Consider the following 57671-nt stretch of genomic DNA (forward strand, 5'->3'; position numbering starts at 1 on the left):
CTTCGGCGAGTTCACCTGGGTGCTTCCGGTGCTGCACGTCGGCATCATCGGCATGCTGATCCTCACGCGCTGGTGGGAGTTCTGGACCAGCTGACAGCGCCGAGGGCGTTGTCAGTGGGCTGACGTAGGGTTCCGAACGTGGAGCCCGACCTGTTTACCGCAGCTGCCGAGGACCGCCAGGAGAAGGACCCGTCGACGAGTCCCCTGGCCGTCCGGATGCGCCCGCGCACCCTCGAAGAAGTCGTCGGCCAGCAGCATCTGCTGAAGCAGGGCTCGCCCTTGCGCAGGCTGGTCGGCGAGGGCGGGGGAGGACCGGCGGGACCGTCGTCGGTGTTCCTCTGGGGGCCGCCGGGCATCGGCAAGACAACCCTTGCGTACGTGGTCTCGAAGGCTACGAACAAGCGCTTCGTGGAGCTCTCCGCGATCACCGCCGGTGTGAAGGAAGTCCGCGCCGTCATCGAGGGCGCCCGGCGCGCGATGGGCGGCCACGGCAAGGAGACCGTCCTCTTCCTGGACGAGATCCACCGCTTCAGCAAGGCCCAGCAGGACTCCCTGCTTCCGGCCGTCGAGAACCGCTGGGTGACGCTGATCGCGGCGACGACCGAGAACCCGTACTTCTCGATCATCTCCCCGCTCCTGTCCCGCTCCCTCCTCCTCACGCTCGAACCGCTCACGGACGACGACCTGCGCGGCCTGCTGCGCCGGGCGCTCACCGAGGAGCGGGGTCTTGGGGGCGCGGTGGAGCTGCCCGAGGACACCGAGGCGCATCTCCTGCGCATCTCGGGAGGCGACGCCCGGCGCGCGCTCACCGCCCTGGAGGCCGGCGCGGGCTCGGCCCTCGCCAAGGGGGAGAAGGAGATCACCCTCCAGAGCCTGGAGGAGTCGGTCGACCGCGCGGCCGTGAAGTACGACCGGGACGGCGACCAGCACTACGACGTCGCGAGCGCCCTGATCAAGTCCATCCGCGGCTCGGACGTGGACGCGGCCCTGCACTATCTGGCCCGCATGATCGAGGCGGGCGAGGACCCGCGCTTCATCGCGCGGCGCCTGATGATCTCCGCGAGCGAGGACATCGGCCTCGCCGACCCCACCGCGCTGCCCACGGCGGTCGCCGCTGCCCAGGCCGTCGCCATGATCGGCTTCCCGGAGGCCGCGCTCACCCTCAGCCACGCGACGATCGCCCTCGCCCTGGCCCCGAAGTCGAACGCCGCGACCATCGCCATCCAGTCCGCCCAGGCCGACGTCCGCGCGGGCCTCGCCGGCCCCGTCCCGCCCCACCTGCGCGACGGGCACTACAAGGGAGCGGCCAAGCTCGGCCACGCCCAGGGCTACGTGTATCCGCACGACGTGCCGGGCGCGATCGCGGCCCAGCAGTACGCACCGGACGCGGTGGCCGCCAAGCGGTACTACCAACCCACGCGCTATGGAGCCGAGGCGCGGTACGCGGACGTGGTCGAGCGCGTGCGCGAGCGCCTCAAGGGCGAGTAACCGCACGGCCCGGCGGGCGGGCCCCGGCGCTCGCGCCTACGCTCGGCGCCATGGGCACAGCAGCCGGGCCGCGCGCGGGGGCGACCCTGCTTGTCGTCGCCGCCCTCGCCACGGCCTGCGCGCCGCCGCAGCTGGAGCGTGCCGCGTCCCGCCACGCCACCGGCTCCGCGACACCCACCGCCAGGCCCTCTCCGGCGGTACCCCTCGCCAGCCCCGGCTTCCCGCCGACCGCGGGGCAGGCCCGCGACCAGCTCGCCGCCCTCACGGTCGCCCGGGGCAAGAACTGGCAGACGTACCAGCGCTCCGCGTTCGGCGTCGGCTGGTCCGACGACACCGACGCCCCCGGCGGCCGCAACGGCTGCGACACCCGCGACGACGTCCTGCGGCGCGACCTGAACAACCTGCGCGAGGGCGACCGCAACCCCTGCGTCGTGCTCTCCGGCGTCCTGCACGACCCGTACACCGGCAAGGAACTGCCCTACTCCTACCGCCGCGCCTCGCGGATCCAGACCGACCACGTCGTCGCGCTCGGCGCGGCCTGGCGGGCCGGAGCCTGGGCCTGGACCGCCGAGCGGCGCCTGACGTACGCCAACGACCTGGACGTCCTGCTCGCCACCGACAAGGACACCAACTACACGAAGAGCAGCCAGACCCCCGACAAGTGGAAACCCCCGCGCGAGGAATACTGGTGCGAGTACGGCCGCCGCTGGACCGGGATCAAGGCCAAGTACGGGCTCACGGTCACCGCGCCCGAGAAACTGGCCCTCCAGGAGCTGCTCGCCGCCTGCGGCTGAGGCACCCCCTGTCACCCGGTACACTTGCCCGAAGTGCTGCGTCCCGTGTCCGGTTTCTTACCGGACACCACCAGAACGGGACATCCAGCCGGAGCCCCGGACCTCACCGTCCAGGGACCTCCAGGAGCGTCGCGCACCGTCGAAGGTGTCGCGGGCAGCCCACCACCATCTCGTACTCCGGGAAGCGGTCGGTGGGCCACTCGCGTGCTGCACGTATGTGCCCAGACCAGGGAGCGGCTGCCCGCCGGATCCAGCACCACCGGATCCGATGGGTTTCCCAGGCTGCGGATTGCGACCTCCCCTAACCCTGGTGAAGCCGATTTCACATGGAACAGAGAGGTTGGTTCATGCCGAACCAGTCCCGCCCCAAGGTCAAGAAGTCGCGTGCCCTCGGCATCGCGCTGACCCCGAAGGCCGTCAAGTACTTCGAGGCCCGCCCCTACCCGCCGGGCGAGCACGGCCGTGGCCGTAAGCAGAACTCGGACTACAAGGTCCGTCTGCTCGAGAAGCAGCGTCTGCGCGCGCAGTACGACATCAGCGAGAAGCAGATGGCCCGTGCCTACGACCGCGCCAAGAAGGCCGAAGGCAAGACCGGCGAGGCCCTGGTCATCGAGCTCGAGCGCCGTCTCGACGCCCTGATCCTTCGTTCGGGCATCGCCCGCACGATCTACCAGGCCCGTCAGATGGTCAGCCACGGCCACATCGAGGTCAACGGCGGCAAGGTCGACAAGCCGTCGTTCCGCGTCCGTCCCGACGACGTCGTGATGGTCCGCGAGCGCAGCCGTGAGAAGCCGCTGTTCGTGGTCTCGCGTGAGGGCGGCTTCGCCCCCGACGGCGAGATCCCGCGTTACCTCCAGGTGAACCTGAAGGCCCTGGCCTTCCGTCTGGACCGTGACCCGAACCGCAAGGAGATCCCCGTGATCTGCGACGAGCAGCTCGTCGTCGAGTACTACGCCCGCTGACCCGGACGTAGCTCTCCCTGCTTCAGCCCGTCGCCCGCCCTGCCCTCGTGGTGGGGCGGGCGGCGGGTTTTCGCGTTGTTCTCGGGGTTCTCGGGGCCCGTGCCCAGGGCCCGGGAGACCGCGGCGTCCGGGGCGAGACGGGTCCCGGCGGCCACGCACTCCTCGTAGCGCGCGTCGCCCAGCTGCTCGCGGGCCCGCGCCTCGCACAGTTCGTGCGGCCCGCCGAAGTTCCCGGAGCCGAACAGCGGAAGGCCCACCGACGGCCAGATGCGGGACGCGGCGCCCTGGAGGACCGCGGCCTCGGCCGGATCGCCCTCCACCGCGGTGAACAGGGCGAGCAGCTCGATCGCGAGCACCGTGCCGAGCAGATCGTTGAAGGCGTGGTCCAGGGCCAGGCACCGCATGACCAGCTCACGCGCCGTCGCCGTCTCCCCGCGCGTCCAGGCGGCGAAGCCCAGGACATAGAGGGCGTACGCGAGGGTCCAGCGCTCGCCGTGGTCCTCGCAGACCTGGCGTACGTCCTCGCAGAGCTCCACCGCGTCGGCGAGCTCGCCGCGGAAGGCGAGAGCCATCGCCAGCTCGACCTGGCCCATCAGGACGTTGCTGTTGAGCTCGCCGATCTCGCGGTACTGCTCGAGGGCCGAGCGCAGCAAGGTTTCGGCACGCTCCATGTCGTCGGCGAGGAGCGCGAGGCAGCCGATGCGGTGCACCGCGTACGCGGTCGCGATGGCGCTGCCGGTGCGTTCCGCCTCGTCCTTGCACTCCTGCAGCGCCGCGAGCGCGGCGACCGTGTCGCCCTGGAGGACCGCGACATAGCCGAGCACCCACAGCGCCTTGAGGCGTGAGTCGTCGTGGCCGCCGTCCAGTTCGAGCGCGCGGTCGAGCCAGTGCCGACCCTCCGCGAGCCGCCCGCAGCCCACCCAGTAGAACCACAGGCTGCCCGCCAGATACTGGCCCAGATGCGTCTCGTCCGGCTCCGTCAGGCAGTACTCGAGGGCGCCGCGCAGATTGGGCAGTTCGCAGTCGACGAGCTCGGCGACCCGCTCCTGGCGCGGCGAGAACCAGTCCAGCTCGCACCAGGTGGCAAGGCCCATGTACCAGTCGCGGTGCCTGCGCCGCATCCGCGCGGCGTCGCCGGACGCCTCCAGCCAGTCGGCGCCGTACGCACGGACCGTGTCGAGCATGCGGTAGCGCACGCCCGTCGGTCCTTCCTCGCGGGTCACGACGGACTGCGCGAGCAGTTCGCCGAGCACGTCCAGGACGTCGTCGGCGTGCAGGCCGTCCCCGCTGCAGATGTACTCGGCCGCCTCCAGGTCGAATGGCCCGCAGAACACCGAGAGCCGCGACCACAGCAGGCGCTCGCCCGCCGTGCACAGCTCATGGCTCCAGCCGATGGCCGTACGCAGGGTCTGATGCCGCGGCGGCGCGTCGCGCCGGACCCCGGTGAGCAGCGCGAACCGGTCGTCGAGCCGGCACAGCAACTGGGCGGGCGAGAGCGCCCGCAGCCGCCCCGCCGCCAGCTCCACGGCCAGCGGAATCCCGTCCAGGCGGCGGCACAGCTCCGCCACGTCGGCTTCGTTCTCCACGTCCAGGACGAACCCAGGCAGACCCGCCGCCGCGCGGTCGGCGAAGAGCGCGGACGCGTCCGGTGTGGGCAGCGGCGCGAGCGGGAAGATCCGCTCGCCCCCGGTCTCCAGCGGCCTGCGCCCCACCGCGAGCACCCGCAGGCCGGGGGAGCGGTGCAGCAGCTCCCCCACCAGCGAGGCACAGGCCTCCACCAGGTGCTCGAACCCGTCGACGACAAGGAGGACTTCCCGCTCCGCGAGGTGGTCGAGCAGCACCTTGCGCGGCGTGCGGTGCGTGTGGTCCGTCAGGCACAGCGCGTCCGCGACCGCGTGCTCCACCAGATCCGGGTCGCGCACCGCCGAGAGCTCCACCAGCCAGGCGCCGTCCCGCGGCCCGGCGCCGGCGGCGGCCCGCACGGCCAGGCGCGACTTCCCGACGCCGCCGACGCCGGTCACCGTGACCAGGCGTCCGGCCTCCAACGCGGCGGCGAGGCAGGCGAGTTCGTCCGTGCGTCCCACGAAGGCGTTGAGTTCCAGGGGGAGGTTGCCGGGCCTCGGCGGCTGTACGGAGGGGCCGTGCCGGTGGTCGCCCGTGCGCTGATCGCGTCGCATGAGATACGGAGCGTACTCATCCGTAAGCAGTCCGTACAATCAGTTCGCCGAACTCCCTTGCCGGTACACGGTAATGCGGTGCGGAGCCTCGGCCCCGGCGCGATAGGGTCGGGGGACGACTTTTCGATGTTCAGGACCGATGTTCAGGGTCGATATTCAAGGAGCGGTGCGCAGTGTCGGGTGGCGAGGTGGCCGGGATCCTGGTGGCCGTCTTCTGGGCGATCCTGGTCTCCTTCCTGGCCGTGGTCCTTGTGAGACTGGCGCAGACGCTCAGGGCGACCACCAAGCTCGTCGCGGAAGTGACCGAGCAGGCCGTCCCGCTCCTGGCGGACGCCTCCACCGCGGTGCGCTCCGCGCAGACCCAGATCGAGCGGGTCGACGCCATCGCCTCGGACGTCCAGGAGGTCACGTCGAACGCGTCGGCGCTGTCCACGACCGTGGCCTCCACCTTCGGCGGGCCCCTCGTCAAGGTCGCGGCGTTCGGCTACGGCGTACGCAGGGCCCTGGGCCGCAAGGCAGGACCCGAATCAACCAATGTGCCCCCGGCACCCGCCCGACGTACCGTGATCGTGGGGCGCACCGTCCCCTCCGCGCGGCGGCGGGGCAAGCGGAAGAAGGACTGACGCAGCGATGTTCCGCCGTACGTTCTGGTTCACCGCGGGCGCGGCTGCCGGTGTGTGGGCCACCACCAAGGTCAACCGCAAGATCAAACAACTGACCCCCGAGAGCCTCGCGGCGCAGGCCGCGAACAAGGCGGTCGAGGCGGGTCACAAGCTCAAGGACTTCGCTCTCGACGTCCGCGACGGCATGGCCCAGCGCGAGGCCGAACTGGGCGAGGCCCTGGGCCTCGAAGCCCCGGTCGACCCCGAACTTCCCGGGCAGCGCCGAGTGGTCGTGGCCATCGAGAACGGCAAGACCAGCAAGACCGACAAGAACAAGCAGGGCAAGTACCTCTCGAAGTCGAAGTACTCGTACAACCGGAATGAGGACCACTGATGGAGTCGGCCGAGATTCGCCGCCGCTGGCTGAGCTTCTTCGAGGAGCGCGGGCACACCGTCGTCCCTTCGGCGTCGCTCATCGCGGACGACCCGACTCTGCTCCTCGTCCCCGCGGGCATGGTGCCCTTCAAGCCCTACTTCCTGGGTGAGGTCAAGCCGCAGTTCTCGCGCGCCACGAGCGTGCAGAAGTGCGTGCGTACGCCCGACATCGAAGAGGTCGGCAAGACCACGCGCCACGGCACGTTCTTCCAGATGTGCGGCAACTTCTCCTTCGGTGACTACTTCAAGGAAGGCGCCATCACCTACGCCTGGGAGCTGCTCACCAGCTCCGTGGCGGACGGTGGCTACGGCCTCGACCCCGAGCGCCTGTGGGTGACGGTCTACCTCGACGACGACGAGGCCGAGACCATCTGGCGCGAGAAGGTGGGCGTCCCCGCCGAGCGCATCCAGCGCCTGGGCAAGAAGGACAACTACTGGTCCATGGGCGTCCCCGGACCCTGCGGCCCCTGCTCCGAGATCAACTACGACCGCGGCCCCGAGTTCGGCGTCGAGGGCGGCCCCGCCGTCAACGACGAGCGGTACGTGGAGATCTGGAACCTGGTCTTCATGCAGTACGAGCGCGGCGAGGGCACCTCGAAGGAGGACTTCGAGATCCTCGGCGAGCTGCCCAGCAAGAACATCGACACCGGCCTCGGTCTCGAGCGCCTCGCCATGATCCTGCAGGGCGTACAGAACATGTACGAGACCGACACCCTGCGCGTCGTCATGGACAAGGCCACCGAGCTGACCGGCGTGCGCTACGGCGCCGAGCAGGGCTCGGACGTCTCCCTGCGCGTGGTCGCCGACCACATGCGCACCTCCGTGATGCTCATCGGCGACGGCGTCACGCCCGGCAACGAAGGCCGTGGCTACGTACTGCGCCGCATCATGCGCCGCGCCATCCGCAACATGCGTCTGATGGGCGCCACGGGCCCGGTCGTGCACGAGCTCGTCGACACGGTCATCAAGTCGATGGGCGAGCAGTACCCCGAGCTGCAGACCGACCGCAAGCGCATCGAGACCGTCGCCCTCGCCGAAGAGGCCGCCTTCCTCAAGGCCCTCAAGGGCGGCACGAACATCCTCGACACCGCCGTCACCGAGACCAAGGCCGCCGGCGGCCAGGTCCTCTCCGGCGACAAGGCGTTCCTGCTGCACGACACGTGGGGCTTCCCGATCGACCTCACCCTGGAGATGGCCGCCGAACAGGGCCTGACCGTGGACGAGGACGGCTTCCGGCGCCTGATGAAGGAGCAGCGGGAGCGCGCCAAGGCCGACGCGCAGGCCAAGAAGACCGGCCACGCCGATCTGCACGCCTACCGCGAGATCGCCGACGCCTCCGGCGCCACGGACTTCACCGGCTACACCCTCACCGAGAACGAGGCCGTGATCGTCGGCCTCCTGGTCAACGGCGTCTCGTCCCCCGCCGCCCGCGAGGGCGACGAGGTCGAGGTCGTCCTCGACCGCACCCCTTTCTACGCCGAGGGCGGCGGCCAGATCGCCGACTCCGGCCGGATCCGCCTCGACAGCGGCGCCGTCGTCGAGATCCGTGACGTGCAGAAGCCGGTCCCCGGCGTGCACGTCCACAAGGGTGTCGTCCTGGTCGGCGAGATCACCGTCGGCGACCAGGTCTGGGCCTCGATCGACGTGCACCGCCGCCGTGCCATCGCCCGCGCCCACTCCGCCACGCACCTCACGCACCAGGCGCTGCGCGACGCGCTGGGCCCGACGGCCGCCCAGGCCGGTTCCGAGAACCAGCCGGGCCGCTTCCGCTTCGACTTCGGCTCCCCGTCGGCCGTGCCCACGGCCGTCATGACGGACGTCGAGCAGAAGATCAACGAAGTGCTCGCACACGAACTCGACGTGCAGGCCGAGGTCATGTCGATCGACGAGGCCAAGAAGCAGGGCGCCATCGCCGAGTTCGGCGAGAAGTACGGCGAGCGCGTGCGCGTGGTCACCATCGGCGACTTCTCCAAGGAGCTGTGCGGCGGCACGCACGTGCACAACACCGCCCAGCTTGGCCTGGTGAAGCTGCTCGGCGAGTCGTCCATCGGCTCCGGCGTACGCCGCATCGAGGCCCTCGTCGGCGTCGACGCGTACAACTTCCTCGCCAAGGAGCACACGGTCGTCGCCCAGCTCCAGGAGCTGGTCAAGGGCCGTTCCGAGGAGCTGCCCGAGAAGGTCTCCGCCATGCTCGGCAAGCTCAAGGACGCCGAGAAGGAGATCGAGAAGTTCCGCGCGGAGAAGGTCCTGCAGGCCGCCGCCGGTCTCGTCGACCAGGCCAAGGACGTACGGGGCGTCGCTCTGGTCACCGGACAGGTGCCGGACGGCACGGGCGCCGACGACCTGCGCAAGCTGGTCCTCGACGTGCGCCACCGCATCCCGGGCGACCGCCCGGCCGTGGTCGCCCTGTTCACGACGGCCAACGGCCGCCCGCTGACGGTCATCGCCACGAACGAGTCGGCGCGCGAGCGCGGCCTCAAGGCCGGCGACCTCGTCCGTACGGCCGCCAAGACCCTCGGCGGCGGTGGCGGCGGCAAGCCGGACGTCGCCCAGGGCGGCGGGCAGAACGCCGCGGCCATCGGTGACGCCATGGCCGCCGTCGAGCGCCTCGTGGCAGAGACGGCCTGATGGACGACTCCGCGGGGGGCATGCGCAGGGGCCGACGCCTTGCCATCGACGTCGGTGACGCCCGGATCGGGGTCGCCTCGTGCGACCCCGACGGGATCATCGCCACGCCGGTGGAGACGGTGCCGGGGCGCGATGTCCCGGCCGCCCAGCGCCGGTTGAAGCAGCTCGTCGACGAGTACGAACCGATCGAGATCGTCGTCGGTCTCCCTCGCTCCCTCAACGGGGGCGAGGGGCCCGCGGCGGCCAAGGTCCGCGCGTTCACCCAGGACCTCGCCCGCTTGGTCGCCCCCATTCCGGTGAGGCTCGTGGACGAGAGGATGACCACAGTGACGGCCAGTCAGGGGCTGCGCGCCTCGGGCGTGAAGTCCAAAAAGGGCAGGTCTGTCATCGATCAGGCGGCGGCCGTCGTCATCCTCCAGCAGGCACTGGAGTCCGAACGGGCGTCAGGTAAAGCTCCGGGCGAGGGCGTCGAAGTGGTCATCTGATCGCGATACGGTAACGTTCCGCGCGATGCGGCGGTGTTCGAACAGCTGCCGCACAGCATCAAGAGGCGGAACGGTTGCCCTCCCACTCAGACGGCGGCCCCGCCTCGCGGCATGTAGGGGATCGATGACTGAGTATGGCCGGGGCCCAGGCTCCGAACCGTGGCATCCCGAGGACCCGTTGTACGGGGACGGCGGATGGGGAGGACAGCAGGCCGCCGGCGGCCCGTCCCCCTACGGCGGCCAGGGGCAGTACCACCCTCAGCAGCCGCAGCAGGCGCAGTACGAGGACTGGAGCACGGGTCAGCAGCAGGCCTACGGCCAGCAGCAGTACGGCGGGCCCGCCGGTCAGCAGCAGTACGACGGCGGCCAGGGCCAGCAGCACAACGGCGGGCCCGCAGGCCAGCAGCAGTACAACAGCGGCCCGGAGCAGCAGTACAACGGCGGCTGGGACACCGGTCAGCACGGCCACGTGCCGTACGCCGCCGACCCGGCGGACCCCTACGGGAACCAGCCCGGCGGCTACGGCGCGGAGAGCCCGGACTACTACGGCACCCCCGACGCGTACCCACCGCCGGAGCCGCCGTCCCGCCGCCGCACCCCCGAGCCGGAGCCCGAGCGGGACTGGGACCCGGGCCCCGACCAGGGTGAGCACGCCTTCTTCTCGGGCGCCGACGACGACGAGGACGACGACGAGCCGCCGGGGCGCCGCGGGGACCGCCGAGGCGGTCGTGGCGGCAAGAAACCGAAGAAGCGCAGGAGTGGCTGCGCCTGTCTGGTCGTGACGCTGGTCTTCGCCGGCGGTCTCGGCGGAGTGGGCTATTTCGGCTATCAGTTCTACCAGGACCGATTCGGTACGTCGCCGGACTACGCGGGCGAGGGAACGGGCCTGGCGACCGTCGACATCCCGAAGGGCGCCGGCGGCTATGTGATCGGCCAGAAGCTGAAGGACGCCGGGGTCGTCAAGAGCGTGGACGCTTTTGTCTCGGCGCAGGCGCAGCATCCCAAGGGAAGCACTATTCAGGACGGCGTCTATGTCCTGAAGAAGCAGATGTCGGCCAAGAGCGCGGTCGAACTGATGCTCAGCCCGAAGAGCCGGAACAACCTCATTATTCCTGAGGGCCGACGGAATTCGTGGGTCTACAGCCAGATCGACACCCGCCTGGAGCTCGACAAGGGCACCACCGAAGGTGTCGCCAAGAAGGAATGGAAGAGCCTCGGCCTTCCGGACTGGGCGAACACCAATAAGGACATCAAGGACCCGCTCGAGGGCTTCCTCTATCCCTCCAGCTACGCGGTCGCCAAGGGCCAGAAGCCGGAGGTCGTCCTCAAGAAGATGGTTGCCCACGCGACCGAGAAGTACGACGAGTTGGGCTTGAAGTCCAAGGCCGCCGAGCTGCAGTTGAAGGACCCGCTGCAGGTTCTCACCGTGGCCAGCCTGGTCCAGGCCGAAGGCATGACGCACGACGACTTCAAGAAGATGGCGGCCGTCATCTACAACCGCCTCAAGACGTCCAACACGGTGACCAACCAGAAGCTCGAGTTCGACTCGACGTACAACTACCTCAAGGGTCAGAGCGAAATCGATATCCCGATCTCAAAGATCCGGAACGACCCCGACCCGTACAACACGTACTTCCACAAGGGCCTTCCGCCGGGACCGATCGGAAACCCGGGTGACGAGGCGCTGAAGGCCACACTGGCTCCGGATGGTGGTGGCTGGATGTTCTTCATCTCCGTCGACCAGAAGAAGACCCAGTTCACGAAGACGCTGGCCGAGCACGAAAAGCTGGTCGCTGAATTCAATGATCGGCAGAAGAATGGCGACTGACCAGGGACGCCGAGCCGCAGTCCTCGGCTCACCCATCGCCCATTCCCTCTCCCCGGTGCTGCACCGCGCCGCATACGGGGAGCTGGGGCTGGCCGACTGGACGTATGACCTGTTCGACGTCGACGAGGCGGCTCTGCCCGGCTTCATCGAGGGGCTCGGTCCCGAGTGGGCCGGGCTGTCCCTGACGATGCCGCTCAAGCGCGCGGTGATCCCGCTGCTCGACGAGGTCAGCGAGACCGCCGCATCCGTCGAGGCGGTCAACACCGTCGTCCTGAAGGACGACGGCCGCCGCGTCGGCGACAACACCGACATCCCCGGCATGGTCGCCGCCCTGCGGGAGCGGGGCATCGAGCAGGTCGAGTCCGCCGCGATCCTCGGCGCGGGCGCCACCGCGTCGTCCGCCCTCGCCGCGCTCGCGCGGATCTGCACGGGCGAGGTCGTCGCGTACGTACGCAGCGAGGCGCGCGCCGCCGAGATGCGGCAGTGGGGCGAGCGGCTCGACGTGGAGGTGCGGACGGCGGACTGGGCGGACGCCGAGCGCGCGCTGAGCGCGCCGCTGGTGATCGCCACGACTCCGGCGGGTACGACCGACGCGCTCTCGGCCGCCGTGCCCGAGCGGCCCGCGACCCTTTTCGATGTCCTGTACGACCCGTGGCCCACCGCGCTGGCGGCCCGCTGGTCGATGTACGGCGGGGCCGTCGTCAGCGGGCTCGACCTGCTCGTGCACCAGGCGGTGCTCCAGGTCGAGCAGATGACCGGGCGTACGCCGGCGCCGCTCGTCGCCATGCGCAAGGCGGGGGAGCACGCGCTGGCCGCGCGCTGAGGGCGTCCGCTCAGAAGTCCGCTTTCTGGACCGGAGGCCAGGTCCCGCCCCCCGGCGTGGGAGGATCAGGGGTGGCGGGCCAGGGCCGCGCACCCGGTCGCGCCATGTAGTTCCAGGCGCGAGCATGAGGAGCACCGTTGAGCAGGTTGCGTTGGCTGACCGCGGGCGAGTCCCACGGACCCGCACTTGTCGCGACGCTGGAGGGTCTTCCCGCCGGCGTGCCGATCACCACGGAGATGGTGGCGGACCACCTGGCCCGGCGGCGCCTCGGCTATGGGCGCGGTGCGCGCATGAAGTTCGAGCGCGACGAGGTCACCTTCCTGGGCGGCGTCCGGCACGGCCTGACCATGGGCTCGCCGATCGCGATCATGGTGGGCAACACCGAGTGGCCCAAGTGGGAACAGGTCATGGCGGCCGATCCGGTCGACCCGGAGATCCTCGCCGACCTGGCCCGCAACGCCCCGCTGACCCGGCCCCGGCCCGGCCACGCGGACCTCGCGGGCATGCAGAAGTACGGCTTCGACGAGGCCCGGCCGATCCTGGAGCGCGCCTCCGCCCGCGAGACCGCGGCCCGCGTCGCGCTCGGCGCGGTCGCCCGCTCGTACCTCAAGGAAACGGCCGGCATCGAGATCGTCAGCCACGTCACGGAGCTGGCGGCGGCCAAGGCGCCCTACGGCGTCTACCCGACCCCCGCCGACGTCGAGAAGCTCGACGCCGACCCGGTGCGCTGCCTCGACGCGGACGCGAGCAAGGCGATGGTCGCCGAGATCGACCAGGCCCACAAGGACGGCGACACCCTCGGGGGCGTCGTCGAGGTGCTCGCGTACGGCGTGCCCGTCGGGCTCGGCTCGCACGTGCACTGGGACCGCCGCCTCGACGCGCGGCTCGCCGCCGCGCTCATGGGCATCCAGGCCATCAAGGGCGTCGAGGTCGGCGACGGCTTCGACCTCGCGCGGGTGCCGGGCTCCAAGGCGCACGACGAGATCGTCTCCACCGACGACGGCATCCGGCGCACCTCCGGCCGCTCCGGCGGCACCGAGGGCGGCCTGACCACCGGTGAACTGCTGCGCGTGCGGGCCGCGATGAAGCCCATCGCGACCGTGCCGCGCGCGCTGGCCACCGTGGACGTCGCCACCGGCGAGGCCACCAAGGCGCACCACCAGCGCTCGGACGTGTGCGCGGTCCCGGCCGCCGGTATCGTCGCCGAGGCGATGGTCGCGCTGACCCTGGCCGACGCCGTCGCCGAGAAGTTCGGCGGCGACAGCGTGCCCGAGACCCGGCGCAACGTGCAGTCGTACCTCGACAACCTGCAGATCCGGTGACCGGCCCGCAGATCGTTCTGGTCGGGCCGATGGGCGTGGGCAAGTCGACGGTGGGCGCGCTGCTCGCCGAGCGCCTGGGCACCGTCTACCGCGACACCGACGCCGACATCGTGGCCGCGCAGGGCCGGGAGATCGCGGACATCTTCGTGGACGAGGGTGAGTCGCACTTCCGCGACCTGGAGCGGGAGGCCGTGCGCACGGCGCTCGCCGAGCACGAGGGAATCCTCGCCCTCGGCGGCGGCGCGATCCTCGACGAGTCGACCCGCGCGCTCCTGGCCCCGCACCCCGTCGTCTATCTGTCGATGGATGTCGAGGAGGCGGTCAAGCGCACCGGCCTGAACGTCGCGCGCCCGCTGCTCGCGGTCAACCCGCGCAAGCAGTGGCGCGAACTGATGGACGCCCGCCGCCAGTTCTACGCCGAAGTCGCCCGCGCCGTCGTCGCCACCGACGACCGCACCCCCGAAGAGGTCGCCCAGGCGGTCCTCGACGCACTGGAGTTGAAGGAAGCATGACGGAGATGGCTGAGACGGCGGGGCAGACGCCCACCCGTATCCAGGTCGGCGGCACCGCGGGCACCGAGCCGTACGAGGTCCTCGTCGGCCGGCAGCTCCTCGGCGAGCTGCCCGGCCTGATCGGCGAACGCACCAAGCGCGTCGCGATCATCCACCCCGAGGCGCTCGCCGAGACGGGCGAGGCGCTGCGCGAGGACCTGGCGGGACAGGGCTTCGAGGTCGTCGCCATCCAGGTGCCGAACGCGGAGGAGGCCAAGACCGCCGAGGTCGCCGCGTACTGCTGGAAGGCCCTTGGCCAGTCCGGCTTCACCCGCAGCGACATCATCATCGGTGTCGGCGGCGGAGCCACCACCGACCTCGCCGGGTTCGTGGCCGCGACCTGGCTGCGCGGGGTCCGCTGGATCGCCGTTCCGACCACCGTGCTCGGCATGGTGGACGCCGCGGTCGGCGGCAAGACCGGCATCAACACCGCAGAGGGCAAGAACCTCGTGGGCTCCTTCCACCCGCCCACGGGTGTGCTGTGCGACCTGGCCGCGCTCGACTCGCTGCCGGTCAACGACTTCGTGTCCGGCCTCGCGGAGATCATCAAGGCCGGCTTCATCGCCGACCCGGTGATCCTCGAACTGATCGAGGAGGACCCCGAGGCCGCGCGCAGCCCGCAGGGTCCGCACACCGCCGAGCTGATCGAGCGCTCCATCAAGGTCAAGGCCGAGGTCGTCTCCGGCGACCTCAAGGAGGCGGGCCTGCGCGAGATCCTCAACTACGGCCACACCCTCGCCCACGCCATCGAGAAGAACGAGCGCTACAAGTGGCGGCACGGCGCCGCGGTCTCCGTGGGCATGGCCTTCGCGGCCGAACTCGGCCGCCTCGCAGGCCGCCTGGACGACGCGACCGCCGACCGGCACCGCACCGTCCTGGAGTCGGTCGGCCTGCCCCTGAGCTACCGCTACGACCAGTGGCCCAAGCTCCTGGAGACCATGAAGGTCGACAAGAAGTCCCGCGGTGACCTGCTGCGGTTCATCGTCCTCGACGGCCTGGGCAAGCCCACCGTCCTGGAGGGCCCCGACCCCGCGGTGCTGCTCGCCGCGTACGGCGAAGTGGCGAAGTAGCCCTCCGGCAGCGGAGAAACGGCCCGTCAGAACAAGCCACGGGCACCCTGCGGCCTCCCCGGCCGTTCACACAACGTCGGCCGGGGACGGTACCGTTCGGTAACGGGTGGCCCCGGCCGCCGCCCGACCAGCGTCAGTCGCACGAGACGGAGTGGCACCGGATGCAGCACGCAGTGGGGTCTCCGCTGCCGCCGCCCCATCAGCCGGGGCACGGACCGGCCACCGGCTGGTCCCCGGCCGCACATCACCCGAGCGGTCCGCCGCCGGGTGGAGCGCCGGGCGGCCCACCGCCTCCCGCGCCGGGTTTCGCCGGCGCCCCGCACCCCCCGGGCACGGCCCCCCATCCGCAGGGACCGGCCCCGCAGCCGCACGCCCCGACGCCGCAGCACGTGGCGCCGGGCGCCCCGCAGCACGGCGCGGCCCCCCAGCACAACCACGCCCCCGGCGCCCCCGTGCCCCCGACCCCGGACACCACGGGCCACATCCAGCTCCCGCCCGGCGGCCCCGTCGCCATGCCGAGCCCCCCGCCCGGCACGGCCCAGGCGGACACCGGCGGCACCACGCTTGCCGTCCTCCTGATCGGCCCCGCGGGCGCGGGCAAGACGAGCGTGGCCAAGTACTGGGCGGAGCACCGCCGGGTGCCCACCGCCCACATCAGCCTCGACGACGTCCGGGAATGGGTGCGCTCGGGCTTCGCCGACCCCCAGTCCGGCTGGAACGACCACTCCGAGGCGCAGTACCGCCTGGCCCGCCGCACCTGCGGCTTCGCCGCACGGAACTTCCTGGCCAACGGCATCTCCTGCATCCTGGACGACGCGGTCTTCCCCGACCGCCCCGTCGTCGGCCTCGGCGGCTGGAAGCGGCACGTGGGTCCCGGCCTGCTGCCGGTGGTCCTGCTGCCCGGCCTGGAGATCGTCCTGGAGCGCAACGCCGAGCGCAGCGGGAACCGCCGCCTCACGGACGAGGAAGTGGCCCGCATCCACGGCCGCATGGCGGGCTGGTACGGCTCGGGTCTGCCCATCATCGACAACTCCCAGCTGGACGTTCCCGCCACCGCCCGCGTCCTGGACGACGTCCTCGCCCGCTCCATCGCGAGCCCGCCGCAGTGGTAGGACCGCTCAGTCGGACGCGCTGAACCGGCCGCCCGGCGCCGCCGCTCATAGGCTCGTCCCATGTCAGAGGTGTACGCGGCTCGCCGTGAGCGGTTGAGGGAGCGTTGTGCCGCGGGCGGCAGCGCGTCGGCGCTGGTGTCCCGTCCGGCCAACGTGCGGTATCTCGCGGGAGCGGCGCCGCGTGGTGCCGTGCTCCTGCTGGGCAGGACCGAGGATCTGCTGCTGTGCGGCGGGCCGCTCGGTGACGAGCAGGGCGAGGGGCGGCCCGACGAGGGACTGCGGGTGCAGCTGCTCGACGCCTCCGGCGGTGATCCCGCCGTCGCGGGGGCCGATCTCGCCTCCGCGCAGGGCGCCGATTCGCTCGCCGTGGAGGAGCACGACCTCACGGTCGCCCGGCACCGGGCCCTGACGTCCGTCGCGCCGCGGCTGCGCCTCGCGGATCTCGGGGGAGCGGTCGAACAACTGCGCCTCGTCAAGGACGAGGAGGAGATCTCCTGTCTGCGGATCGGCTCCGAGATCGCCGACCAGGCCCTGGGCGAGCTGCTCGAATCGATTCTGGTGGGGCGTACGGAACGTCATCTGGCCCTGGAGCTGGAGCGCCGGCTCGTCGATCACGGCGCGGACGGGCCCGCCTTCCCGACCTCCGTGGCCACCGGGCCGAACTCCGGCCGGGGCGCGCACCGGCCGTCGGACCGGCGCGTGGAGGAGGGGGATTTCCTCTCCGTGTGCCTGGGCGCCAGCTATCGCGGTTATCGTTGTGAGATCGGGCGTACGTTCGTCATCGGTACGTCTCCCGCGGACTGGCAGATCGAGCTCTACGACCTCGTCTTCGCCGCTCAGCGGGCGGGCAGGGAGGCTCTCGCACCGGGCGCCGCCTACCGCGACATCGACCGCGCGGCACGCCATGTACTGGACTCCGCGGGGTACGCGGACGGACTTGCTCCGCTGATGGGACACGGGCTGGGGCTCGAAATCGACGAGGACCCGCAGTTGGCGCCCGCGGCCATGGGTAAACTGGACGCCTGCGTGCCGGTCACCGTCGAACCGGGGGTTCACATCCCGGGACGGGGTGGTGTCCGGATCGATGACACGCTCGTCGTGCGCCCCGAGGCGGACGGCGGACCCGAGCTACTCACCATTACGACCAAGGAGCTGCTCGCGCTCTAGCCTCGAGCTATGCGCGTGCGCCGGGGTCGTCCACGTCAGTCCAGGAGATTCCGCAACCGTGGCTTCCACGAACGACCTCAAGAACGGCCTGGTGCTCAAGCTCGACGGGGGCCAGCTCTGGTCCGTCGTCGAGTTCCAGCACGTCAAGCCCGGCAAGGGCCCTGCCTTTGTGCGCACCAAGCTCAAGAACGTGATGTCCGGCAAGGTGGTCGACAAGACCTTCAACGCCGGCGTCAAGGTCGACACGGCGACGATCGACAAGCGCGACATGCAGTTCTCCTACATGGACGGCGACTACTTCGTCTTCATGGACATGGAGACGTACGACCAGCTGCACGTCGATCGCAAGTCCGTCGGTGACGCCGCCAACTTCCTGATCGAGGGCTTCACGGCCTCCGTCGCGCAGCACGAGGGCGAAGTCCTCTTCGTCGAGCTGCCGGCCGCCGTCGAGCTGGTCATCCAGGAGACCGAGCCCGGTGTCCAGGGCGACCGCTCCACCGGTGGCACCAAGCCCGCGACGCTGGAGACCGGCCACCAGATCCAGGTGCCGCTCTTCATCACCACCGGCGAGAAGATCAAGGTCGACACCCGTGACAGCGGCTACCTCGGCCGGGTGAACAGCTAACCGTGGCTGCTCGTAATACGGCCCGCAAGCGCGCCTTCCAGATCCTTTTCGAGGCCGACCAGCGTGGCGCAGATGTAGTGACGGTCCTCGCGGACTGGGTGCGCCACTCGCGGACCGATACCCGGCAGCCGCCGGTGAGCGAGTTCACGATGGAACTGGTCGAGGGGTACGCGGAGCACGCGCGCCACATCGACGAGCTGATCTCGCAGTACGCCGTCGGGTGGACCCTGGACAGGATGCCGGTCGTCGACCGCAACATCCTGCGGCTCGGTGCCTACGAGCTGATCTGGGTCGACGCGACGCCGGACGCCGTGGTGATCGACGAGTCGGTGCAGCTCGCCAAGGAGTTCTCCACGGACGACTCGCCCTCCTTCGTGAACGGCATGCTCGGCCGCTTCAAGGACCTGAAGCCGAGCCTGCGCCGCGACGAGGCGTAAGCAAGCCTCCCAACGCCGCTCAGAGGGCCCGCAGCGACTCGCTGCGGGCCCTCTGGCATGCTCCGGGGCGCACGGGGCCTCTGTGGCCTCCGGGGCGCTCACGCGCGTACGCAGAACGCCGGGGTGGCCGGAACCGATTGGTTCCGGCCACCCCGGCGTTACGTTTCTGCTCAGTTGTCCCTTGGGGGATCAGACGTCGTCGTGGGCGACGGCGCGGCGCGCGTCCGCGTCCAGGACGCCCCAGCTGATCAGCTGCTCGGTGAGGACCGAGGGCGACTGGTCATAGATCACGGCGAGGGTGCGCAGGTCGTCCTGGCGGATCGAGAGCACCTTGCCGTTGTAGTCACCGCGCTGCGACTGGATCGTGGCGGCGTAGCGCTGCAGGGGGCCTGCCTTCTCGGCCGGGACGTGCGCGAGGCGCTCAAGATCGAGCACGAGCTTGGGCGGCGGCTCGGCCGCACCGCCGGGAGCGGTGCCGGGCAGCAGCTCCTGGACCGGGACGCCGTAGAAGTCCGCCAGCTCGGCGAGGCGCTGCACGGTCACGGCGCGGTCGCCGCGCTCGTACGAACCGACCACGACCGCCTTCCAGCGTCCCTGGGACTTCTCCTCGACGCCGTGGAGGGAAAGGCCCTGCTGGGTACGGATGGCGCGGAGCTTGGCCCCGAGCTGTTTGGCGTATTCGCTGGACATATAGCTCCCCGGACGAAGAACGGTAACTCACTGTGAGGTTACGCAGCGTTACTTGGGTGCGTCAAGCCGAATGGTCCGTACCGCCTCTTCCGAGGGGGGTCGTGACCGGCGGCGTTGTCGTTGCTGGTAGCGTGGATGGCGCAATTTCGACGTCCTTTAAGGTCCGTCCCGTGAGGCGGAGAAGGAGGTCCGTTTCATATGGACTCGCACGACACGAACGAACCCGATGTCGCCCGGCCCGTGCTCGAAGGCCCGGACATCGCACGGGTGTTGACCCGTATCGCCCACGAGATCGTCGAGCGCGCCAAAGGCGCCGACGACGTGGTGCTGCTCGGCATTCCCACCCGCGGCGTCTTCCTCGCCCGGCGCCTCGCCGAGAAGCTCGAAGAGATCACCGGACGCACGATCCCGGTTGGCTCACTCGACATCACGATGTACCGCGACGATCTGCGCATGCATCCGCCGCGCGCACTCGCCCGCACCGAGATCCCCGGTGACGGCATCGACGGCCGCCTCGTCGTCCTCGTCGACGACGTGCTCTTCTCCGGCCGCACCATCCGCGCCGCCCTCGACGGCCTGAACGACATCGGCCGCCCGCGCGCGGTGCAGCTCGCCGTCCTGGTCGACCGCGGCCACCGCGAACTCCCGATCCGCGCCGACTACGTCGGCAAGAACCTCCCCACGTCGTTGCGGGAGACGGTCAAGGTCCAGCTCGCCGAGGAGGACGGCCGCGACGCCGTGCTGCTCGGTGCCAAGCCCGCTTCCGCGTAGGACCGGCTTCCCTGCGGACCCGTGGCACATCCCTGCGCGCCCGCATGCCCGCAAACCTCCCCATGACGGAGTAATCCCAGATGATGCGACACCTCATCTCGGCCGCCGACCTCACCCGTGACGACGCCGTTCTCATCCTCGACACCGCCGAGGAGATGGCCCGGGTCGCCGACCGGCCGATCAAGAAGCTGCCCGCGCTGCGCGGCCGCACGATCTGCAATCTGTTCTTCGAGGACTCCACCCGCACCCGGATCTCCTTCGAGGCCGCCGAGAAGCGCCTCTCCGCCGACGTCATCAACTTCGCCGCCAAGGGCTCCAGCGTCTCCAAGGGCGAGTCCCTCAAGGACACCGCCCAGACCCTGGAGGCGATGGGCGTCGACGCCGTCGTCATCCGGCACGGCGCGTCCGGCGCCCCCTACCGCCTCGCCACCTCCGGCTGGATCGACGCCCCGGTGATCAACGCGGGCGACGGCACCCACCAGCACCCCACCCAGGCGCTGCTCGACGCCTTCACCATGCGCCGCCGTCTCGTCGGCAAGGACGAGGGCCTCGGCAAGGACCTGAGCGGCAAGCGCATCACGCTCGTCGGCGACGTCCTGCACAGCCGGGTCGCGCGCTCGAACGTCGACCTGCTGCACACCCTGGGCGCCCAGGTCACCCTGGTCGCCCCGCCCACGCTCGTGCCGGTCGGCGTGGACAGCTGGCCCTGCGACGTGTCGTACGACCTGGACCGCGTGCTCCCGAAGTCCGACGCCGTGATGATGCTGCGCGTGCAGCGCGAGCGGATGAACGCCGCGTTCTTCCCGACCGAGCGCGAGTACTCGCGCCGCTACGGCCTGGACGGCGAGCGCATGGCGAAGATGCCCGAGCACGCCATCGTGATGCACCCCGGGCCGATGGTCCGCGGCATGGAGATCACCGCCGAGGTCGCCGACTCCGAGCGCTGCACGGTCATCGAGCAGGTCGCCAACGGCGTGCACACCCGCATGGCGGTGCTCTACCTGCTCCTGGGCGGCAACGAACCTGCCGTCACCCACACCCGCCCCACCGGTTCCGAGGAGAAGTAAGACATGAGCAAGACCCTGATCCGTGGTGCGAAGGTCCTCGGTGGCGAGCCCCAGGACGTCCTGATCGACGGCGAGACGATCCTCGAGGTGGGGACCGGCATCGACGCGGGCGACGCGACCGTCGTCGAGGCCGACGGCAAGATCCTGCTGCCCGGCCTCGTCGACCTGCACACCCACCTGCGCGAGCCCGGCCGCGAGGACTCCGAGACCGTCCTGACCGGTACGCGCGCCGCCGCGTCCGGTGGCTACACCGCCGTGTTCGCCATGGCCAACACCTTCCCCGTCGCCGACACCGCCGGCGTCGTCGAGCAGGTCTACCGCCTCGGCCAGGAGGGCGGGTACGCGGACGTCCAGCCGATCGGCGCCGTCACCGTCGGCCTGGAGGGCAAGAAGCTCGCCGAGCTCGGCGCCATGCACGAGTCCGCCGCCGGTGTCACCGTCTTCTCCGACGACGGCAAGTGCGTCGACGACGCCGTGATCATGCGGCGCGCCCTGGAGTACGTGAAGGCCTTCGGCGGCGTCGTCGCCCAGCACGCCCAGGAGCCCCGCCTGACCGAGGGCGCCCAGATGAACGAGGGCGTCGTCTCCGCCGAGCTGGGCCTGGGCGGCTGGCCCGCCGTCGCCGAGGAGTCGATCATCGCGCGTGACGTGCTGCTCGCCGAGCACGTGGGCTCGCGCGTGCATATCTGCCACCTGTCGACCGCCGGTTCGGTCGAGATCGTGCGCTGGGCCAAGTCGCGCGGCATCGACGTGACCGCCGAGGTCACCCCGCACCACCTGCTCCTGACCGACGAGATGGTCCGCTCGTACAACCCGGTCTACAAGGTCAACCCGCCGCTGCGCACCGAGCGCGACGTCATGGCGCTGCGCGAGGCCCTGGCCGACGGCACCATCGACATCGTCGCCACCGACCACGCCCCGCACCCGCACGAGGACAAGGACTGCGAGTGGGCCGCGGCCGCCATGGGCATGGTGGGCCTGGAGACCGCGCTCTCCGTGGTCCAGCAGACGATGGTCGAGACCGGCCTTCTCACCTGGGCCGCGGTCGCCGACCGGATGTCCGTCAAGCCCGCGCAGATCGGCCGGGCCACCGGCCACGGCCGCCCCGTCTCGGCTGGTGAGCCCGCGAACCTCACGCTTCTCGATCCGGCTTACCGTGGTGTCGTGGACCCCGCGGGCTTCGCCTCGCGCAGCGGCAACACCCCCTACGAGGGCCGTGAGCTGCCGGGCCGCGTGACGCACACGTGGCTGCGGGGCCGCGCCACGCTCGTCGACGGGAAGCTCGCGTGACATCTCTGATCTCCACCGCCGCAGGAAGTGCCGTCGTGGTCGCCGCCGAGAAGAAGTCGGCGGACGTGACGGACTGGGCCGCCCGCGCGGGCTGGGTCGTCGGCCTTCTGCTCTTTATCGCGCTCGTCTACTGGCTGATGCGCGAGGGCTGGAAGTGGCGCGGCACGCTCCAGGGCGACCTGCCCGAGCTGCCCAGCGCGCCGACCGAGCCGGGCCCGGCGAAACTTGAGCTGAGCGGCCGCTACCACGGCTCCACGACGGCAGGGCAGTGGCTCGACCGCATCGTGGCGCACGGCCTCGGTACGCGCAGCCGCGTGGAGCTGACGCTCACGGACGCGGGCCTGGACGTCGTACGCCCCGGGGCGGCCGACTTCTTCGTCCCGGCCGCGCAGCTGCGCGAGGCGCGCCTGGACAAGGGCATCGCCGGAAAGGTCCTCGCGGAGGGCGGTCTGCTGATCGTCACCTGGGAGCACGGCGAGAAGCTGATCGATTCCGGCTTCCGCTCGGACCACGCGGCCGAGCAGGCCGACTGGGTCGAGGCCGTCAACAACATGATCAACGCGAACGCGAAGACGATGGAAACGAAGGAAGGCACCGCACGATGACGACCTCCACCAGGGGAGCCACCAAAACTCCCGCCGTACTCGTCCTGGAGGACGGCCGCATCTTCCGCGGCCGCGCCTACGGGGCCGTGGGGGAGACCTTCGGCGAAGCGGTGTTCTCCACCGGCATGACCGGCTACCAGGAGACCCTCACCGACCCCTCGTACCACCGCCAGGTCGTCGTCATGACGTCCCCGCACGTCGGCAACACGGGCGTGAACGACGAGGACCCCGAGTCGAAGAAGATCTGGGTCGCCGGATACGTCGTGCGGGACCCCGCACGCGTGCCCTCGAACTGGCGCTCCCAGCGCACGCTCGACGAGGAACTCGTCAACCAGGGCGTCGTGGGCATCAGCGGCATCGACACCCGTGCGCTCACCCGCCACCTGCGCGAGCGCGGCGCGATGCGCGTCGGCATCTTCTCCGGCAGCGCGCTCCCGGACGAGGGCGCGATGCTCGCCGAGGTCCGCCGGCAGCCCGAGATGAAGGGCGCGAACCTCGCCGCCGAGGTCGCCACCAAGGAGACCTACGTCGTCCCCGCGATCGGCGAGAAGCGCTTCACCGTCGCCGCCGTCGACCTCGGCATCAAGGGCATGACCCCGCACCGCATGGCCGAGCGCGGCATCGAGGTGCACGTGCTGCCCGCGACCGCGACCGCCGAGGACATCTACGCGGTCGAGCCCGACGGCGTGTTCTTCTCCAACGGTCCCGGCGACCCGGCGACCGCGGACGGCCCCGTCGCCGTCATGCGCGCCGTCCTGGAGCGCAAGACCCCGCTGTTCGGCATCTGCTTCGGCAACCAGATCCTCGGCCGCGCCCTCGGCTTCGGCACCTTCAAGCTGAAGTACGGCCACCGCGGCATCAACCAGCCCGTGCAGGACCGCACGACCGGCAAGGTCGAGGTCACCGCGCACAACCACGGCTTCGCCGTCGACGCGCCGCTCGACAAGGTCTCCGACACCCCCTACGGGCGCGCCGAGGTCTCCCACGTGTGCCTCAACGACCAGGTGGTGGAGGGGCTCCAGCTCCTCGACCAGCCCGCGTTCAGCGTCCAGTACCACCCCGAGGCGGCCGCGGGCCCGCACGACGCCGCGTACCTCTTCGACCGCTTCGTATCCCTGATGACCACAGAAGGAGCCCAGCGTGCCTAAGCGCTCCGATATCCAGTCCGTCCTGGTCATCGGCTCCGGCCCGATCGTCATCGGCCAGGCCGCGGAGTTCGACTACTCCGGTACCCAGGCCTGCCGCGTGCTCAAGGCCGAGGGCCTGCGCGTCATCCTGGTCAACTCCAACCCGGCGACGATCATGACCGACCCGGAGATCGCCGACGCGACCTACGTCGAGCCGATCACCCCGGAGTTCGTCGAGAAGATCATCGCCAAGGAGCGCCCCGACGCGCTCCTGCCCACCCTCGGCGGCCAGACCGCGCTCAACACCGCGATCTCCATGCACGAGCAGGGTGTCCTGGAGAAGTACGGCGTCGAGCTCATCGGCGCCAACGTCGAGGCGATCAACAAGGGCGAGGACCGCGACCTCTTCAAGGGCGTCGTCGAAGAGGTCAACAAGAAGATCGGGCACGGCGAGTCCGCCCGCTCGTACATCTGCCACTCCATGGACGACGTCCTCAGGGGCGTCGACGAGCTGGGCGGCTACCCCGTGGTCGTCCGCCCCTCCTTCACCATGGGCGGCGCCGGTTCCGGCTTCGCGCACGACGAGGAGGAGCTGCGCCGCATCGCCGGGCAGGGCCTGACGCTCTCGCCGACCACCGAGGTGCTCCTGGAGGAGTCCATCCTCGGCTGGAAGGAGTACGAGCTGGAGCTGATGCGCGACAAGAACGACAACGTCGTGGTCGTCTGCTCCATCGAGAACTTCGACCCGATGGGCGTGCACACCGGCGACTCGATCACCGTCGCGCCCGCGATGACGCTGACCGACCGCGAGTACCAGACCCTTCGTGACGTCGGCATCGCGATCATCCGCGAGGTCGGCGTCGACACCGGCGGCTGCAACATCCAGTTCGCCATCGACCCGACGGACGGCCGGGTCATCGTCATCGAGATGAACCCGCGCGTCTCGCGGTCCTCCGCGCTGGCGTCGAAGGCCACCGGATTCCCGATCGCGAAGATCGCGGCGAAGCTGGCCGTCGGCTACACGCTGGACGAGATCCCGAACGACATCACCGAGAAGACCCCGGCCTCCTTCGAGCCGACCCTCGACTACGTGGTGGTCAAGGCCCCGCGTTTCGCCTTCGAGAAGTTCCCCTCGGCGGACTCGACCCTGACGACCACCATGAAGTCGGTCGGCGAGGCCATGGCGATCGGCCGCAACTTCACCGAGGCGCTGCAGAAGGCGCTGCGGTCCCTGGAGAAGAAGGGCTCGCAGTTCACCTTCGTCGGCGAGCCCGGCGACAAGGGCGAACTCCTGGCCGAGTCCGTGCGGCCGACCGACGGGCGCATCAACTCCGTCATGCAGGCCATCCGCGCCGGCGCCACCCAGGAAGAGGTCTTCGACTCCACGAAGATCGACCCGTGGTTCGTCGACCAGCTCTTCCTGATCAAGGAGATCGCGGACGAGCTGGCCGCCGCCGAGCGCCTGGACGCCGATCTCCTCGCCGAGGCCAAGCGGCACGGCTTCTCCGACGCCCAGATCGCCGAGATCCGCGGCCTGCGCGAGGACGTCGTCCGCGAGGTGCGCCACGCGCTCGGCGTCCGCCCGGTCTACAAGACGGTCGACACCTGCGCCGCCGAGTTCGCCGCGAAGACGCCGTACTTCTACTCCTCGTACGACGAGGAGAACGAGGTCGCCAAGCGCGAGAAGCCCGCGGTCATCATCCTGGGCTCGGGCCCCAACCGCATCGGCCAGGGCATCGAGTTCGACTACTCCTGCGTCCACGCCTCCTTCGCGCTGAGCGACGCGGGCTACGAGACCGTGATGGTCAACTGCAACCCCGAGACCGTCTCGACGGACTACGACACCTCCGACCGTCTGTACTTCGAGCCGCTGACGCTCGAAGACGTCCTGGAGATCGTCAACGCCGAGGCGCAGGCCGGTCCGATCGCGGGCGTCATCGTCCAGCTCGGCGGCCAGACCCCGCTCGGCCTCGCCCAGGCGCTCAAGGACAACGGCGTGCCGGTCGTGGGCACATCGCCCGAGGCCATCCACGCCGCCGAGGACCGCGGCGCCTTCGGCCGCGTGCTCGCGGAGGCCGGTCTGCCGGCGCCCAAGCACGGCACCGCCACCACCTTCGCCGAGGCCAAGGCGATCGCCGACGAGATCGGCTACCCCGTCCTCGTCCGCCCGTCGTACGTGCTCGGCGGTCGCGGCATGGAGATCGTGTACGACGAGACGCGCCTGTCCGCGTACATCGAGGAGTCGACCGAGATCAGCCCCTCGCGGCCGGTGCTCGTCGACCGCTTCCTGGACGACGCGATCGAGATCGACGTGGACGCGCTCTACGACGGCGAGGAGCTCTACCTAGGCGGCGTCATGGAGCACATCGAGGAGGCCGGCATCCACTCCGGCGACTCGGCGTGCGCGCTGCCCCCGATCACGCTCGGCGGCCACGACATCAAGCGGCTGCGCGCCTCCACGGAGGGCATCGCCAAGGGCGTCGGCGTCCGCGGCCTGATCAACATCCAGTTCGCGATGGCCGGGGACATCCTCTACGTCCTCGAGGCCAACCCGCGTGCCTCGCGCACCGTCCCCTTCACCTCGAAGGCGACCGCGGTGCCGCTGGCCAAGGCCGCCGCGCGCATCTCGCTCGGCGCGACCGTCGCCGAGCTGCGCGCCGAGGGCATGCTCCCGGCCACCGGCGACGGCGGCACGCTGCCGATGGACGCACCGATCTCGGTGAAGGAAGCCGTCATGCCGTGGTCGCGCTTCCGCGACATCCACGGCCGTGGCGTCGACACCGTCCTCGGTCCGGAGATGCGCTCCACCGGTGAAGTCATGGGCATCGACTCGGTGTTCGGCACGGCGTACGCCAAGTCGCAGGCGGGCGCCTACGGTCCGCTGCCGACCAAGGGCCGTGCCTTCATCTCCGTCGCCAACCGCGACAAGCGCACGATGATCTTCCCGGCGCGCGAACTGGTGGCGCACGGATTCGAGTTGCTCGCCACGTCCGGCACCGCCGAGGTGCTCAAGCGCAACGGCATCAACGCCACGGTCGTGCGCAAGCAGAGCGAGGGTGAGGGCCCGAACGGCGAGAAGACGATCGTCCAGCTGATCCACGACGGCGCGGTCGACCTCATCGTCAACACCCCGTACGGCACGGGTGGCCGCCTCGACGGCTACGACATCCGTACGGCGGCCGTCTCCCGCTCCGTGCCCTGCCTGACCACGGTCCAGGCGCTCGCCGCCGCCGTCCAGGGCATCGACGCGCTCAACCACGGCGACGTGGGCGTCCGTTCACTCCAGGAACACGCGGAGCATCTGACCGCGGCCCGCGACTAGCAGCCCACCAGGGGGACACCGATCCGGTGTCCCCCTTCTGCTGAGGACACGTACATGTACAAATTCTTCTTCAACCTCGTCTTCAAGCGCATGGACCCGGAGCAGGCCCACTACACGGCCTTCCGCTGGATCCGGCTCGCGGCCCGCGTCCCCGTGCTGCGCACGTTCGTCGCGGCCGTGCTCGCGCCGCGCCACAAGGAGCTGCGCACCGAGGCCTTCGGGCTGCGGATGCACGGCCCCTTCGGGCTCGCGGCGGGCTTCGACAAGAACGCCGTCGCGATCGACGGCATGTCGATGCTGGGCTTCGACCACATCGAGATCGGCACGGTCACGGGGGAGCCGCAGCCCGGTAACCCCAAGAAGCGTCTCTTCCGCCTCGTGCAGGACCGCGCGCTGATCAACCGCATGGGATTCAACAACGAGGGCTCGGCGGCCGTGGCCGAGCGCCTGGGGGCCCGCAGGGCCGTCTTCAAGACGGTCGTGGGCGTGAACATCGGCAAGACCAAGGTCGTCCCCGAGGAGGAGGCCGCAGCCGACTACGTGAAGTCGACCGAGCGGCTCGCCGTCCACGCCGACTACCTCGTGGTGAACGTGTCGTCCCCCAACACCCCCGGCCTGCGCAACCTCCAGGCCACGGAGTCGCTGCGGCCGCTGCTCACCGCCGTACGCGAGGCGGCCGACCGGAGCGGGACCGCGCGGCGCGTGCCGCTGCTCGTGAAGATCGCCCCCGACCTGGCGGACGAGGACATCGACGCGGTCGCCGACCTGGCCGTCGAGCTGGGCCTCGACGGCATCATCGCCACGAACACGACCATCGCCCGCGATGGCCTGGGTTTGCAATCCGAACCTTCGCTCTACGGAGAGACCGGCGGCCTGTCCGGGGCTCCGCTCAAGGAGCGCTCCCTGGAGGTCCTGCGCCGCCTCTACGCGCGCGTGGGCGACCGCATCACGCTCGTGGGCGTCGGCGGCATCGAGAACGCCGAGGACGCCTGGCAGCGGATTCTCGCGGGCGCCACCCTGGTGCAGGGCTACAGCGCGTTCATCTACGAAGGTCCCTTCTGGGGCCGATCCGTCCACAAGGGCCTCGCCGCCCGCCTGAACACCTCCCCGTACGCCACGCTCGCCGAGGCCGTCGGCGCCGACGTCAGGAAGCCCGCATGAGTGCCCTTGAACCCTTCGGTACGCGCCTGCGCCGCGCGATGGACGAGCGCGGCCCGCTGTGCGTCGGCATCGACCCGCACGCGTCCCTGCTGTCCGCCTGGGGCCTGAACGACGACGTCGCGGGCCTGGAGCGGTTCACCGGGACCGTCGTGGACGCGCTCGCCGGGAGCGTCGCGGTCTTCAAGCCGCAGAGCGCGTTCTTCGAGCGCTTCGGCTCGCGCGGCATCGCCGTACTGGAGAAGGCCGTCCAGGAGCTGCGCGCGGCGGGGGCCCTGGTGGTCATGGACGCCAAGCGCGGCGACATCGGCTCGACGATGGCCGCCTACGCGGAGACCTTCCTGCACAAGGACGCGCCGCTGTTCTCCGACGCCCTCACGGTCTCGCCCTACCTCGGCTACGGCTCGCTGAAGCCGGCCGTCGACCTCGCGCGCGAGAACGGCACCGGGCTCTTCGTGCTCGCCCTCACCTCGAACCCCGAGGGCGCCGAGGTGCAGCACGCGGTGCGCGAGGACGGCCGCACGATCGGCGCGACGATGCTCGGTCACCTGGCGGCGCAGAACGCGGGCGCGGAGCCCCTGGGGTCCTTCGGGGCCGTCGTCGGGGCCACGCTGGGGGACCTGTCCTCGTACGACCTCGCGATCAACGGTCCGCTGCTCGCCCCCGGCATCGGGGCGCAGGGCGCCACTCCGGCGGATCTGCCGGGTGTCTTCGGAAGCGCCGTACGCAACGTCGTGCCGAGCGTCAGCCGGGGTGTCCTGCGTCACGGTCCCGACGTGGCGGGGCTGCGCGTCGCGGCGAGCCGCTTCGCGGACGAGATCCGTGAGGCCGTCGCCTCGGCCTGAGGTCGTCCTGAGGGTGTTTTTCCGCCTTCGAACGACGTGTCCGGCCACGTCCTTACGTTTCGCTGATGGCTCACCAAGCCAAAACCGGGGTGAAATGCCCGGAATGTACACCTCGACAGAGGCTGACCAGGACTTTTCGTCTGTTCTCGCTGACTCCGGCGGCCATGCCCGCTAGTCTCCGACGAGAGCGAACGGGCAAGCGCGTTGCACGTTGCTCACCAGGTGTGGGGCGACTAGGTTCCTCACCGGTCCGTATCCGACAGTTCGACATCCGAGGTGACGTAGGCGTGGCTCTTCCGCCCCTTACCCCTGAACAGCGCGCAGCCGCGCTCGAAAAGGCCGCCGCGGCTCGCCGGGAGCGGGCCGAGGTCAAGAATCGACTCAAGCACTCCGGCGCCTCCCTTCATGAGGTCATCAAGCAGGGACAGGAGAACGATGTCATCGGCAAGATGAAGGTCTCCGCTCTCCTGGAGTCCCTGCCGGGCGTGGGCAAGGTCCGCGCCAAGCAGATCATGGAGCGTCTTGGCATCTCCGAGAGCCGCCGTGTGCGTGGTCTCGGCTCCAACCAGATCGCCTCCTTGGAGCGTGAGTTCGGCGGTGGCGCTGCCTGACGTTCTCAGGCACTCCTGAGAACCTGGATAATCGCTGCATGGCTGCAACATCCCGGGGGACGACCCCCGTGCCCCCGGACGTACGTCCGCGGCTGACCGTGCTCTCCGGCCCCTCAGGGGTCGGCAAGAGCACGGTCGTCGCTCATATGCGCAAGGAACACCCCGAGGTCTGGCTCTCGGTCTCCGCCACCACCCGCAAGCCGCGACCCGGCGAGAAGCACGGCGTCCACTACTTCTTCGTCTCCGACGAAGAGATGGACAAGCTGATCGCCAACAGCGAGCTGCTGGAATGGGCCGAGTTCGCGGGCAACCGCTACGGCACCCCGCGGGGTGCCGTCCTCGAGCGTCTGGAGGCGGGCGAGCCCGTCCTCCTGGAGATCGATCTGCAGGGCGCACGCCTGGTCCGCGAGTCGATGTCCGAGGCGCAGCTGGTCTTCCTCGCCCCGCCGAGCTGGGAGGAGCTGGTCCGCCGGCTCACCGGCCGGGGGACCGAGGCGCCGGAGGTCATCGAGCGCAGGCTCGGCGCGGCGAAGATCGAACTCGCCGCCGAGGCGGAGTTCGATACGACCCTGGTCAATACCTCCGTCGAGGATGTGGCGCGTGAGCTGCTAGCCTTGATGAAAGTTGTTTGATCTTCTTCATCCTCAGTAACCCGGCTTGATCTTCAATTTCCATTCGAAGGTCAATCCCCATCGGAAGGCAGAGAGTGTCCTCTTCCATCACTGCGCCCGAGGGCATCATCAACCCGCCGATTGATGAGCTCCTCGAAGCGACCGACTCGAAGTACAGCCTCGTGATCTACGCCGCCAAGCGCGCGCGTCAGATCAACGCGTACTACTCGCAGCTCGGTGAGGGCCTGTTGGAGTACGTCGGCCCGCTGGTGGACACGCACGTCCACGAGAAGCCGCTCTCGATCGCGCTCCGCGAGATCAACGCGGGTCTGCTGACGTCGGAGGCCATCGAGGGCCCGGCTCAGTAGTCGTAGTTCTTTTCTTCACGTTCTTCTCGCGAAGAACTTCACCGCAGGCCCGGCAGCGCGACTGCCGGGCCTGTGGTGTGTCATGGAGTCGTACGTTCCCCGGTGCGGGGATCGCGAGTGCGGGGAGGCACGGTGGGCAAGCCCAAGGTCGTTCTGGGGGTCAGTGGCGGAATCGCCGCGTACAAGGCCTGTGAGCTGCTGCGGCGGCTGACCGAGTCCGGCCATGACGTACGCGTCGTGCCGACCGAGTCGGCGCTGCACTTCGTGGGGGCCGCGACCTGGTCGGCGCTGTCCGGCAACCCGGTCTCGACCGAGGTGTGGGACTCCGTCCACGAGGTGCCCCACGTACGGATCGGGCAGGCGGCGGACGTCGTCATCGTCGCCCCGGCGACGGCCGACATGATGGCGAAGGCGGCCCACGGCCTTGCCGACGACCTCCTGACGAACACGCTCCTCACCGCCCGCTGTCCGGTGATCTTCGCGCCCGCGATGCACACGGAGATGTGGGAGCACCCGGCCACGCAGGAGAACGTCGCCACGCTGCGCCGCCGTGGGGCCCTCGTCGTCGAGCCCGCCGTCGGCCGCCTCACGGGCGTGGACACGGGCAAGGGGCGCTTCCCCGACCCGGTGGAGCTCTTCGAGGTCGTACGCCGTGTCCTGGCGCGCGGCGACCTGCCCCGCGACCTCGCGGGGCGGCACGTCGTCGTCAGCGCGGGCGGGACGCGCGAGCCGCTCGACCCGGTCCGCTTCCTGGGCAACCGTTCCTCCGGCAAGCAGGGGTATGCCCTGGCCCGCAGCGCGGCGGCGCGGGGCGCCCGCGTGACGCTCGTGTCGGCGAACGCGGCGCTGCCGGAGCCCGCCGGCGTCGACGTCGTGCCCGTCGGCACCGCCGTCCAGCTCCGCGAGGCGGTCCTGAAGGCGGCGGCGGACGCCGACGCCGTGGTGATGGCCGCCGCCGTGGCCGATTTCCGCCCCGAGACGTACGCGACCGGAAAGATCAAGAAGAAGGACGGCCAGGAGCAGCCCCCGATCGCCCTGGTCCGCAACCCCGACATCCTGGCCGAGATCGCGGGGGACCGGCCGCGCCCCGGTCAGATCGTCGTCGGCTTCGCCGCCGAGACGGACGACGTGCTCGCCAACGGCCGCGCCAAGCTGGAGCGCAAGGGCTGCGACCTGCTCGTCGTGAACGAAGTGGGCGAGCGCAAGACGTTCGGCTCCGAGGAGAACGAGGCGCTCGTGCTCGGCGCCGACGGCAGCGAGACCCCCGTGCCGTACGGCCCCAAGGAGGCCCTCGCGGACACGGTCTGGGATCTCGTGACGGAACGCCTGCCGAAGAATTCCTGAAAAGAGAGGGGCACGTCTCAGGAAATCCTCTGCCGAAACCCCACCGGAACTGGAGCGAAAACCGGGGCGCGGATGCCACAATCGCCCCACTGGACGCCTCAAACCCGGGAAATTCGGGCGTGAGGCCCTCTGGTGGAGACCGATCGTCGTACCGCACAATGCAGTGCCGCAGGTCACAGCGCTCCCAAGTGGCGAGACACGTGGTCCGGCGGCCGAGTGCGACCGATAAACTGGTCTCGGACGACGCCGGGCGCAGCTCCCGGCCGTCCACCAATGATCAGCCAGCAGCCGCTGCAACCACAGGGAGCGATGTGTCCCGCCGTCTCTTCACCTCGGAGTCTGTGACCGAGGGTCACCCCGACAAGATCGCTGACCAGATCAGCGACACCATTCTCGACGCCCTTCTGCGGGAGGACCCGAAATCCCGGGTCGCCGTGGAGACGTTGATCACCACCGGCCTGGTGCACGTGGCCGGCGAGGTGACGACCAAGGCGTACGCGCCGATCGCTCAGCTGGTCCGCGACAAGATCCTCGAGATCGGTTACGACTCCTCGAAGAAGGGCTTCGACGGCGCCTCCTGTGGCGTCTCGGTGTCCATCGGCTCGCAGTCCCCCGACATCGCGCAGGGCGTCGACACGGCGTACGAGAAGCGTGTCGAGGGCGACGAGGACGAGCTCGACAAGCAGGGCGCGGGCGACCAGGGCCTGATGTTCGGCTACGCCTGCGACGAGACGCCGGAGCTGATGCCGCTCCCGATCCACCTCGCGCACCGCCTGTCGCGCCGCCTCTCCGAGGTCCGCAAGAACGGGACCATCCCGTACCTGCGCCCCGACGGCAAGACCCAGGTCACCATCGAGTACGACGGCGACAAGGCCGTCCGTCTCGACACGGTCGTGGTCTCCTCGCAGCACGCCTCCGACATCGACCTGGACTCGCTCCTCGCTCCCGACATCCGGGAGTTCGTGGTCGAGCCCGAGCTGAAGGCGCTCCTCGAGGACGGCATCAAGCTGGAGACCGAGGGCTACCGCCTCCTGGTCAACCCGACGGGCCGCTTCGAGATCGGCGGCCCGATGGGTGACGCCGGCCTGACCGGCCGCAAGATCATCATCGACACGTACGGCGGCATGGCCCGCCACGGCGGCGGCGCCTTCTCCGGCAAGGACCCGTCCAAGGTCGACCGCTCGGCCGCGTACGCGATGCGCTGGGTCGCCAAGAACGTCGTCGCCGCAGGCCTCGCGGCCCGCTGCGAGGTGCAGGTCGCGTACGCGATCGGCAAGGCCGAGCCGGTGGGCCTGTTCGTGGAGACCTTCGGTACGGCCACGGTCGACACCGACAAGATCGAGGCCGCCATCGCCGAGGTCTTCGACCTGCGCCCGGCCGCGATCATCCGCGACCTGGACCTGCTCCGCCCCATCTACGCCCAGACCGCGGCGTACGGCCACTTCGGCCGTGCGATCCCCGACTTCACGTGGGAGCGGACGGATCGCGTGGATGCGCTGCGGAAGGCCGCGGGGCTGTAGGGCTCTTCCTCAGGCTCCTCAGGGCCCGGCTCTCCTACGGGAGGGCCGGGCCCTGTCTGTCGAGTCGGCGGGGCGGCGCGGTCAGGATTCGGGCGAGGACGACGAGGACGACGAGGACGACGCCGGGTCGGATCCGTTCGGGGACGCTGCCGCTGCGGTCGGCCGTGCGGCGAAGCGACGCCGTATTTCCTGGGCCGTCTCCTCGTCCCAGTCCTCGATGGCCATGGCCACCTGCTCGGAGAGCAGCATCAACTCTTCGTCTCCCGGAGTGCGTCCCAGCCGTCGTACGAAGTCCGTGAACGTGTCCGCCGCGCCAGGCTCCGTGGGTTCCTCCGGGGTGAAGGGCCCTTCGAACGCATGGGGGGTCCCGAAAGCGGGGGACTCCGGCTCCGGGAGCGTGATCGGCGGGAATGCCTCGGGCACGAGATGGCGGAACGGCTCGGCGACCTCTTCGTTGTTGGCGGCGGACGTGAGGCGGGCCAGCAAGCCGATGTCGTTGACCGCCTTCTCCACGTGGTCGTCGTTCTTCGCGAGCCACCACACGACCGCGCTGCCGGTGTCCCGCAGGACGTCACCGCCGAGGTACTCGCGTTTGTTGCGCTCGTAGTTGCGCTCGTGTTCCCAGAGATCCTCGTTCTTGCGAATGGCCGCGAGACGGTCAAGGCGCTGCTGGTCCTCCTCCGGGAGCACGAGGACGACGTCCAGGGCCAGGGCACGGACGCGTCCCCCGGGGTCCGCTTCCATCACTCCCAGCGCACCGCTGAGCTCCTGCTGGACGAGGGAGCTTCTGAAGGGTTCGCGGTGCGACGTCACCGCGCGGGCCCGTTCGACGACGGCGTCCATCGCCAGGGCGCCCGCGTTGATGAGCGAGACGTCGGCCGAGGGCTCCGCCGGGCACCAGCGGACCGTGGCCGAGAACAGGAAGTCGTAGTCGGGGAACTGACTGGGCAGGGAGATCCGGTCCACGTACACCTCGCGGCGCTCGACCGGGGGGATCGGCTGGTCGGGCACCGTGCCGGGCGGGAACGGGTCCCGCCTGCGTGCCCGTGCCGCGGTCGTCGCCGCCACCGCCAGGGCGGACAGCAGGATGACGACGGCTGTGGGCCACACCCAGAAGGGCCAGTCGAGGCAGAGACCGAGGATGAGGACGAGCAGGGCGCCGATGAGGGTGAGGAACGTCGAAACCGTCTTCTGTCCGGTGCTCATGAGGGGGCTGCCTCCCGTTGTCGCGGCGTGGTCGAGTCTCGTGACAGGCGTGTGGTCTGTGCCTCGTTGATCTTCCGCAGGAGGAGCGTCGAGAGTTCGGGCCGGGTGCGTTCCCGGGCGGACGCGTAGAGGCGGCTGAGGATCGCGTACCGCGTCTCCGCCGCGGCCACGAGCACGTCGAAGAGCCGGCCCGCGATCGCGGGGTCCTCCGTGGCGTCGGCCGCGGAGATCCACGTCTCGGCGCATGCGGCCCAGCGCTCCGGCCCGGCGTGGTCGAAGGCGGCGGCCCACCCCGTCGTGAGCCAGCCTCGGGTCGTCGAGGAGCGGAGTAAGGGCCTGGGGAGGCTCGTCGGAGCCGTGAGCTCCAGGAAGAGGTCGGTGTCCGGCCGCCGGTGGTCGTCGGACGACGAGACCGTGAGGCGGTACAGCAGACGCCGGTGGAGCCTGAGATCCTCCGGGTCGTTGGTGACGTAGCGCAGCAGGGTCTCGCGGGCGATCCCCGGGAACTGCTCGTGACGGGCCAGGTGGTGCAGGCGGACCAGCGCGGCCTCCGGGTGGCGCACCGCCATGACCTTCTCGCAGACTTCGGCGAGTACTCGGCGCAGGCCGTCGGAGAGTTGCCGTTGCTTGGACCATTCGTAGATCTGTTGCCTGAAGGCCCCGCCGCACGCTTCGCTGGGAATGCTCTGCGCCAGCAGTTGTGCCGCGGCTCGTAGCCGGTCGCTCTGCGTCGGGGCGCTGGTCCAGTCCTTGACGAGGCCGATCAGCTCCCCGGTGTCCTCGGTCGACAGACACAGCTCGGTAAAGCGATGGACCAGGCGCTCGCGGTCGGCGTCGGCGAGTTCCGACAGACCGAGGATCTCGGACACCCAGGCGCGCAACGGCTCTCTGAGGTCCGGCCTGGTGGTCCAGAAGTGCCGCCGCACGGCTCGGGCGAAGCCGCGCCTCTCGAAACGGACGCGGGAGGTACCGTCCCAGACAGCGTCGATCTTCTCCAGGCGCTCGTCGAGGCCGGGGTGCTCAAGGAGAGGACGGGCCTCCACGGGGGACTTGACCACCGAGAGCAGGGACGCCGTGGCCCGGTGCACCGCCTCGGCCCGCGCACCATGGAGCAGCGCCGAGGAGAGCAGCAGGGCGCGCTGCGGTCCCTTGCGTACATGGGGAACGAGTTCGGCGACCTCAGGGCCGCGGTCCGTCTGCTCCGCGACCGCCCGCTCGCACCAGGCGCCGAAGGTGTCCCCCTCGCGCCCGGCCGCACGCATCTCCAGGATCCGGACCGCCAGCCGCGCCAGCTCCCGTATCGGGGGTCTGGTCTCCACGAAGGTGAGCAGGGCCGGGGGAGACGGATCACAGATGCTGGTGTCGAGGCCGCCGCAGCGCAGATGACGGATGATCACGTCCAGCCGGTCGGGTGGTCCGATCTTCTTGCGCAACGCCAGGAATTCGGGAGCCAGTTGGTCCTGCCGCAGTCTTGGGAGCACCACAGCCAGATGGGCGTGCTTGCTCTGGAGCGCGTGGTGGAAGTCCCACAGTTGCGCCTGGACGGCGTTCCACAACCGCTCGTTCGCGGCGGAGAGGTCGAAGAGCATCTGATCCTGCTCGCCGATCATGTCCGCCGAGAGGCGCGGTGCCTTTCCGTCGTCCGACTCGGTGGTGAGTTCGTGGTACGTCCCTGTCCCACGGGGCAGTTCACGCAGCAGGACGCGGGCGGCGGAGCTCCTCCCGCTGCCCGGCTCCCCGTCCAGGAAGAGCATGTTCCTGGACTCCAGGACGTCGTAGGCGGCGTTGATGTGCACAGGCCGGGAGAACTGCTGCTGAAGATGGCGCAGTTGGCTCTCGGCCACGCGCCGGCGCGCGGCGGGCGGGGTCTTGAGCAGGTTCTCCGCCGTGAACGTGACGTACATGTCCCCGGGGCCGGTGTTGACGGCGCGCGTCGGACCGGAGAACTCCGTGTGCGAGCTGCCGCTCACCGTTCGTCGTCCTTGTCCCGTCGGCGCGCCGCGCCGAAGTCCTGCCGGATACCGCCGTGGTTGTCACCCGCGACAAACGTCGAGTTCGCGTTCTCGCCGGTCACGTGGGCCGAGTTGCTGTATAGATTGCCGGGCCCGGTGTGCACAGGACCCTGGGATCCCTTGATGACGGTGCCCGCGTCGCCGCTCACGGTGCCGGCCTGGACGACGGTGCCGCCTCGCACGGTGTCCACGTTGTTCTGCGTCGTGCCCGGCTCTGTGGCCTTGACCCCTGCCCGTTCGGCCTTCGCGAGCTCAGGGATCAGGTCGGTGAGCACGTCACCGATGCGCTGGATGTCGTACGCGTCGTTCTGGTTGTCGTACCGCAGCGTCTGGCAGTCGGCCAGGCGGGCCAGGGGCCTGGGCAGCCGGTTCCTCGCGGGACGCTCGGTGCGCCGCCCGGCCAGCACGGGTATGACGGGGATGCCGCAGCGGAACGCCTCCAGGAGCTCCTTGCGCACCCAGTCCTCCGGGCGGTGCAGAGCGGGGTGATCGATCCAGTCGGGGCCGATGACAGCCAGGAGGACACCACTGCGGCGCACCCCGCGCGTCAGCTCCTCGTCGAAGAACGCACCGGGCGGGATCGACTTGCTGGCACGGAAGATGCGGCCCGCGCCGAACCGGGCGGTGAGCTGGTTGTGGAGGGTGGTGGCGGTCTGGTCGCCGTCCCCTGTGCGGTAGTTGACGAAGACATCGGGCATGGCGAAATGACCTTTCTGCCTGGATGGGTGAGCGGAGGCGCCGCTCAGCGCGCTGCAGGTGTGAGCGACGCGTTGAGATGCGGGGCGATGGCCAGAAAGGCCGGACGGCGCGGATGACGTGCCAGAGTGCGTGCCAGTCGACGCAGATCGGTGGCGATGGTCGCCGAGCCCACGCAGTCCGTGGTCAGCAGAAGACGGCCGGTCAGCTCGCAGGAGTGGTCGAACTCGCCGGCGACGGCGTGTGCGAGGGCGCGTCGCACGCCGTACCGTGCCTGGGTGCGCAGGGCGTGCGCGGGGATGTCGGCACATTCGCGGTCCAGGTGCTCGGCCGCCTCCCGAGGCCTGCCCAGGTCCACGAGGCACCAGCCGGTGATCATGGCGGCGGGGTCCCCGAGATGAGTGGTCCCCAGGGCCGGGGCGGCGTCGCGGCTGTCCGAGGACAGGAGTGCGCGGGCCGCGTCCAGCGCGCGCATGCAGGCGTCGTAGTCACCGGCGAGGGCGTGGCCCTGTGCTTCACGCTGGGCCGCGAGTCCGCGGATGCGGGCCGGGAGGCGCTGCGAGCGTGCACGCGCGGCCAGGGCGATCGTGTCAGCGGCGTTTCCCTTGTAGTACGTGATCAGAGCACGACGTACGAGTGCGTAGGAGGCGAGGTCGTGATCGCCCGCGACTTCCGCGAGATCGACGGCACGGTCCGTCCAGCGCAGGGCGGCCTCGTCGTCTCCGGACTCTTCGGCCATCCACCCCGCGTACTCCGCGTACCGGGAGGCGAGCCCCCGTAGTTTCCGAGCCGTGCGCGGGCCGGTGCGGGTGGCGAGTGAGCACAGCGAACGCGTCTGCTCGGCGAGGGTGGGCAGGACGCTGCTTGCCGGGGACATCTGACCCAGCCGACGGTACTGGTCGAACAAGGCGTGGGAGATCTCCAGGAGGTTCGACCCCAGCGCCTCGGGCGGTTCTGAGAGGCCGGAGTTCTCCGCGACGCCCAGGAGGGACGCCGCACCGGTGGCCATGACGCGGCGCCTGCTCGGAAGCACGGCGCTCTCCGCCCCGCCTTCGGCCGATGCGTCCTCGTGGGGAAGTGGATGTGCCGGTACGAGTGAGGCGAGGGTTCCGTGGGCCCTCAGGGCCACGTCGCAGAGCCTGGCCAGTTCTGGGGTGGGCCGTTTGCAGCCGGTTTCGACCTTGCTGATGTGACCCTTGCTGTAGTGGACTGCCGCAGCCAGTTCCGTGAGCGTGAGACCGGCCGCGATGCGGTTGCGGCGCAGTTCGGATCCGAACTGCGCTAAGCGTTCTTGCACATGACCCCCTTCTGACCCGTGCCTTCGCGATGCCGTGGGCACCCGTCGGCGGATGCCAGCGTCGTGCCAGTCGGTGACACGAGCAAGGCTGTGGGCGGTGTTTCCCGTTTCCTCTTTGACCTGCGCTTCCGTTTCCGAGGTGGAAGGCAACCCGATGACTGGATCTCTGTCGAGAGTGCTCAATCGGCCACTGGGATGGCTGGTCCTCGCCGTCCGCATCGATGCTCGAGACCGGCCGGGTGTCAGTGCTGTCTGGTAGGAATGCAGCTGTGAGCAGGGAGAACGAGGCGGGTGGCGCCGAAGGTGCAGGGGGCAAAGCGCCTGCGCCCGAGCAGCTTGCGCTGATTCGGGACAGTGTGCGCAAGGCCGAGGTGCCGCGGGCCAAGCCGCGGACCTGGCGGGGGGCTCCGTTGGCCAAGAGCTTGCCCGTGGCTCGGGTGCTGGTCGACAAGGGTGTGCTGCATCTTGACCGGTACTTCGACTACGCCGTGCCGGAGGAGCTGGACGAGCAGGCGCAGCCTGGCGTGCGGGTTCGGGTGCGGTTCGGGGCCGGGGCGCGGAACGTGCGCAGCGGGCGGCGTGAGGGCGGGGGCCTGATCGACGGGTTCCTTGTCGAGCGCGTTGCCGAGACCGATTACTCCGGGCCCCTTGCTGCTCTGGCCCAGGTCGTTTCGCCCGAGCCCGTGCTGGATGCTGAGTTGCTCGGGCTCGCTCGGGCCGTGGCCGATCGGTATGCGGGCAGCCTTGCCGATGTGTTGCAGCTGGCCGTTCCGCCTCGGCATGCTCGGGCCGAGGCGCGTGAGGTGGGGGAGGTTCCGGCGCCTCCCGCCGCGCCTGAGGTGGGGTCCTGGCGGCGGTATGGGCATGGGGCCGAATTCTTGGGGGCGCTTGCCTCGGGGGGTGCGCCTCGGGCTGTGTGGACCGCCCTTCCCGGGCCGGAGTGGGCCGAGGAGATCGCCAGGGCCGTGCAGGCGACTCTTGCCTCCGGGCGGGGGGCTCTTGTGGTGGTGCCTGCTGGGCGGCCCGCCGCGCGGGTCGATGCGGCGCTGACCGAGCTCATGGGGGCGGGGCAGCATGCGCTGCTCACCGCTGATGTGGGGCAGGAGCGGCGCTATCGGGAGTGGCTCTCCGTGCGGCGCGGTGCCGTGCGCGCCGTGGTGGGCACGCGGGCCGCCATGTTCGCGCCCGTGAAGAATCTTGGGCTCGTCGTGATCTGGGATGACGGCGACGCCAGCCACAGCGACGACAATGCTCCCTTTCCGCATGTGCGCGAAGTGCTTGAGCTGCGGGCCTCGCGGGACAAGTGCGGCTTTTTGCTCGGGAGTTGGAGTTGCACGGTCGAGGCCGCGCAGCTGGTGGAGAGCGGGTGGGCGGCGCCGCTGGTCGCCGATCGCGAGCAGGTGCGGGGGAGCGCGCCGCTCGTACGGACCGTGGGGGACGGAGATCTTGCCCGGGACGAGGCGGCGCGGGCCGCGCGGCTTCCGTCGCTTGCCTGGAACGTGGTGCGTGAGGGGCTGAAGCACGGGCCGGTGCTGGTGCAGGTGCCTCGGCGGGGGTACGTGCCTCGGCTCGCGTGCGAGCGGTGCCGGGAGCCCGCGCGGTGCAGGCACTGTGCGGGGCCGTTGGAGGCGCGGGACGGTGGCGGTCTTTGGTGCGGCTGGTGCGGGGTGGAGGAAGGCGCCTGGCACTGCGGGGAGTGCGGGGGGTTCCGGCTGCGGGCGCAGGTGGTGGGGGCGCGGCGTACGGCCGAGGAGCTGGGGCGGGCGTTTCCCGCGGTGCCGGTGCGGACGTCGGGGCGGGAGCAGATTCTTGACACCGTGCCGGGGTCGCCTGCGTTGGTGGTGAGCACTCCGGGGGCGGAGCCTGTCGCCGAGGGCGGCTACGCCGCTGCCCTGTTGCTCGACGGGTGGGCCATGTTGGGGCGGCCCGACCTGCGGGCCGGGGAGGAGGCGCTGCGGCGCTGGATCAGTGCGTCTTCGCTGGTGCGGCCGCAGGGGGAGGGCGGGACCGTGGTGGTCGTCGCCGAGCCGACGCTGCGGCCCGTGCAGGCGCTTGTGCGGTGGGATCCCGTGGGGCATGCGGTGCGGGAGCTTTCCGAGCGGGCCGAGTTGGGGTTTCCGCCCGTGTCGCGGATGGCCTCCGTGGCGGGGACCTCGGAGGCGCTCTCCGGGTTTCTCTCCGCGGCTGAACTTCCGGGGGACGCGGTGGTGTTGGGGCCCGTCCCCGTGCCGGAGGCGGGGCCTGGTCCCGCGCCTTCGCGCCGTGCCGGGACGGCGCCGGTGGGGGAGCGGTGGGAGCGGGTGCTGGTGCGGGTGCCGCCGGGGAGCGGGGCCGCGCTTGCCGCTTCGCTGAAGGTGGCGCAGGCTGCGCGGATGGCGCGGGGGGCCGCGGAGCCCGTGCGGATTCGGGTGGACCCGCTGGATATTGGCTAGGGGGCTCTTCTGGGGCCCGGGTCGGCCGGGGGCGGCTGTTGGTCTTCCTCTGGTCTTCCTCGGGTGCTCGCTGCCTGCGGGGTGCTTGGCGCCTTGTGTCTCGGCGCCCGGCAGTGGGGCGGCGTTGTGCCCACCCGTTCCGCCCTGCGGAACGCCTGCCCACAACGGGGCGGGGCGGCTTGGAGCTGTGGGGTCGCCGGTGGTGGGGCTGGGGTCGGCTGTGTGTGGGGGGCCTGCCCATGACGGGGGCGTGTGCCCATGACGGGGGCGGCTTGGCAACGGGGTCGGCTGCCCGCAACGGGGGTCGCTTGTGACGGAGGTGGCTTGGCTGCGGGTTGGGTGGGGTTCTGGACGAGGCGAGCTTCCGCCCACGACGGGGGCCGGGTGCAGCGAGGCCTGGCTCGGCTGCCGGTTGTGTGGGGTCCTAGGTGTGTGGAGGCTGCCCGCAACGGGGGGCGGGCACAACGGCGGCGGCCGCCCGCCGGGGAAACCGGTTGGGCAGCCGCCGCCGTTGTAGAGGTCAGCCGTTGCGGGGGCCGGGGAAAGCGTTCGGGCGGGGGTCCTCGCGGAGGGCGGGGCTGCCTGCCGTGGGCTGGGTCGGCATCGCGCGGGCCGCGGGGACCGAGGGGACCGAGGGAAGGGGAGCGCCGACCGGGACCGGGGGGCGCGCGGCCGTGGCGGAGGGAACCGTCTCCGTGGCGCGCTCCGCCTCCGCCGCCGCCTGTGTCGTGGCCCGGCGGGCGCCGTAACGGCGGTGCACCGCCTGCTTGGTGACCCCGAGGGCCGAGCCCACCGCGTCCCACGAGAAGCCCAGTGAGCGGTCGAAGTCCACCGCGGCGGTCACGAGTGTCTCGACGCTGTCCCGCAGTTCCTGGGCGAGGCGGACGGTCGGGGCGGGGGCGCGCCCGTACACGACGAAGCCCGCGGAGGGGCTGGAGCGGCGCGGGCGGTAGACGTTGCCGAGCTGGGCGGTCAGCGTACGCAGGGCGTCCACCTGCCGGCGGACCCGCTCGATGTCCCGAACCAGGAGGTGCAGGCTGGCCCGTGCCTGGGCGTCGTGGGTTGCGTGGTCGGCCATGAACAAGCCTCTCGAACCGGCGTTGAAAAGGATCGGGCCGCGTCGGCGCGGCCCGTTGTGGTCAACTCTTTCTTGACCAACGCGCTAGTTCGTTTGGGGTCACGGTGCGGGGGCGTATGCGTATATGCACGGGGCGCGCGTCCACTCGTACGCCCCCGGACGAGCCGCACCCGGCAGGAGCGTTTCCGTGACGGTCGCTCAAGCGGCGGGCGGGGCCCGCGGGTGCGGTGCGGGGCGGACGGACTCTGTGATGGGCGGCGTACAGGAGCACACCCCCGGGAGGTTCGCTCCGTGCAGGCACTCCGCAGTTAGCCGTGCCCCCGATATGCGTTCCGAAACAGACGGTTTCGCGGCGCGGAGGTGACGTCCGGCAGGTGGGCCCCGGGGAGGGCCGGCGGGTGCGCTCCAGGGAGGGGAGGCCCCGCGGAGAGCGGCTCGGCAAGGCGGCTCATAGACTGGTGCGCTCCCCGCACGTTCCCGTCCCGAGAGGCCGAAAGGCAACGATGAAGCTCGTCTTCGCAGGCACCCCCGAGGTCGCCGTCCCCGCCCTGGACGCCCTGATCGCCTCCGACCGGCACGAGGTGGCCGCCGTCGTCACCCGGCCCGACGCCCCCGCGGGCCGCGGCCGCAGGCTCGTCGCGAGCCCCGTCGCCCAGCGCGCGGAGGAGGCCGGGATCGAGGTCCTCAAGCCGGTGAAGCCGCGTGACGAGGAGTTCCTGGCCCGGCTGCGCGAGATCGCGCCCGACTGCTGCCCGGTCGTCGCCTATGGCGCGCTGCTCCCCAAGGTCGCCCTGGACGTCCCGGCCCACGGCTGGGTCAACCTGCACTTCTCGCTGCTGCCCGCCTGGCGCGGCGCCGCTCCCGTCCAGCACGCGGTGATGGCGGGGGACGAGATCACGGGTGCCTCCACCTTCCTCATCGAGCAGGGGCTCGACTCCGGTCCGGTGTACGGCACCGTGACCGAGGTCGTCCGCCCCACCGACACCAGCGGTGACCTGCTCACCCGCCTCGCCTTCGCAGGGTCCGGTCTGCTGGCCGCCACCATGGACGGCATCGAGGACGGCTCCCTGAAGGCCGTACCGCAGCCCGCCGACGGCATCACCCTCGCCCCGAAGATCACCGTCGAGGACGCCCAGGTGGACTGGTCCGCCCCGGCCCTGCGCGTCGACCGGGTCGTGCGCGGCTGCACCCCGGCGCCCGGCGCCTGGTCCGTGTTCCGCGGGGAGCGCCTGAAGATCATCCAGGCCGCGCTCGTCGCGGACCGCACCGACCTCGCGCCCGGCGAGCTCGCCGCCGCGAAGAACAACGTGTACGTCGGCAGCGGCTCGCACGCCGTGGAGCTGCTCTGGGTCCAGCCGCAGGGCAAGAAGCCGATGCGCGGCGCCGACTGGGCGCGCGGGGTGCGGATCGCCCCGGGCGAGCGGCTCGACGCCACCGACGTACGCTGAATGAGTTCGGCCCCCATCCAATAGCGGAGCACCTTTGAACGACCAGCCCGACCGGCGGCCCCAGAAGCAGGGCAAGCCCGGCAAGCCCCACCGCCGCCCCAAGAAGGACCCCGTCCGTTTCCTCGCCTTCGAGGCGCTGCGGGCCGTGGACGAGCGCGACGCGTACGCGAACCTCGTCCTGCCGCCGCTCCTGCGCAAGGCCCGGGAGAAGGAAGGGCCCGAGAAGTTCGACGCACGGGACGCGGCGCTCGCCACCGAGCTCGTCTACGGGACGCTGCGCAGGCAGGGAACGTACGACGCGATCGTGGCCGCCTGCATCGACCGGCCGCTGCGCGAGGTCGACCCGCCGGTGCTCGACGTGCTGAACATGGGCGTGCACCAGCTGCTCGGCACGCGCATCCCGACGCACGCCGCCGTCTCCGCCTCCGTGGAACTCGCGCGCGTGGTGCTCGGTGACGGGCGGGCCAAGTTCGTCAACGCGGTCCTGCGCAAGGTCGCCGCCGACGATCTCGACGGCTGGGTGGCGCGGGTCGCGCCGCCCTACGACGAGGACGCCGAGGACCATCTCGCCGTCGTCCACTCGCACCCCCGCTGGGTCGTCTCCGCGCTCTGGGACGCGCTCGGCGGCGGCCGGGCCGGCATCGAGGACCTCCTGGAGGCCGACAACGAGCGGCCCGAGGTGACCCTCGTGGCCCGGCCGGGCCGCACCACCGCCGATGAACTCCTCGACGCGGTCGGCGAGGAGTCCGCGCTGCCGGGGCGCTGGTCGCCGTATGCCGTGCGGCTCAGCGAAGGCGGCGAGCCGGGGTCGATCGACGCCGTGCGCGAGGGCCGCGCCGGGGTCCAGGACGAGGGCAGCCAGCTGGTCGCGATCGCACTCGCGAACGCCCCCATCGAGGGGCGCGACGAGAAGTGGCTCGACGGATGCGCGGGCCCCGGCGGCAAGGCCGCCATGCTCGCCGGTCTCGCCGCCCAGCGCGGCGCGGCCCTGCTGGCCGCCGAGAAGCAGCCGCACCGGGCCCGCCTCGTGGCGCAGGCCCTGCGCGGCAACCCGGGCCCGTACCAGGTCGTCGCCGCCGACGGCACCCGGCCGCCGTGGCAGCCCGGCACCTTCGACCGTGTCCTGATGGACGTGCCCTGCACGGGACTCGGCGCCCTGCGCCGCCGTCCCGAGGCCCGCTGGCGCCGCCGTCCCGAGGACCTGGACGGCTTCGCGCCGCTCCAGCGGGGGCTGCTGCGCACCGCGCTGGAGTCCGTGCGCGTCGGCGGCATCGTCGGTTACGCCACCTGTTCACCGCACCTCGCGGAGACGCGTGCCGTCGTCGACGACGTCCTCAAGCAGCACGAGGGCGCCGAGCTGATCGACGCCCGCCCGCTGCTGCCCGGCGTCCCGGCCCTGGGCGACGGCCCCGACCTGCAGCTGTGGCCGCATCTGCACGGCACGGACGCGATGTATCTAGCGCTGATCCGGCGGACTGCCTGACCCTGCCTGGGGCGGCCCTGTCGCCGTCCCCGTCTCTTTCCTCGTCCCCGCCCCCGCCTTCACGGTCGGGGGCGTGGGTGTACGCAGCGCCGGGTCCTTGCTCAGGGCGTGCGGCCACCACACCTTCGGCCCCACGTCCAGGAACAACGCGGTGACCAGGACGGACCGTACGACGAACGTGTCGAGCAGGACGCCGAGCGCGACCGCGAAGCCGATCTCGGCGAACGCCACCATCGGGAGCGTGCCGAGCGCGGCGAAGGTGCCCGCAAGGACCAGGCCCGCCGACGTGATGACCGCGCCGGTCGCGGCGAGACCGGTCAGCACGCCCGCACGGGTGCCCTGGCGGCCCGCTTCCTCGCGGATGCGGGTCGACAGGAAGATGTTGTAGTCGATGCCGAGCGCCACCAGGAACACGAAGACGAAGAGCGGGAAGTCCGTGGACTCGCCCGCGTAGTCGAAGAGGTGGCGGAAGGCGAGCGCACTGATGCCCAGGGCGGCGGAGAAGGACAGGACGACCGTCGCGATCAGGAGCAGCGGCGCCACCAGGGCGCGCAGCAGCGCGGCGAGGATCAGCAGGACGACCAGGAGGACGAGCGGGATCACCAGCTTGTTGTCGTGGGTCGTCGCGCGGTCCATGTCCAAAAGGGCCGCCGTGCCGCCGCCCACCATGGCGTCCGCGTCGGGCACCGCGTGCACCGCGTCGCGCACCCGGTCCACCGTCTGCTTGGCCGCCTCGCTGTCGGCGGGGTCGGTCGGGGTCGCCTCGAACAGGACTTTGCCGTCGGCCTCCGCCTTGGTCCCCGGCGGTACGCCGATGCTCGCCGGGTCCACGCCCCGGGTCTGGGCGACGGTACTGCGGACCTCCTCGCCCTGATCGGCATGGGCCACGATCACCAGCGGGTCGCCGCTGCCCGCCGGGAAGTACTCGGCCTGCACCTCCTGGCCGACGATCGAGTCCGGCTTGTCCGTGAACGAGTCCGCGTTGCTGAGTCCTTCCGCGCGCAGCTGGGTCAGGCCGAGCGCCAGGCCCGCGAGCACCACCGCGGTGACGCCCCAGGTCAGGCGTGGACGGTGGGAGATGCGGCGGCCCATGCGGGCCCAGATGCCGCGCTCGGTGGGCTCCTCGGAGCCGTTGTGCGGGATCAGCGGCCAGAAGAGCCACCGGCCGCAGACCACCAGGAGCGCGGGGAACAGCGACAGCATCGCGAGCAGGGCGACGGCGACACCGATGGCGGACACGGGGCCGAGGCCCCGCGTCGAGTTCATGTCCGCGGTGAGCAGCACCAGCATGCTGACGACGACCGTGGCGCCCGACGCGATGACCGCGGGGCCCGCCCGGTGCAGGGCCAATTGCATCGCCTCGTGCCGGTCCTCGTGGCGGCGCAGCTCCTCGCGGTAGCGGGCGACCAGGAGCAGGGCATAGTCCGTCCCCGCCCCGAAGACGAGGACCGTGAGGATGCCCGCGCTCTGGCCGTTGACCGTCAGGCCCGCGTGCTCCGCCAGGAGATAGATCAGCGCCTGCGCCGTGAACAGGGAGACGACCGCCGCGATCAGCGGGACGAGCAGGAGGATCGGGCTGCGGTAGGTGATCAGGAGGATCACGATGACGACGCCGGCCGCCGCGAGCAGCAGCGTCGAGTCGATGCCCTCGAACGCCTCGGAGAAGTCCGCCGACGTACCGCCCGGCCCGGTGACGTGCACCGCGAGCCCTCCCGAGCTCTCGCCCGAGCGCTCCCGGATGGAGTCGACGGCGGGACCGATCCGCTCCCAGCCCTTCTCGTCCATCGTGATGGGCACGAAGACCTGCGCCGCCTTGGCCTCGCCCGGGTCCTTCGTGTCGAAGACGGGTCCGCGGGTCTCCGCGCCGCGGATGCCGTGGGCGCTGAGCTCCTTGAGCTCGCCGACGTCCTCGGTGATCCGTGCCCGGTCGTCGGCGGTCAGCCCGCTCTCACGGGCGTACACGACGATCGCGGGAATCTGCTCGGGCCTGAACTCCTCGGAGATGTCCAGGACTTGGGTGGACTCCGCGGAACCGGGCAGCCAGGACGACGCCTGGTTGTCCTGGGCGTCCGTGAGCTTGCCCGCGAGCGGCGCGGCGACGACGATCACCACCAGCCAGAACAGCACCACCAGCCACTTGGTGCGCCGCCCGCACACCAGCCAGGCCACGCCACGGCCCGCCTGACGCTGTTCTTCCGACCGTTCGTCTGGCATGGCTACCCCCGCTGCCCCACGTGATGCCGGTGGACCGCCCAGCATGGCACGCGGTCCATGGTCAAGGGAGCCGGTCGGCCCACGCTACGGACCGCGGAAGGCAACGAGCGCCGGGCATGGCAGTCTTGGGGCATGGCCGTGCAGATCAACCCCAGCATCCTGTCCGCGGATTTCGCCCGTCTTGCCGAGGAGGCAACGGCGGTCGAAGGTGCCGACTGGCTCCATGTCGACGTCATGGACAACCACTTCGTCCCCAACCTCACCCTGGGGGTGCCGGTCGTAGAGTCACTGGCCCGAGCGACGGACACCCCGCTGGACTGCCATCTGATGATCGAGGACGTCGATCGCTGGGCTCCGCAGTACGTCGAAGCGGGCGCCGGATCGGTCACCTTCCACGTGGAGGCGGCCGCGGCTCCCGTCCGCCTGGCCCGTGAGATCCGCGCCCAGGGCGCCCGCGCCTCCATGGCGCTGAAGCCGGCGACGCCCATCGAGCCGTACGAGGATCTGCTCTCCGAGCTCGACATGCTGCTGATCATGACCGTCGAGCCGGGGTTCGGGGGCCAGTCGTTCCTCGACATCATGCTCCCGAAGATCCGCCGCACCCGCGAGTTGATCAGCAAGCACGGCCTTGAGCTCTGGCTCCAGGTCGACGGCGGCGTCTCGGCCTCGACCATCGAGCGCTGCGCCGAGGCCGGCGCCGACGTCTTCGTGGCAGGCTCCGCGGTGTACGGGGCGAACGACCCGGCGGCGGCGGTACGTGCACTGCGCACCCAGGCGACCGGTGCGATGTCCACGGCGGCATGGGCATGCGGCCACTGAGCCACGGATACGTGAACGCAGTCCTTCAGGGCTGATCAAGTACGTCGGATCTGCAAGGATGAACGACGAACCCAGGTTGCGCTGCGGCAATGCGCGCGAAGCCGTGACAATGCGCGCCAAGCCGCACCAATGGGTGTGAATGCGTGAACGACAGTTGTTTGAAATGACAGTGAGGAGATCGTCGTGTCGACGGGCGGCCGGTCAGCCATGCGGATGGGACCCGCGGAGCTGGTGCAGGCGGCGGCCATGGCCCGCCGCTTCTATCTCGAGGGCAAGTCCAAGATCCAGATCGCCGAGGAGTTCGGCGTCAGCCGCTTCAAGGTGGCCCGGGTCCTGGAGACGGCTCTCGAGCGTGATCTCGTACGGATCGAGATCCGTGTGCCCGCCGAGCTGGACGCGGAGCGCTCGGACGCGCTGCGTGCCCGCTACGGCCTGCGGCACGCGGTCGTCGTCGAGTCGCCGGCGTCGGCCGACGAGATCGAGGACTCTCCGGACCCCGAGAACCTCGGCGAGGTCGCTGCCGATCTGCTCGGCGAGCTGGTCACCGAGGGCGATGTCCTCGGCCTGGCGTGGGGGCGCTCGACCATCCACATGGCGGCTGCCCTCGACCAGCTTCCGCCGTGCACCGTCGTGCAGCTGACGGGTGTGTACGACGCCGGGACCGCCGAGCGCGGTTCGGTCGAGGCCGTGCGGCGTGCCGCGCAGGTCTCCGGCGGCGAGGCCCACCCCATCTACGCGCCGATGCTGCTGCCGGACCCGGCCACCGCGGCCGCCCTGCGGAACCAGACCGGGATCGCGCGGGCGTTCGAGTACTTCGACAAGGTCACCGTCGCCGCCGTCTCCATCGGTTCCTGGGAGCCCGGCATCTCCACCGTCCACGACATGCTCAGCGACGAGGAGCGTGCGCACTACGCCTCGCTGGGAGTGGCCGCCGAGATGTCCGCGCACCTCTTCGACGCCGAGGGGCGTCGGGTCGGGCGTGACCTGGGGGAGCGGTGCATCACCGTCGAAGCCGACCGGCTGCGACGGATTCCTGAGGTCGTCGCCATCGCGGGCGGGCAGCGCAAGGCCGCCGCGATCGACGCGGTGCTGCGTTCGGGGCTCGTGACCAGCCTGGTCACGGACACCGCCGCCGCGGATCAGTTGATGATCATGGGGCACACGCCGCATCCCGCGCTGGACCGGGCGGACCCGGACGGCAGCTGAGCGGCCGCGGGGGCGCCGTGGCAGCATCTGTTGCATGCTGACCCGGTTTGTCCCCCGCGTCCTGCCGGCGCTGCTGGTCTGCCTTGCCGTCCTCGTCACGGGGTGCTCCTCGGGGGACGGCGGGCAGGCGGAGAGCGGCAGTTCCGCCCCCGCCTGGGCGCACGGCATGCCCACCGTCCAGGCCGACCGGCTGCCCGTCGAGGCGCGGCGGACGTTGCGGCTCATCGATGACGGTGGGCCCTTCCCGTACGCCAAGGACGGCTCCGTCTTCGGCAACTTCGAGGGCGAGCTGCCGAAGCAGCGGCGCGGTCACTACCGCGAGTACACCGTGCCCACCCCCGGCGAGCGCGACCGGGGCGCACGCCGGATCGTCACCGGGAGCGGTGGCGAGACCTACTACACGGACGACCACTACACGTCCTTCAAGGCGGTACTGAGATGACGTCCGAACCGCAGACGCCCGAACCGCTCGCGCCCGTGCTGCGGGCCGTCCGGGACGCCGGGATGGCCACCGTCTCGCTCGACCTGACCGGCGTGGGCGACAAGGCGGCCTTCATGGACCGCTGCGCCCGCGCGCTCGAACTTCCCGACTGGTTCGGGCGCAACTGGGACGCGCTCGCCGACTGCCTCACCGACCTCGGATGGGCGCCTCCCGCGCCCGGCCGTCTCCTCGTCGTCTCCGGCTGGCAGGAGTACGCCGATGCGGCGCCCCAGGAGTGGATCGTCGCCCAAGAGGTGTTCACCGACGCGGTCGAGTACGCCCGGGAGCGCGGCACGGGTCTGGAGATCGTCCTCGCGCTCGGCACCCGCGCCTGAGCGGACGGTGACCGTCCGCACCGGCGCTTGGAGGTTCCGACCAGGGGTCCCGCCGCCCGGCTGGGTGATCGTCCCAGGCAGCGCATCACCCGGGACATGGGACACTGAAGTACGTGCTTTTCCCTCGGCCTAACTGTCCGGGGGCCACCTCTGATCGACTGGGATGAGCAGCACGTGCGTTTCCTCAATGACATCCAGCCTGCGTACGACCTGACGTACGACGACGTATTCATGGTGCCGCGGCGCTCCGCCGTCGGATCGCGTCAGGGCGTGGACCTCTCCTCGCCGGACGGCACCGGCACCACGATCCCGCTGGTCGTCGCGAACATGACCGCGATCGCCGGACGCCGGATGGCCGAGACCGTCGCCCGCCGCGGGGGCCTCGTCGTGATCCCGCAGGACATTCCGATCGAGGTCGTCACCGAGGTCATCTCCTGGGTCAAGACGCGTCACCACGTCCTGGACACCCCGATCGTCCTGGCCCCCACGCAGACCGTCGCCGACGCGCTGGCCCTGCTGTCCAAGCGCGCGCACAACGCGGGCGTCGTCGTGGACGGCGACCAGAAGCCGATCGGCGTCGTCACCGACACGGACCTGAACGGCGTCGACCGCTTCACCCAGATCTCCGAGGTCATGTCCAAGGACCTCGTGCTCCTGGACGCGGACATCGACCCGCGCGACGCCTTCAACAAGCTGGACGCCGCCAACCGCCGGTACGCCCCGGCCGTGGGCAAGGACGGCCGCCTCGCCGGCATCCTGACCCGCACGGGCGCCCTGCGCGCGACGCTCTACTCGCCCGCCCTGGACGCCAACGGCAAGCTGCGCATCGCCGCCGCCGTCGGCATCAACGGCGACGTGGCGAGCAAGGCCAAGCAGCTGCTCGACGCCGGCGCCGACACGCTCGTCGTGGACACCGCGCACGGCCACCAGGAGTCGATGATCGCCGCGGTCAAGGCCGTGCGCGCGCTCGACCCGCAGGTGCCGATCGTGGCGGGCAACATCGTCGCCGCCGAGGGCGTACGGGACCTGATCGAGGCCGGTGCCGACATCATCAAGGTCGGCGTGGGCCCCGGCGCCATGTGCACCACGCGCATGATGACCGGCGTCGGCCGCCCGCAGTTCTCCGCGGTGCTCGAATGCGCCGCCGAGGCCGCGAAGTTCGGCAAGCACGTCTGGGCCGACGGCGGTGTCCGGCACCCCCGTGACGTCGCCATGGCGCTGGCCGCCGGTGCGTCGAACGTCATGATCGGGTCGTGGTTCGCCGGGACGTACGAGTCCCCGGGCGACCTCCAGCAGGACGCCAACGGCCGCCTCTACAAGGAGTCGTTCGGCATGGCGTCGGCCCGCGCGGTCAAGAACCGCACGAGCGAGGAGTCGGCCTACGACCGCGCCCGCAAGGCGCTGTTCGAGGAGGGCATCTCGACCTCGCGGATGTTCCTGGACCCGGAGCGGCCCGGCGTCGAGGACCTGATCGACTCGATCATCGCGGGCGTCCGTTCCTCCTGCACGTACGCCGGTGCGGGCTCCCTGGCGGAGTTCGCCGAGCGGGCGACCGTGGGTGTGCAGAGCGCCGCGGGCTATGCGGAGGGCAAGCCCCTGCACGCCAGCTGGAGCTAGCCGCCGCGCGGGGGCTGCCGTTTGCCGCTGCGGGTTCGTCGTGGCTCGTCGCGCAGTGCCCCGCGCCCCTGGCGGGGCCTCGTCAGGGGCGCACCGTGGCCGCGTACACCTCGATCGCCGGGCGGGGCTCCTTGCCGAGGAGAGTGCGCAGGGCGCTGCCGTCCACGCCCGTGCCGTCCAGGAAGCCGCCCGCGATCGCCGCGTACGTGCTCAGGAGCATCGGCACCTGGAACGGCAGCGCCCCTCCGGCCGCGGTGATCGCCTCGCGGGTCGCGGCGAGTGTGCCGGGTTCGTACGAGCCGCCGATCGCGGCGGCCAGGTCGGCGCCGCCCAGGGCGTGTTCGCCGACGAGTTCGTAGGTGCGGCCCGCGTGGGCGGCCGGATCCGTCGCCACCCGCACCGCGACGTCGGCCAGGTCCTCGCGCGCCACGGCGGCGAGGCGGCCCGCCCCGAGCGGTGCGGCCACGGTCCCGTCGGGCCCCGGCGCGGCGACGGCCGCGAGGAACTCCGCGTACAGGCCGTTGCGAAGCACCGTCCAGTTCAGCGAGGAGCCGCGCAGCCTGCGCTCGGTCCAGCGGTGGGCCAGCGCGTAGGTGAGATGGTCCCCGTCTCCGCTCAGGCTGGTGTAGACGAGGTGGCCGACCCCCGCCTTCTCGGCGGCGGAGATCACGGCCTCGTGGCGGGCGATGACGACATCGTCCTCGGCGGCGCCCGCCGAGATGACCAGCAACGTGTCGACGCCGGTGAAGTCCAGCGATGCCGGGTCGTCGAAGTCGATGCGGCGCCCGCCGGGAGCGGGGCTGCGGGAGCCGACGACGACATCGGACCGGTCCGCGAGGCGGGCGGTGACGAGCTTGCCGAGGGCGCCCGTGGCACCGGTGATCATGAGCATGGGAAGGTTCCCCCGTGGTGAGTGGTTGTGCCGCTGTCAGGACCGGCCCGCTGTTCGGACGAGGCCCGGTGACCGGGCCTGTGGTGACCATGGTGATCGGCGCGGCGGCGCCGCATAAGGAGGCACTTTCATGTCGGCAGGGCACACGGCGGTAACCACCCCGCAGACCGCATCGGCCCCCGCGGAGCCGGTGATCAGCTGTGACACCCCGCAGGACGAGTGCGGGGTGCGGGACGTCCTGGACCGGCTCGGCGACAAGTGGTCCGTGTACGTGGTGGTCGAACTCGCCTCGGGCGTCCTGCGGTTCAAGGAGCTGCAGCGCCGGATCCACGGCGGCATCTCGCAGCGCATGCTCACCGTGACCGTGCGGCGCCTGGAGCGCGACGGCTTGGTCAAGCGCACGGTGTACCCGACGATTCCGCCGCAGGTCGAGTACGAGCTGACCGAGATGGGCCACAGCCTCACCCACCTCGTGAAGGCGCTGGCCGACTGGTCCATCGGCCACCGCCCCGCCATCGCCGCCGCCCGCGAGGCCTACGACGAAGCGGCCCAGGAGTGACCCTTCCGCAACGCTGACGCCACCGCGTCCGCGAGGACGCCGTGGCCCGCGTCGCCCGGATGCACCCCGTCCACCAGGTGCCCCGCCTCCAGCAGCCCGCCGCCCGGCAGCACATCGGCCCCGGCGTCCAGGGCCGCCCGCTCCACGGCGGTCCGCAGGTCCCGGAGCGTGGCGCCGAGCGCGTTCGGCACCGCCTCGGCGTCCGGCCGGAGCACGGGGGAGACGACCAGGAGGGGAGCGGCGGGGTGGCCCCGGCGCACCAGGTCCAGGAACGCCCGCGCCGTCTCGTACAGCAGCCTGGCCGAGTGCGGCACCCGCGACCAGCAGTTCGTGCCGAAGGCGACGGTGATCAAGTCGGCGTCCAGGGAGGCGAGTTGCTCGGCCGAAGCCAGCTCACCGCGCGCCGCGCCCGCGTACCCGAGGTTCACCGACTCCACCCCCAGGGCCCGTCCCGCCAGCGCGGGCCACGCCAGATGGGGGCGGCTCGTCGACCAGCCCTCGACGATCGAGTCGCCGTACACGAGCCAGCGCGGCTGCCTCTGCCGGGGTTGCAGCGTGCCGCCGCCCACGGGACGCAGGCCGGTGAGTGCGGGACGCAGTGTCTCCGGGAGGTGGAGGACGAAGTCCCCGTCCGGCTGGGGGAGTTGAATCCGCACCGCGTGGGAGCCGGGCGCCGCGGGGGTGTCGCGGACTGCTCGAACGCGGCCGTCGCACGGTGCGGACGGCCCGGCGACAGGCACGCGTGCGGGCCGCCGCGCGAGGCCTTCGTCGTCCGCTCCCGCGTCGTCCGCTCTCGCCTCGACCGTCCCCGTGCGGATGCCGCCGTTCTCCTCGCCGGAGTCCGTGAGCAGCGTGAAGACGGCAGGCGCGGTGCCGTACGCATCTGTCCGCGACGGCGGCGAGGCGGTGTACGCGATCTCCACGGCGCTCACCGCGCGCGCGGTGAACTCAAGGCGCACCCCGGCCGGGAGCCCCGCCCGCTCCCACGTGTCCCCGGGCAGCCGGTCCCGGTCGGCAGGGTCGGCGCGCACCGCACGCCCGTCCTCGGTCCACCACGCGGCGCCCCGCACGAACTCCCTCACCGCGTACCCCCGACGGTCGGATACGGGAACTTCACGCCGACCCCGCCGTCCACGACGAGCGTCTGGCCGGTGACGTACGAGGAGAGCGGCGAGGCGAAGAAGAGCAGGGCCGACGCGATGTCCGAGGTCTCGGCCACCCGGTCGAGCGGGGCGTTGCGGGCGTTGCGCGCGCGGCCCTCGTCGCCGATCAGGCCCGCCACGCGCGGGGTCCAGACGACGCCGGGCGCCACCGCGTTGACCCGTACACCGCGCGGGCCGTACTCCACCGCCGCCGAGCGGACCAGGGAGATCAGGCCCGCCTTGGCCGCGCCGTACGCGGCGTGCAGGGGCGCCGCCGTCAGGCCCGACACCGACGCCACGAAGACCAGCGGGCCGCCGCCCGCCTCGGCGAGCGCCCGGCCGCCGTACTGGACCGCGAGCCAGGCGTGCCGCAGGACCAGGGAGAAGTGCCAGTCCCAGGAGGCGTCGTCCAGCTCGTCCAGCGGGGCGTAGTGGGCCATGCCCACGATGTCGACGACGCCGCCGATCGGGCCCAGCTCCCGGCGCGCGTACGCGAAGAGCTCCCGGACCTCTTCGCGGCGCGTGACGTCGGCGATGTACGCGGTGCCGCCCGTCTCGGCCGCGACCGCCTCGGCGCGGCCCTTGTCGAGATCCACGCACAGGACCCGGGCGCCCGCCGACGTGAGCGCGTGCGCGGTCTGGCGGCCGATGCCGTTGCCCGCGCCGAGCAGGACGAAGGCGCGGCCGTCCAGGCGGTGCAGGGACGCGTAGTCGGGGACGGGCGACGTGTCGAGGGGCTCGCTCACGGTGCCGCCTGCCGGGGGCGGTAGGACGCCAGCTCCGGGATGACTTCCTTGCCCAGGATCTCGATCGTGCGCAGGATCTCCTGGTGCTCCAGATAGCCCCACTGGACGTAGCAGATGAGTTGGTCGATGCCGAGGTCGGCGTAGTGCTTGGCCTTGCGGACGACGGTCTCGGCGTCACCGATGAGGATCATGTCGCCGTCGTTGAACTCCTGGACGGGGACGCTCCCTTCGATGATCGGGGTGAGCAGGGGGAAGGTCCGCTCGCGCTCGTCGGGGGTCAGGTGCGGCAGCTCCCAGTCGAGCGTGAACTGGGCCAGGTTGCGGTACCACCAGGCCACCGAGTCCCAGACCCGCTTGGAGGGGCGGTCGGCCACGTGCACCAGCGTGTAGGCGCTGACGCGGTCCGTGGTGACGTCCGTGATCGGCGAGGGCGTGCGCGCCGCCGCGCGGTAGGCGGCGACCTGACGGGCCATCGCTTCGAGCGGCTGCATGATCGAGAAGGAGAGCAGGCCGAGGCCCGCCGCGCCCGCCACCTCCGCCGAGCCGGGGGACGTCGCCGCCATCCAGCACGGGGGGTGCGGGTCCTGGACGGGCTTCGGCGTGACCATCCGCCGGGGGAAGGTGAAGCGCTCGGACTCGTACGCGAAGTACTCCTCGCGCCACATGCCCGTCACGATCTCGATCGCCTCGCGCCAGTCGGACCGCGACTGCTCCCGGTCGACCCCGAATGCCGTCTGTTCCATGGGAGTTGAGCGGCCGGTGCCCCACTCCACGCGGCCCTCCGAGAGCACGTCCACCGCCGCCACCTTCTCCGCGACGCGCTGCGGGGGAGTGAAGCCGAAGGGGGTGAGCGTGACGCCGAAGCCGAGGCGTATCCGCTCGGTGAGCGCCGCGAGGTGGCCGAGGAGCACCTCGGGCGCCGGACAGTGCGAGCGGCCCTCGCGGAAGTGGTGCTCCACGGCCCACACGGTGCGAAAGCCGACCCGGTCCGCGAGCCGGATCTGCTCCACGGCCTCCCGGTAGGCGCGCTGCTCGGCGGTGCGCTGGCCGTGCGGATGGGGTCCGTTCCAGGGCTTCGGTACGTCGATCTCGTAGAGCACATCGAGGTCCATGGCCTGCTGCCTCCCTCTCGACGGGGCGCGCGATCGGCTCGACCGGAGTGCACGATGGGGCAGATCTGACGAAGTGTCAATGACCTCCCGGGAGCCTCGGCACGCAACGGACGAAACGGACCGCGCAACGAAGACCCGCAGGAAGGGGATGTACGCAACGATCATGCGGGCTTGCGCAAGGTTGCTGCATTACGTACGTGAAGCGCGCCTCATAGAGTCATCCGCTGTACGTGGTGTGGCGGGGACCGCCTGCTCGGCGGTCCCCATCCATGCGTGGGTGCTGCCGCCGGTCCCGCCGCCCTGACCGGCAGCGATGAAGGAGCCACGCGTGCTCGACCAAGGCGCACCCCCGCAGAACCGCCCAAGTCCCCCGGGGGCCATCGGGTTCGGTCGTCGCTTGATGCGGCGCAAGCCCGTGGAACTGCTGGTCGCCGAGGGCGGCCAGGGCGAGGGCGGCTCGCTGCGGCGCTCCCTCGGCATGTGGCAGCTGACCATGATCAGCATCGGCGCCACGCTCGGCACCGGCATCTTCGTCGTCCTCGGCGAGAGTGTCCCCAAGGCCGGGCCCGCCGTGACCCTGTCCTTCGTGCTCGCCGGCCTCACCGCCCTGTTCTCCGCGCTCTCGTACGCCGAGCTGGCGGGCTCCATACCGGTCGCCGGATCCTCGTACTCGTACGCGTACGCAACGATGGGCGAACTCGTCGCCTGGGTCTGCGGCTGGTGCCTGGTCCTGGAGTACGGCGTCTCGGTCGCGGCCGTCGCCGTCGGCTGGGGCGAGTATCTGAACGAGCTGCTCGACGGCACCATCGGCGTCACCATCCCCGACGTGCTCTCCTCGGCACCCGGTGAGGGCGGCATCATCAACCTGCCGGGCCTGCTCGTCGTGCTGCTCGCGATGGTGTTCCTGCTCGGCGGCGCCAAGGAGTCGGCGCGCGCCAACACGATCATGGTCGTCGTGAAGATCGCGGCGCTCGTGCTCTTCTGCACCATCGGCTTCATGGGCTTCAAGTCCGGCAACTACTCCGACTTCATGCCGCTCGGCACGGCCGGTGTCAGCGCCG

51 protein-coding genes (1 of these 51 running past the window's edge) are annotated in these 57671 nt (G+C 71.0%); 39 read left to right on the plus strand and 12 right to left on the minus strand.

Annotation, left to right across the window (positions count from 1 at the left end):
* Nucleotides 1-138: 138 nt before the first annotated feature.
* The 3 genes from ACIGXX_RS37830 (at nt 139) to rpsD (ending at nt 3244) form a co-directional block, all read left to right on the plus strand.
* Nucleotides 139-1488: a replication-associated recombination protein A gene (locus ACIGXX_RS37830; RefSeq protein ID WP_351168628.1), complete on the plus strand. Its 1350-nt coding sequence runs from the start codon at nt 139-141 to the stop codon at nt 1486-1488.
* A gap of 50 nt (nt 1489-1538) precedes the next feature.
* Entirely contained in the window at nt 1539-2282 is a 744-nt protein-coding gene (locus tag ACIGXX_RS37835; protein WP_399982786.1) for an HNH endonuclease family protein, read from the plus strand.
* A gap of 347 nt (nt 2283-2629) precedes the next feature.
* Nucleotides 2630-3244: a 30S ribosomal protein S4 gene (rpsD, locus tag ACIGXX_RS37840; protein ID WP_249591119.1), complete on the plus strand. Its 615-nt coding sequence runs from the start codon at nt 2630-2632 to the stop codon at nt 3242-3244.
* Here the strand turns inward: rpsD and ACIGXX_RS37845 are convergent.
* A complete protein-coding gene (locus tag ACIGXX_RS37845) occupies nt 3232-5421 on the minus strand; it encodes an ATP-binding protein (RefSeq protein WP_399982791.1) in 2190 nt (729 codons plus the stop codon). The two genes, rpsD and ACIGXX_RS37845, sit on opposite strands and share 13 nt — an antisense overlap.
* 173 nt (nt 5422-5594) lie before the next feature.
* On the opposite strand from ACIGXX_RS37845, the gene ACIGXX_RS37850 reads away from it, so the two are divergent.
* The 13 genes from ACIGXX_RS37850 to nusB all read left to right on the plus strand — a co-directional run bounded on the left by ACIGXX_RS37850 (nt 5595) and on the right by nusB (nt 18506).
* The gene (locus ACIGXX_RS37850) at nt 5595-6044 is read left to right on the plus strand and encodes a DUF948 domain-containing protein (protein ID WP_351168634.1); all 450 of its coding nucleotides are present in this window, start codon (nt 5595-5597) and stop codon (nt 6042-6044) included.
* Nucleotides 6045-6051: 7 nt separating this feature from the next.
* Nucleotides 6052-6417, plus strand: a complete 366-nt coding sequence (locus ACIGXX_RS37855; RefSeq protein ID WP_351168636.1) for a DUF6167 family protein — start codon at nt 6052-6054, stop codon at nt 6415-6417.
* Nucleotides 6417-9086: an alanine--tRNA ligase gene (gene alaS, locus ACIGXX_RS37860; protein ID WP_351168638.1), complete on the plus strand. Its 2670-nt coding sequence runs from the start codon at nt 6417-6419 to the stop codon at nt 9084-9086. The genes ACIGXX_RS37855 and alaS overlap by 1 nt, the downstream gene beginning before the upstream one ends.
* Nucleotides 9086-9571 carry a Holliday junction resolvase RuvX gene (ruvX, locus tag ACIGXX_RS37865; protein ID WP_351168640.1) on the plus strand — a complete coding sequence of 162 codons (486 nt, stop codon included), beginning with the start codon at nt 9086-9088 and terminating at the stop codon, nt 9569-9571. The genes alaS and ruvX overlap by 1 nt, the downstream gene beginning before the upstream one ends.
* Before the next feature lie 124 nt (nt 9572-9695).
* A complete protein-coding gene (gene mltG, locus ACIGXX_RS37870) occupies nt 9696-11399 on the plus strand; it encodes an endolytic transglycosylase MltG (RefSeq protein ID WP_399982798.1) in 1704 nt (567 codons plus the stop codon).
* On the plus strand, nt 11389-12222 hold the full coding sequence (locus ACIGXX_RS37875; protein ID WP_399982801.1) for a shikimate dehydrogenase: 834 nt from the start codon (nt 11389-11391) through the stop codon (nt 12220-12222). The genes mltG and ACIGXX_RS37875 overlap by 11 nt, the downstream gene beginning before the upstream one ends.
* A 137-nt stretch (nt 12223-12359) precedes the next feature.
* Nucleotides 12360-13544: a chorismate synthase gene (aroC, locus tag ACIGXX_RS37880; RefSeq protein WP_399982804.1), complete on the plus strand. Its 1185-nt coding sequence runs from the start codon at nt 12360-12362 to the stop codon at nt 13542-13544.
* Nucleotides 13541-14056: a shikimate kinase gene (locus tag ACIGXX_RS37885; protein ID WP_351168648.1), complete on the plus strand. Its 516-nt coding sequence runs from the start codon at nt 13541-13543 to the stop codon at nt 14054-14056. Before aroC ends, ACIGXX_RS37885 begins: the two co-directional genes overlap by 4 nt.
* A complete protein-coding gene (aroB, locus tag ACIGXX_RS37890) occupies nt 14053-15165 on the plus strand; it encodes a 3-dehydroquinate synthase (protein ID WP_383818246.1) in 1113 nt (370 codons plus the stop codon). The genes ACIGXX_RS37885 and aroB overlap by 4 nt, the downstream gene beginning before the upstream one ends.
* 161 nt (nt 15166-15326) lie before the next feature.
* Nucleotides 15327-16277, plus strand: coding sequence for a Pro-rich N-terminal domain-containing protein (locus tag ACIGXX_RS37895; protein ID WP_351168650.1), 951 nt, complete (start codon nt 15327-15329; stop codon nt 16275-16277).
* A gap of 60 nt (nt 16278-16337) precedes the next feature.
* Nucleotides 16338-17444 carry an aminopeptidase P family protein gene (locus ACIGXX_RS37900; protein ID WP_351168652.1) on the plus strand — a complete coding sequence of 369 codons (1107 nt, stop codon included), beginning with the start codon at nt 16338-16340 and terminating at the stop codon, nt 17442-17444.
* Between the two features lie 58 nt (nt 17445-17502).
* The gene (gene efp, locus ACIGXX_RS37905) at nt 17503-18069 is read left to right on the plus strand and encodes an elongation factor P (protein WP_344521662.1); all 567 of its coding nucleotides are present in this window, start codon (nt 17503-17505) and stop codon (nt 18067-18069) included.
* Between the two features lie 2 nt (nt 18070-18071).
* Nucleotides 18072-18506 (plus strand): transcription antitermination factor NusB, encoded by a 435-nt coding sequence (nusB, locus tag ACIGXX_RS37910; RefSeq protein ID WP_351168655.1) that lies wholly within the window; start codon nt 18072-18074, stop codon nt 18504-18506.
* Between the two features lie 189 nt (nt 18507-18695).
* Here nusB and bldD read toward each other — a convergent pair whose 3' ends face one another.
* Complete coding sequence (gene bldD / locus ACIGXX_RS37915; protein ID WP_135330908.1) at nt 18696-19196, minus strand: transcriptional regulator BldD; 501 nt, start codon at nt 19194-19196, stop codon at nt 18696-18698.
* Nucleotides 19197-19394: 198 nt separating this feature from the next.
* On the opposite strand from bldD, the gene pyrR reads away from it, so the two are divergent.
* The 13 genes from pyrR to metK all read left to right on the plus strand — a co-directional run bounded on the left by pyrR (nt 19395) and on the right by metK (nt 33835).
* Nucleotides 19395-19967, plus strand: a complete 573-nt coding sequence (gene pyrR, locus ACIGXX_RS37920) for a bifunctional pyr operon transcriptional regulator/uracil phosphoribosyltransferase PyrR (RefSeq protein ID WP_344521664.1) — start codon at nt 19395-19397, stop codon at nt 19965-19967.
* An 80-nt stretch (nt 19968-20047) separates the two neighbouring features.
* On the plus strand, nt 20048-21034 hold the full coding sequence (locus ACIGXX_RS37925) for an aspartate carbamoyltransferase catalytic subunit (RefSeq protein WP_351168658.1): 987 nt from the start codon (nt 20048-20050) through the stop codon (nt 21032-21034).
* 3 nt (nt 21035-21037) lie between these two features.
* Nucleotides 21038-22324 (plus strand): dihydroorotase, encoded by a 1287-nt coding sequence (locus ACIGXX_RS37930; RefSeq protein WP_361463291.1) that lies wholly within the window; start codon nt 21038-21040, stop codon nt 22322-22324.
* Nucleotides 22321-22929, plus strand: coding sequence for a hypothetical protein (locus ACIGXX_RS37935; RefSeq protein ID WP_399982816.1), 609 nt, complete (start codon nt 22321-22323; stop codon nt 22927-22929). Before ACIGXX_RS37930 ends, ACIGXX_RS37935 begins: the two co-directional genes overlap by 4 nt.
* Nucleotides 22926-24077 (plus strand): glutamine-hydrolyzing carbamoyl-phosphate synthase small subunit, encoded by a 1152-nt coding sequence (carA, locus tag ACIGXX_RS37940; protein WP_351168663.1) that lies wholly within the window; start codon nt 22926-22928, stop codon nt 24075-24077. The genes ACIGXX_RS37935 and carA overlap by 4 nt, the downstream gene beginning before the upstream one ends.
* Nucleotides 24070-27378 carry a carbamoyl-phosphate synthase large subunit gene (carB, locus tag ACIGXX_RS37945; RefSeq protein ID WP_361463295.1) on the plus strand — a complete coding sequence of 1103 codons (3309 nt, stop codon included), beginning with the start codon at nt 24070-24072 and terminating at the stop codon, nt 27376-27378. Before carA ends, carB begins: the two co-directional genes overlap by 8 nt.
* A 54-nt stretch (nt 27379-27432) precedes the next feature.
* Nucleotides 27433-28539 carry a quinone-dependent dihydroorotate dehydrogenase gene (locus ACIGXX_RS37950; protein ID WP_399982821.1) on the plus strand — a complete coding sequence of 369 codons (1107 nt, stop codon included), beginning with the start codon at nt 27433-27435 and terminating at the stop codon, nt 28537-28539.
* On the plus strand, nt 28536-29381 hold the full coding sequence (pyrF, locus tag ACIGXX_RS37955; RefSeq protein ID WP_351168669.1) for an orotidine-5'-phosphate decarboxylase: 846 nt from the start codon (nt 28536-28538) through the stop codon (nt 29379-29381). Before ACIGXX_RS37950 ends, pyrF begins: the two co-directional genes overlap by 4 nt.
* Before the next feature lie 287 nt (nt 29382-29668).
* Nucleotides 29669-29992 (plus strand): integration host factor, encoded by a 324-nt coding sequence (locus ACIGXX_RS37960; RefSeq protein ID WP_005319887.1) that lies wholly within the window; start codon nt 29669-29671, stop codon nt 29990-29992.
* Nucleotides 29993-30030: 38 nt separating this feature from the next.
* Complete coding sequence (gmk, locus tag ACIGXX_RS37965) at nt 30031-30624, plus strand: guanylate kinase (protein ID WP_351168671.1); 594 nt, start codon at nt 30031-30033, stop codon at nt 30622-30624.
* 74 nt (nt 30625-30698) lie between these two features.
* The gene (rpoZ, locus tag ACIGXX_RS37970; RefSeq protein ID WP_005319902.1) at nt 30699-30971 is read left to right on the plus strand and encodes a DNA-directed RNA polymerase subunit omega; all 273 of its coding nucleotides are present in this window, start codon (nt 30699-30701) and stop codon (nt 30969-30971) included.
* Between the two features lie 132 nt (nt 30972-31103).
* Entirely contained in the window at nt 31104-32315 is a 1212-nt protein-coding gene (gene coaBC / locus ACIGXX_RS37975) for a bifunctional phosphopantothenoylcysteine decarboxylase/phosphopantothenate--cysteine ligase CoaBC (RefSeq protein ID WP_351168673.1), read from the plus strand.
* 311 nt (nt 32316-32626) lie between these two features.
* Complete coding sequence (metK, locus tag ACIGXX_RS37980; RefSeq protein ID WP_351168675.1) at nt 32627-33835, plus strand: methionine adenosyltransferase; 1209 nt, start codon at nt 32627-32629, stop codon at nt 33833-33835.
* Between the two features lie 81 nt (nt 33836-33916).
* On the opposite strand, the gene ACIGXX_RS37985 is transcribed toward metK, so the two are convergent.
* Genes ACIGXX_RS37985 through ACIGXX_RS38000 form a run of 4 tightly spaced genes read right to left on the minus strand, consistent with a single transcriptional unit; the run spans nt 33917 to nt 39046 of the window.
* Nucleotides 33917-35041 carry a hypothetical protein gene (locus ACIGXX_RS37985; protein WP_366463337.1) on the minus strand — a complete coding sequence of 375 codons (1125 nt, stop codon included), beginning with the start codon at nt 35039-35041 and terminating at the stop codon, nt 33917-33919.
* Nucleotides 35038-37011, minus strand: a complete 1974-nt coding sequence (locus tag ACIGXX_RS37990; RefSeq protein WP_399982829.1) for a hypothetical protein — start codon at nt 37009-37011, stop codon at nt 35038-35040. Before ACIGXX_RS37990 ends, ACIGXX_RS37985 begins: the two co-directional genes overlap by 4 nt.
* Complete coding sequence (locus ACIGXX_RS37995; protein ID WP_361463306.1) at nt 37008-37751, minus strand: toll/interleukin-1 receptor domain-containing protein; 744 nt, start codon at nt 37749-37751, stop codon at nt 37008-37010. The genes ACIGXX_RS37990 and ACIGXX_RS37995 overlap by 4 nt, the downstream gene beginning before the upstream one ends.
* A 44-nt stretch (nt 37752-37795) precedes the next feature.
* Nucleotides 37796-39046, minus strand: a complete 1251-nt coding sequence (locus ACIGXX_RS38000; RefSeq protein ID WP_383818266.1) for a helix-turn-helix domain-containing protein — start codon at nt 39044-39046, stop codon at nt 37796-37798.
* Between the two features lie 269 nt (nt 39047-39315).
* On the opposite strand from ACIGXX_RS38000, the gene ACIGXX_RS38005 reads away from it, so the two are divergent.
* Nucleotides 39316-41478 (plus strand): primosomal protein N', encoded by a 2163-nt coding sequence (locus ACIGXX_RS38005; protein WP_399982834.1) that lies wholly within the window; start codon nt 39316-39318, stop codon nt 41476-41478.
* Between the two features lie 520 nt (nt 41479-41998).
* On the opposite strand, the gene ACIGXX_RS38010 is transcribed toward ACIGXX_RS38005, so the two are convergent.
* Nucleotides 41999-42556 carry a hypothetical protein gene (locus tag ACIGXX_RS38010; protein WP_399982837.1) on the minus strand — a complete coding sequence of 186 codons (558 nt, stop codon included), beginning with the start codon at nt 42554-42556 and terminating at the stop codon, nt 41999-42001.
* A 503-nt stretch (nt 42557-43059) separates the two neighbouring features.
* Between ACIGXX_RS38010 and fmt the strand changes: the two genes are divergently transcribed.
* The gene (gene fmt / locus ACIGXX_RS38015) at nt 43060-44004 is read left to right on the plus strand and encodes a methionyl-tRNA formyltransferase (protein ID WP_351168689.1); all 945 of its coding nucleotides are present in this window, start codon (nt 43060-43062) and stop codon (nt 44002-44004) included.
* A 34-nt stretch (nt 44005-44038) separates the two neighbouring features.
* Nucleotides 44039-45487, plus strand: coding sequence for a transcription antitermination factor NusB (locus tag ACIGXX_RS38020; RefSeq protein ID WP_361463311.1), 1449 nt, complete (start codon nt 44039-44041; stop codon nt 45485-45487).
* On the opposite strand, the gene ACIGXX_RS38025 is transcribed toward ACIGXX_RS38020, so the two are convergent.
* Nucleotides 45461-47701: an MMPL family transporter gene (locus ACIGXX_RS38025; protein ID WP_399982842.1), complete on the minus strand. Its 2241-nt coding sequence runs from the start codon at nt 47699-47701 to the stop codon at nt 45461-45463. The genes ACIGXX_RS38020 and ACIGXX_RS38025 overlap by 27 nt on opposite strands.
* A gap of 132 nt (nt 47702-47833) precedes the next feature.
* Between ACIGXX_RS38025 and rpe the strand changes: the two genes are divergently transcribed.
* From rpe to ACIGXX_RS38050, 5 genes are all read left to right on the plus strand, one after another.
* Nucleotides 47834-48520 (plus strand): ribulose-phosphate 3-epimerase, encoded by a 687-nt coding sequence (gene rpe / locus ACIGXX_RS38030; RefSeq protein WP_351168695.1) that lies wholly within the window; start codon nt 47834-47836, stop codon nt 48518-48520.
* Nucleotides 48521-48727: 207 nt separating this feature from the next.
* Nucleotides 48728-49726: a sugar-binding domain-containing protein gene (locus ACIGXX_RS38035; protein WP_351168878.1), complete on the plus strand. Its 999-nt coding sequence runs from the start codon at nt 48728-48730 to the stop codon at nt 49724-49726.
* Nucleotides 49727-49760: 34 nt separating this feature from the next.
* A complete protein-coding gene (locus ACIGXX_RS38040; RefSeq protein WP_399982846.1) occupies nt 49761-50168 on the plus strand; it encodes a ribonuclease domain-containing protein in 408 nt (135 codons plus the stop codon).
* Nucleotides 50165-50542 (plus strand): barstar family protein, encoded by a 378-nt coding sequence (locus ACIGXX_RS38045; protein WP_351168699.1) that lies wholly within the window; start codon nt 50165-50167, stop codon nt 50540-50542. The genes ACIGXX_RS38040 and ACIGXX_RS38045 overlap by 4 nt, the downstream gene beginning before the upstream one ends.
* 174 nt (nt 50543-50716) lie before the next feature.
* Complete coding sequence (locus tag ACIGXX_RS38050) at nt 50717-52159, plus strand: GuaB1 family IMP dehydrogenase-related protein (protein ID WP_351168701.1); 1443 nt, start codon at nt 50717-50719, stop codon at nt 52157-52159.
* Nucleotides 52160-52241: 82 nt separating this feature from the next.
* Here ACIGXX_RS38050 and ACIGXX_RS38055 read toward each other — a convergent pair whose 3' ends face one another.
* A complete protein-coding gene (locus tag ACIGXX_RS38055) occupies nt 52242-53051 on the minus strand; it encodes an NAD(P)H-binding protein (protein ID WP_399982851.1) in 810 nt (269 codons plus the stop codon).
* A 130-nt stretch (nt 53052-53181) separates the two neighbouring features.
* On the opposite strand from ACIGXX_RS38055, the gene ACIGXX_RS38060 reads away from it, so the two are divergent.
* Nucleotides 53182-53610, plus strand: a complete 429-nt coding sequence (locus ACIGXX_RS38060) for a helix-turn-helix domain-containing protein (RefSeq protein WP_361463319.1) — start codon at nt 53182-53184, stop codon at nt 53608-53610.
* Here the strand turns inward: ACIGXX_RS38060 and ACIGXX_RS38065 are convergent.
* The 3 genes from ACIGXX_RS38065 to ACIGXX_RS38075 are packed head-to-tail and all read right to left on the minus strand — an operon-like array spanning nt 53586 to nt 56610.
* A complete protein-coding gene (locus ACIGXX_RS38065; RefSeq protein WP_399982855.1) occupies nt 53586-54692 on the minus strand; it encodes a GDSL-type esterase/lipase family protein in 1107 nt (368 codons plus the stop codon). The genes ACIGXX_RS38060 and ACIGXX_RS38065 overlap by 25 nt on opposite strands.
* Nucleotides 54689-55498 carry an SDR family NAD(P)-dependent oxidoreductase gene (locus ACIGXX_RS38070; protein ID WP_399982858.1) on the minus strand — a complete coding sequence of 270 codons (810 nt, stop codon included), beginning with the start codon at nt 55496-55498 and terminating at the stop codon, nt 54689-54691. The genes ACIGXX_RS38065 and ACIGXX_RS38070 overlap by 4 nt, the downstream gene beginning before the upstream one ends.
* Complete coding sequence (locus tag ACIGXX_RS38075; protein ID WP_383818281.1) at nt 55495-56610, minus strand: LLM class flavin-dependent oxidoreductase; 1116 nt, start codon at nt 56608-56610, stop codon at nt 55495-55497. Before ACIGXX_RS38075 ends, ACIGXX_RS38070 begins: the two co-directional genes overlap by 4 nt.
* Before the next feature lie 328 nt (nt 56611-56938).
* Between ACIGXX_RS38075 and ACIGXX_RS38080 the strand changes: the two genes are divergently transcribed.
* Nucleotides 56939-57671 carry the 5' portion of an amino acid permease gene (locus tag ACIGXX_RS38080; RefSeq protein WP_351168712.1) on the plus strand. It continues 731 nt past the right edge of the window, so 733 of the gene's 1464 nt are visible here — the first part of the coding sequence; it begins with the start codon at nt 56939-56941; the stop codon falls past the right edge of the window.

This window comes from Streptomyces sp. NPDC055243, assembly GCF_044544025.1.
Classification (GTDB): Bacteria; Actinomycetota; Actinomycetes; order Streptomycetales; family Streptomycetaceae; genus Streptomyces.

Coding starts and splice junctions, on each gene's coding strand:
- ACIGXX_RS37925 (WP_351168658.1), top strand. CDS start 20,048: ATGATGCGACACCTCATCTCGGCCGCCGACCTCACCCGTGACGACGCC.
- aroB (WP_383818246.1), top strand. CDS start 14,053: ATGACGGAGATGGCTGAGACGGCGGGGCAGACGCCCACCCGTATCCAG.
- ACIGXX_RS37995 (WP_361463306.1), bottom strand. CDS start 37,751: ATGCCCGATGTCTTCGTCAACTACCGCACAGGGGACGGCGACCAGACC.
- ACIGXX_RS37875 (WP_399982801.1), top strand. CDS start 11,389: ATGGCGACTGACCAGGGACGCCGAGCCGCAGTCCTCGGCTCACCCATC.
- ruvX (WP_351168640.1), top strand. CDS start 9,086: ATGGACGACTCCGCGGGGGGCATGCGCAGGGGCCGACGCCTTGCCATC.
- ACIGXX_RS37985 (WP_366463337.1), bottom strand. CDS start 35,041: ATGAGCACCGGACAGAAGACGGTTTCGACGTTCCTCACCCTCATCGGC.
- ACIGXX_RS38025 (WP_399982842.1), bottom strand. CDS start 47,701: ATGCCAGACGAACGGTCGGAAGAACAGCGTCAGGCGGGCCGTGGCGTG.
- carA (WP_351168663.1), top strand. CDS start 22,926: ATGACGACCTCCACCAGGGGAGCCACCAAAACTCCCGCCGTACTCGTC.
- ACIGXX_RS38060 (WP_361463319.1), top strand. CDS start 53,182: ATGTCGGCAGGGCACACGGCGGTAACCACCCCGCAGACCGCATCGGCC.
- mltG (WP_399982798.1), top strand. CDS start 9,696: ATGACTGAGTATGGCCGGGGCCCAGGCTCCGAACCGTGGCATCCCGAG.
- pyrR (WP_344521664.1), top strand. CDS start 19,395: ATGGACTCGCACGACACGAACGAACCCGATGTCGCCCGGCCCGTGCTC.
- ACIGXX_RS37845 (WP_399982791.1), bottom strand. CDS start 5,421: ATGCGACGCGATCAGCGCACGGGCGACCACCGGCACGGCCCCTCCGTA.
- ACIGXX_RS37950 (WP_399982821.1), top strand. CDS start 27,433: ATGTACAAATTCTTCTTCAACCTCGTCTTCAAGCGCATGGACCCGGAG.
- gmk (WP_351168671.1), top strand. CDS start 30,031: ATGGCTGCAACATCCCGGGGGACGACCCCCGTGCCCCCGGACGTACGT.
- rpsD (WP_249591119.1), top strand. CDS start 2,630: ATGCCGAACCAGTCCCGCCCCAAGGTCAAGAAGTCGCGTGCCCTCGGC.
- rpe (WP_351168695.1), top strand. CDS start 47,834: ATGGCCGTGCAGATCAACCCCAGCATCCTGTCCGCGGATTTCGCCCGT.
- ACIGXX_RS37855 (WP_351168636.1), top strand. CDS start 6,052: ATGTTCCGCCGTACGTTCTGGTTCACCGCGGGCGCGGCTGCCGGTGTG.
- ACIGXX_RS38055 (WP_399982851.1), bottom strand. CDS start 53,051: ATGCTCATGATCACCGGTGCCACGGGCGCCCTCGGCAAGCTCGTCACC.
- ACIGXX_RS38075 (WP_383818281.1), bottom strand. CDS start 56,610: ATGGACCTCGATGTGCTCTACGAGATCGACGTACCGAAGCCCTGGAAC.
- alaS (WP_351168638.1), top strand. CDS start 6,417: ATGGAGTCGGCCGAGATTCGCCGCCGCTGGCTGAGCTTCTTCGAGGAG.
- ACIGXX_RS37835 (WP_399982786.1), top strand. CDS start 1,539: ATGGGCACAGCAGCCGGGCCGCGCGCGGGGGCGACCCTGCTTGTCGTC.
- ACIGXX_RS38040 (WP_399982846.1), top strand. CDS start 49,761: ATGCTGACCCGGTTTGTCCCCCGCGTCCTGCCGGCGCTGCTGGTCTGC.
- fmt (WP_351168689.1), top strand. CDS start 43,060: ATGAAGCTCGTCTTCGCAGGCACCCCCGAGGTCGCCGTCCCCGCCCTG.
- ACIGXX_RS38010 (WP_399982837.1), bottom strand. CDS start 42,556: ATGGCCGACCACGCAACCCACGACGCCCAGGCACGGGCCAGCCTGCAC.
- pyrF (WP_351168669.1), top strand. CDS start 28,536: ATGAGTGCCCTTGAACCCTTCGGTACGCGCCTGCGCCGCGCGATGGAC.
- ACIGXX_RS37895 (WP_351168650.1), top strand. CDS start 15,327: ATGCAGCACGCAGTGGGGTCTCCGCTGCCGCCGCCCCATCAGCCGGGG.
- ACIGXX_RS38045 (WP_351168699.1), top strand. CDS start 50,165: ATGACGTCCGAACCGCAGACGCCCGAACCGCTCGCGCCCGTGCTGCGG.
- bldD (WP_135330908.1), bottom strand. CDS start 19,196: ATGTCCAGCGAATACGCCAAACAGCTCGGGGCCAAGCTCCGCGCCATC.
- ACIGXX_RS37900 (WP_351168652.1), top strand. CDS start 16,338: ATGTCAGAGGTGTACGCGGCTCGCCGTGAGCGGTTGAGGGAGCGTTGT.
- ACIGXX_RS38035 (WP_351168878.1), top strand. CDS start 48,728: ATGCGGATGGGACCCGCGGAGCTGGTGCAGGCGGCGGCCATGGCCCGC.
- ACIGXX_RS37930 (WP_361463291.1), top strand. CDS start 21,038: ATGAGCAAGACCCTGATCCGTGGTGCGAAGGTCCTCGGTGGCGAGCCC.